General features: G+C 35.5%; 45 protein-coding genes (2 of these 45 cut by a window edge). 24 read left to right on the forward strand and 21 right to left on the reverse strand.

Annotation, left to right across the window (positions count from 1 at the left end; genetic code table 11):
* Both RT228_RS09200 and RT228_RS09205 read left to right on the forward strand, forming a co-directional pair.
* Window positions 1-308, forward strand: the final stretch of a protein-coding gene (locus RT228_RS09200; protein WP_253113086.1) for a M16 family metallopeptidase. 1,744 nt of this gene lie to the left of the window's left edge; only the last 308 of its 2,052 coding nucleotides appear in the window; its start codon lies beyond the left edge, outside the window; it ends in the stop codon at window positions 306-308.
* A gap of 98 nt (window positions 309-406) precedes the next feature.
* The gene (locus RT228_RS09205) at window positions 407-766 is read left to right on the forward strand and encodes a heavy-metal-associated domain-containing protein (protein ID WP_025125410.1); all 360 of its coding nucleotides are present in this window, start codon (window positions 407-409) and stop codon (window positions 764-766) included.
* Window positions 767-1,052: 286 nt separating this feature from the next.
* Here the strand turns inward: RT228_RS09205 and gldD are convergent, their stop codons facing one another.
* The 3 genes from gldD to mutY are packed head-to-tail and all read right to left on the reverse strand — an operon-like array spanning window position 1,053 to window position 3,202.
* Window positions 1,053-1,643 carry a gliding motility lipoprotein GldD gene (gldD, locus tag RT228_RS09210; protein WP_006266286.1) on the reverse strand — a complete coding sequence of 197 codons (591 nt, stop codon included), beginning with the start codon at window positions 1,641-1,643 and terminating at the stop codon, window positions 1,053-1,055.
* 40 nt (window positions 1,644-1,683) lie between these two features.
* Window positions 1,684-2,127, reverse strand: coding sequence for a single-stranded DNA-binding protein (locus RT228_RS09215; protein ID WP_006260551.1), 444 nt, complete (start codon window positions 2,125-2,127; stop codon window positions 1,684-1,686).
* Between the two features lie 4 nt (window positions 2,128-2,131).
* Window positions 2,132-3,202 (reverse strand): A/G-specific adenine glycosylase, encoded by a 1,071-nt coding sequence (gene mutY, locus RT228_RS09220; RefSeq protein WP_313138602.1) that lies wholly within the window; start codon window positions 3,200-3,202, stop codon window positions 2,132-2,134.
* A 117-nt stretch (window positions 3,203-3,319) separates the two neighbouring features.
* Between mutY and RT228_RS09225 the strand changes: the two genes are divergently transcribed.
* Both RT228_RS09225 and RT228_RS09230 read left to right on the forward strand, forming a co-directional pair.
* A complete protein-coding gene (locus tag RT228_RS09225; protein ID WP_006257401.1) occupies window positions 3,320-3,616 on the forward strand; it encodes an HU family DNA-binding protein in 297 nt (98 codons plus the stop codon).
* Window positions 3,617-3,904: 288 nt separating this feature from the next.
* Window positions 3,905-5,461, forward strand: coding sequence for a ribonuclease E/G (locus tag RT228_RS09230; RefSeq protein WP_006257397.1), 1,557 nt, complete (start codon window positions 3,905-3,907; stop codon window positions 5,459-5,461).
* Between the two features lie 471 nt (window positions 5,462-5,932).
* Here the strand turns inward: RT228_RS09230 and pbpC are convergent, their stop codons facing one another.
* Genes pbpC through RT228_RS09245 form a run of 3 tightly spaced genes read right to left on the reverse strand, consistent with a single transcriptional unit; the run spans window position 5,933 to window position 14,356 of the window.
* On the reverse strand, window positions 5,933-8,311 hold the full coding sequence (gene pbpC, locus RT228_RS09235; protein ID WP_006262781.1) for a penicillin-binding protein 1C: 2,379 nt from the start codon (window positions 8,309-8,311) through the stop codon (window positions 5,933-5,935).
* Window positions 8,312-8,370: 59 nt separating this feature from the next.
* A complete protein-coding gene (locus RT228_RS09240) occupies window positions 8,371-13,896 on the reverse strand; it encodes an MG2 domain-containing protein (protein ID WP_313138603.1) in 5,526 nt (1,841 codons plus the stop codon).
* Between the two features lie 16 nt (window positions 13,897-13,912).
* Window positions 13,913-14,356 carry a nucleoside deaminase gene (locus RT228_RS09245; protein WP_006257394.1) on the reverse strand — a complete coding sequence of 148 codons (444 nt, stop codon included), beginning with the start codon at window positions 14,354-14,356 and terminating at the stop codon, window positions 13,913-13,915.
* 72 nt (window positions 14,357-14,428) lie between these two features.
* Between RT228_RS09245 and RT228_RS09250 the strand changes: the two genes are divergently transcribed.
* The 3 genes from RT228_RS09250 to RT228_RS09260 are packed head-to-tail and all read left to right on the forward strand — an operon-like array spanning window position 14,429 to window position 18,118.
* Complete coding sequence (locus RT228_RS09250) at window positions 14,429-16,195, forward strand: 1-deoxy-D-xylulose-5-phosphate synthase (RefSeq protein ID WP_313138604.1); 1,767 nt, start codon at window positions 14,429-14,431, stop codon at window positions 16,193-16,195.
* A 3-nt stretch (window positions 16,196-16,198) separates the two neighbouring features.
* Window positions 16,199-17,398: a DUF3078 domain-containing protein gene (locus RT228_RS09255; RefSeq protein ID WP_025125404.1), complete on the forward strand. Its 1,200-nt coding sequence runs from the start codon at window positions 16,199-16,201 to the stop codon at window positions 17,396-17,398.
* Between the two features lie 12 nt (window positions 17,399-17,410).
* On the forward strand, window positions 17,411-18,118 hold the full coding sequence (locus RT228_RS09260; RefSeq protein WP_025125403.1) for a porin family protein: 708 nt from the start codon (window positions 17,411-17,413) through the stop codon (window positions 18,116-18,118).
* On the opposite strand, the gene RT228_RS09265 is transcribed toward RT228_RS09260, so the two are convergent.
* From RT228_RS09265 to RT228_RS09295, 7 genes are all read right to left on the reverse strand, one after another.
* Window positions 18,106-18,720, reverse strand: coding sequence for a phosphatase PAP2 family protein (locus RT228_RS09265; protein ID WP_058699262.1), 615 nt, complete (start codon window positions 18,718-18,720; stop codon window positions 18,106-18,108). The two genes, RT228_RS09260 and RT228_RS09265, sit on opposite strands and share 13 nt — an antisense overlap.
* Window positions 18,721-18,733: 13 nt before the next feature.
* The gene (gene rpoN, locus RT228_RS09270; protein ID WP_006262788.1) at window positions 18,734-20,188 is read right to left on the reverse strand and encodes an RNA polymerase factor sigma-54; all 1,455 of its coding nucleotides are present in this window, start codon (window positions 20,186-20,188) and stop codon (window positions 18,734-18,736) included.
* 112 nt (window positions 20,189-20,300) lie between these two features.
* A complete protein-coding gene (gene asnS, locus RT228_RS09275) occupies window positions 20,301-21,734 on the reverse strand; it encodes an asparagine--tRNA ligase (RefSeq protein WP_006257388.1) in 1,434 nt (477 codons plus the stop codon).
* 260 nt (window positions 21,735-21,994) lie between these two features.
* Window positions 21,995-23,092: a Glu/Leu/Phe/Val dehydrogenase dimerization domain-containing protein gene (locus RT228_RS09280; protein ID WP_131540542.1), complete on the reverse strand. Its 1,098-nt coding sequence runs from the start codon at window positions 23,090-23,092 to the stop codon at window positions 21,995-21,997.
* Between the two features lie 160 nt (window positions 23,093-23,252).
* Window positions 23,253-23,816, reverse strand: coding sequence for a ribosome recycling factor (gene frr, locus RT228_RS09285; RefSeq protein ID WP_006262790.1), 564 nt, complete (start codon window positions 23,814-23,816; stop codon window positions 23,253-23,255).
* A 9-nt stretch (window positions 23,817-23,825) separates the two neighbouring features.
* Entirely contained in the window at window positions 23,826-24,545 is a 720-nt protein-coding gene (pyrH, locus tag RT228_RS09290) for a UMP kinase (RefSeq protein ID WP_006262791.1), read from the reverse strand.
* A 45-nt stretch (window positions 24,546-24,590) separates the two neighbouring features.
* Window positions 24,591-25,388 carry a patatin-like phospholipase family protein gene (locus RT228_RS09295; RefSeq protein ID WP_006262792.1) on the reverse strand — a complete coding sequence of 266 codons (798 nt, stop codon included), beginning with the start codon at window positions 25,386-25,388 and terminating at the stop codon, window positions 24,591-24,593.
* A 192-nt stretch (window positions 25,389-25,580) separates the two neighbouring features.
* Here RT228_RS09295 and RT228_RS09300 point away from each other — a divergent pair, with 192 nt between their 5' ends.
* A complete protein-coding gene (locus RT228_RS09300) occupies window positions 25,581-26,180 on the forward strand; it encodes a thioredoxin family protein (RefSeq protein WP_006262793.1) in 600 nt (199 codons plus the stop codon).
* 120 nt (window positions 26,181-26,300) lie between these two features.
* Here RT228_RS09300 and RT228_RS09305 read toward each other — a convergent pair whose 3' ends face one another.
* Window positions 26,301-26,924 carry a YiiX/YebB-like N1pC/P60 family cysteine hydrolase gene (locus tag RT228_RS09305; protein WP_006257382.1) on the reverse strand — a complete coding sequence of 208 codons (624 nt, stop codon included), beginning with the start codon at window positions 26,922-26,924 and terminating at the stop codon, window positions 26,301-26,303.
* A 299-nt stretch (window positions 26,925-27,223) separates the two neighbouring features.
* On the opposite strand from RT228_RS09305, the gene RT228_RS09310 reads away from it, so the two are divergent.
* Window positions 27,224-27,592: a hypothetical protein gene (locus RT228_RS09310; RefSeq protein WP_006257381.1), complete on the forward strand. Its 369-nt coding sequence runs from the start codon at window positions 27,224-27,226 to the stop codon at window positions 27,590-27,592.
* 84 nt (window positions 27,593-27,676) lie between these two features.
* On the opposite strand, the gene RT228_RS09315 is transcribed toward RT228_RS09310, so the two are convergent.
* Window positions 27,677-28,765: a DUF6266 family protein gene (locus RT228_RS09315; protein ID WP_313138605.1), complete on the reverse strand. Its 1,089-nt coding sequence runs from the start codon at window positions 28,763-28,765 to the stop codon at window positions 27,677-27,679.
* A gap of 1,180 nt (window positions 28,766-29,945) precedes the next feature.
* Window positions 29,946-30,995 (reverse strand): MBL fold metallo-hydrolase, encoded by a 1,050-nt coding sequence (locus tag RT228_RS09320; protein WP_006260554.1) that lies wholly within the window; start codon window positions 30,993-30,995, stop codon window positions 29,946-29,948.
* Window positions 30,996-31,119: 124 nt separating this feature from the next.
* Here RT228_RS09320 and RT228_RS09325 point away from each other — a divergent pair, with 124 nt between their 5' ends.
* The gene (locus tag RT228_RS09325) at window positions 31,120-31,992 is read left to right on the forward strand and encodes an AraC family transcriptional regulator (RefSeq protein WP_313138606.1); all 873 of its coding nucleotides are present in this window, start codon (window positions 31,120-31,122) and stop codon (window positions 31,990-31,992) included.
* Window positions 31,993-32,172: 180 nt separating this feature from the next.
* Here the strand turns inward: RT228_RS09325 and truB are convergent, their stop codons facing one another.
* The 4 genes from truB to RT228_RS09345 are packed head-to-tail and all read right to left on the reverse strand — an operon-like array spanning window position 32,173 to window position 34,839.
* Window positions 32,173-32,889, reverse strand: a complete 717-nt coding sequence (gene truB, locus RT228_RS09330) for a tRNA pseudouridine(55) synthase TruB (protein WP_006257372.1) — start codon at window positions 32,887-32,889, stop codon at window positions 32,173-32,175.
* Between the two features lie 2 nt (window positions 32,890-32,891).
* Entirely contained in the window at window positions 32,892-33,698 is an 807-nt protein-coding gene (locus RT228_RS09335; RefSeq protein ID WP_006257371.1) for an undecaprenyl-diphosphate phosphatase, read from the reverse strand.
* A gap of 14 nt (window positions 33,699-33,712) precedes the next feature.
* Window positions 33,713-33,955, reverse strand: coding sequence for a DUF3098 domain-containing protein (locus RT228_RS09340; RefSeq protein WP_006257370.1), 243 nt, complete (start codon window positions 33,953-33,955; stop codon window positions 33,713-33,715).
* Between the two features lie 2 nt (window positions 33,956-33,957).
* Window positions 33,958-34,839 carry a permease-like cell division protein FtsX gene (locus RT228_RS09345; RefSeq protein ID WP_313138607.1) on the reverse strand — a complete coding sequence of 294 codons (882 nt, stop codon included), beginning with the start codon at window positions 34,837-34,839 and terminating at the stop codon, window positions 33,958-33,960.
* A 243-nt stretch (window positions 34,840-35,082) separates the two neighbouring features.
* On the opposite strand from RT228_RS09345, the gene leuS reads away from it, so the two are divergent.
* A complete protein-coding gene (gene leuS / locus RT228_RS09350) occupies window positions 35,083-37,896 on the forward strand; it encodes a leucine--tRNA ligase (RefSeq protein ID WP_006262798.1) in 2,814 nt (937 codons plus the stop codon).
* A 141-nt stretch (window positions 37,897-38,037) separates the two neighbouring features.
* Here the strand turns inward: leuS and RT228_RS09355 are convergent, their stop codons facing one another.
* Complete coding sequence (locus tag RT228_RS09355) at window positions 38,038-38,418, reverse strand: SPOR domain-containing protein (RefSeq protein WP_006257366.1); 381 nt, start codon at window positions 38,416-38,418, stop codon at window positions 38,038-38,040.
* A gap of 217 nt (window positions 38,419-38,635) precedes the next feature.
* Here RT228_RS09355 and RT228_RS09360 point away from each other — a divergent pair, with 217 nt between their 5' ends.
* The 13 genes from RT228_RS09360 to sprA form a co-directional block, all read left to right on the forward strand.
* Window positions 38,636-39,916, forward strand: a complete 1,281-nt coding sequence (locus RT228_RS09360; RefSeq protein WP_006262799.1) for a cytochrome c3 family protein — start codon at window positions 38,636-38,638, stop codon at window positions 39,914-39,916.
* Window positions 39,917-39,950: 34 nt separating this feature from the next.
* Window positions 39,951-43,004, forward strand: a complete 3,054-nt coding sequence (locus RT228_RS09365; RefSeq protein ID WP_006262800.1) for a TAT-variant-translocated molybdopterin oxidoreductase — start codon at window positions 39,951-39,953, stop codon at window positions 43,002-43,004.
* Between the two features lie 38 nt (window positions 43,005-43,042).
* The gene (gene nrfD / locus RT228_RS09370; RefSeq protein ID WP_006257363.1) at window positions 43,043-44,452 is read left to right on the forward strand and encodes an NrfD/PsrC family molybdoenzyme membrane anchor subunit; all 1,410 of its coding nucleotides are present in this window, start codon (window positions 43,043-43,045) and stop codon (window positions 44,450-44,452) included.
* Window positions 44,453-44,458: 6 nt separating this feature from the next.
* Window positions 44,459-44,986 (forward strand): DUF3341 domain-containing protein, encoded by a 528-nt coding sequence (locus RT228_RS09375; protein ID WP_006257362.1) that lies wholly within the window; start codon window positions 44,459-44,461, stop codon window positions 44,984-44,986.
* Window position 44,987: 1 nt separating this feature from the next.
* On the forward strand, window positions 44,988-45,536 hold the full coding sequence (locus tag RT228_RS09380; protein WP_006257361.1) for a c-type cytochrome: 549 nt from the start codon (window positions 44,988-44,990) through the stop codon (window positions 45,534-45,536).
* Between the two features lie 31 nt (window positions 45,537-45,567).
* Complete coding sequence (locus RT228_RS09385; protein WP_006257360.1) at window positions 45,568-46,881, forward strand: hypothetical protein; 1,314 nt, start codon at window positions 45,568-45,570, stop codon at window positions 46,879-46,881.
* 17 nt (window positions 46,882-46,898) lie between these two features.
* Window positions 46,899-48,065: a cytochrome c oxidase subunit II gene (locus RT228_RS09390; RefSeq protein WP_313138608.1), complete on the forward strand. Its 1,167-nt coding sequence runs from the start codon at window positions 46,899-46,901 to the stop codon at window positions 48,063-48,065.
* 29 nt (window positions 48,066-48,094) lie between these two features.
* Window positions 48,095-49,897 (forward strand): cbb3-type cytochrome c oxidase subunit I, encoded by a 1,803-nt coding sequence (locus RT228_RS09395; protein ID WP_006257358.1) that lies wholly within the window; start codon window positions 48,095-48,097, stop codon window positions 49,895-49,897.
* 90 nt (window positions 49,898-49,987) lie between these two features.
* Window positions 49,988-51,016 (forward strand): Holliday junction branch migration DNA helicase RuvB, encoded by a 1,029-nt coding sequence (gene ruvB / locus RT228_RS09400; RefSeq protein ID WP_006262802.1) that lies wholly within the window; start codon window positions 49,988-49,990, stop codon window positions 51,014-51,016.
* Window positions 51,017-51,035: 19 nt separating this feature from the next.
* Window positions 51,036-51,962 carry a tRNA epoxyqueuosine(34) reductase QueG gene (queG, locus tag RT228_RS09405; protein WP_313138609.1) on the forward strand — a complete coding sequence of 309 codons (927 nt, stop codon included), beginning with the start codon at window positions 51,036-51,038 and terminating at the stop codon, window positions 51,960-51,962.
* Between the two features lie 64 nt (window positions 51,963-52,026).
* Complete coding sequence (locus RT228_RS09410) at window positions 52,027-54,306, forward strand: NADP-dependent malic enzyme (protein WP_313138610.1); 2,280 nt, start codon at window positions 52,027-52,029, stop codon at window positions 54,304-54,306.
* Between the two features lie 95 nt (window positions 54,307-54,401).
* Entirely contained in the window at window positions 54,402-54,983 is a 582-nt protein-coding gene (gene ruvA, locus RT228_RS09415; RefSeq protein ID WP_313138611.1) for a Holliday junction branch migration protein RuvA, read from the forward strand.
* A gap of 3 nt (window positions 54,984-54,986) precedes the next feature.
* Window positions 54,987-57,671: the start of a cell surface protein SprA gene (gene sprA, locus RT228_RS09420; RefSeq protein WP_313138612.1), read on the forward strand. The gene runs 4,815 nt beyond the window's last position; 2,685 of the gene's 7,500 nt are visible here — the first part of the coding sequence; the start codon lies at window positions 54,987-54,989; the stop codon falls past the right edge of the window.

The raw sequence follows: 57,671 nt of genomic DNA on the forward strand, positions 1-57,671 counted from the left end.
AAATGAAAGCTAATAAAAGTGCTATTGTTACTGGTGTAGAGTCTTTTAATGGTAAAGATGCTGTAGGTGTTAAAGTTGGTAAGTCTGTTTACTATTATGACTTGACTACTGGACTTAAAGTAGGTGCTGTAATGACTCAAGAGCAAGGTGGCCAAGTAATGAATATGACTACTAAGTATGAGGATTATAAAGAAGTGAAAGGGGTAAAAATACCTTTTAAACAAGTATTAAATGTAGGAATAGAGATTGTTAATATCGTTACAGATGTTAAAATCAACGAAGGAGTTACTGACGAGGATTTTAAATAATTGATTATCTAAATAATAGAATTGAAAAAGCAACTGATTTATCAGTTGCTTTTTTTATTTTTGTACCATCAAGAATGTAATTTTAAAATACCACAAAGATGAAAATAGTAAAGTCAATAGGCTTCATGATGTTAGGAGCTATATTAGTAGTGTCGTGTAAGAATGAAGAGAAGACAGCTGATACGTCAGTATCTACTGCATCTACAGAAGTAGCTGGTAATGTGGAGCACACTACATTTAAGATAGATGGAATGACGTGTGAGATAGGATGCGCCAAGCTTATAGAAGGTAAGTTAGCAGGGCTAGACGGAGTGAAGTTAGCTAAAGTTGACTTTGATACTAAGACTGCAGAGATAGACTTTGATGAATCTAAGCAGAGTGTAGAGTCATTAGTAGGTACTGTAGAGAAGATCGCTAATGGTATTTATAAGGTAGAGAGCGTTAGTGCTACTAAATAATAAGAACAATATAAGAGTAGGGGCATTCCTCATCTGTTTAAATATTTGATCTAAAGCGAGTGTGTTGATACATACTCGCTTTTTTTATTGGTTTTAATGCGAGTGAGTCCGTTGTGAGTCCGTTATGAGTCTGTAGTGAGTCCGTTATTTTGGATGATTTAACGGAGTCATGATGTACTGATGATGTAGAAATATAGTTCGCATGACGCAGAAGACTCCTATAAAAACAAAATGGAACTAATCTATACAGACTAGCTCCATCGGAATATAAAAATCGAGATGTATTCTATTTTATAATAGGTGTGTTTGCATCCTGTTTACTAGTCCATTTAAGTGTCTCTAGTAGTGTTCTCATATCTTTCTTTACATATTCTGTAGCGGGTAAGATAGAGTCATAGTTTGGTTTAGCATAGAAGTATAGAGAGGCTACGATAAAGTTTTTTATACTATCTGTAGCGTAGAACTGTACATTCGTAGCAGCATTTCCCTGTACATCATATAGCATACCATATACTCTGTCATCAGAGTTGATATAAGGTTGTTCTATAATCTCATCAGCCTTCACGAAGTGCTCATAAGTAAGCTTCTGTGCGTCTTTTAGCAGTAGATTTAAGTTGTTTTCTACAGGCTTATAGTTGATGAAGATGGTAGCCTTCATCTGTGGATAATGTATTTCTAGTGAATTCTTTTTAGTCTCTTTAATAGTAGACCATTGATTCTGACTAAACTCAAAACCGTTTTCGTTTTGATAAGTCTTGTATTCCTGATTAGGATAGTCTAGAGCTAAGAAAGCATTTGGCTTAGGAGTAGTATCCTCTTTGCAGGCAGCGAAGAAGACTACAGATAATAGTAAAGTGCTTATATATTGGAATTTCATCTTTCTTATTTCGATTAAGGTTTACAAAGTAGTAACCTACTTAAAACGGCAAATTGTCATTATTAGTCTCTTTAGGGATATTAAAATTGTCTACAGCCTCTTTTTTTTCTTCTTCAAAAGATGTTTTTTGTCTGTAGTCATTTTCTTTTTTGGTATCTAAGAACATAAACTCTGTTACCATAATCTCTACTGTCTGTCTATTCATGCCATCTTCTCCTTGCCATTGACGGGTGCGTATTCTCCCTTCTACATAGATGCGATCTCCCTTAGATAGATATTTCTCACACACTTCAGCAGCTTTGTTTTTGACGACTAGATTATGCCATTCTGTAGAAGTATATTTTTCTCCGGATGTTTTATTGACATAAACTTCGTTAGTCGCAATCGGAAAACGACCTATACAATTACCATTTTCGAAGTAATGCATCTTGACGTTATCACCTAAGTGACCTATTAATGTAACTTTGTTAAGGGTGCCGTTCATAGTGTTAGGATATTAGTGTTTTTAAATCTAAGGATGTAATAAAGTTATGAATTACAATCGGAAAACCAAATTTATTTAAATCCTCCCAACTCGTTTGTACAGAAGGTGTTGCTTCTATTTGTACGCACCAGAACTTGATGTGTAACTTCTGATGTGATAGCTGGTGTGTGATAGCGTCAGTCGTCAGTTGTTTTATCTCCTTTATATATAAGGTGTCGTATCGCTCTCTCAGTGCAGAGTCTATGTCTTTTACATGATGAGTGAAACTGTCGAATACTGGAAATTGGTATAGCTGTTGCCAGATATCTTTAGCTGTGCGTTGTTCTATATGAGTATTACCATCTTTATCAATGAAGATGATAAAGTCTAAATAGCGTTTTTTTACCTTTACCTTGCTTAGTTTGATAGGGAGTACAGCCACCTGATTAGTCTGATAGGCTACACACTCTTTAATATAAGGGCATGATGGACAGTCAGGACTCTTCGGGGTACATTGTATCGCACCGAAGTCCATGATCGCTTGATTAAAGGTCGCAGGGTCATGCTGAGGAATTAGAGTAGCAGCTAGTGCTTGAAATTCTTTCTTAGTAGTATTGGTAGAGATATCAGAAGTGATACCGTATACACGTGATAATACTCTGAATACATTGCCGTCTACTACAGGTACTACTTCATCATAAGCGATAGAGGCTATGGCAGCAGCAGTATATTCTCCTATACCTTTTAATGTAAGTAGTTCTTTATAATTAGGAGGAAATACTCCATTTAGTTCATAGGCTACCTTTTTTGCTGTTGCATGAAGGTTTCTAGCTCTACTGTAGTAGCCAAGTCCTTGCCATAAGCGCATTACATCATCTTCGGGTGCATCTGCTAGATCTTTTACAGTAGGATAAGTGGTTAAAAAGGCTTCAAAATAGGGCAAACCTTGCGCTACTCGCGTTTGTTGCAGTATTATTTCTGATAACCAAATGGCGTAAGGGTTTTTAGTTTCTCTCCAAGGTAAAAAACGTTTGTTTTCTAAGTACCAAGTAATGAGTTTATTAGAAAAAATCATTGTAAAAAGTATTGAACGCAAACTTAAAACTTTATATATTTAAATTTTAATCAATTAAGGTTGAATTATTGGGATATAAATTAATATATTTGCACACTCTAAAAATATCAGACAACAACAAAATAATTTATATCTAAAATGACGAAAGCAGACATTGTAGCTAAAATTTCAGAAAAATTAGGGCTTGAAAAAGGTGAAGTACAGGCAACAGTAGAATCTTTTATGGAAGAAGTAAAAGGATCTTTAGAAGCTGGTGAAAATGTTTATTTAAGAGGTTTCGGTAGTTTTATTATTAAAACTAGAGCTGAGAAAACAGGAAGAAATATCTCTAAAAACACAACTATCAGAATCCCTGCACACAATATCCCAGCATTCAAACCAGCTAAGGTGTTTGTAGAAGGCGTAAAGTCAAACACAGAAGTAAAAGTAAAATAATTTATTAATCTCTAAATTACACACATTATGCCAAGTGGTAAAAAAAGAAAAAGACATAAGGTAGCGACGCACAAACGTAAAAAAAGAGCGAGAGCTAACCGTCACAAAAAGAAAAAGTAGTTTAAAACTACTTTTTTCTTTTAGTAGAAAAAAGATACTGAAAAAACTTGCCTTGCAAAAGGTAAGTTTTCCAGATAGAAATATCTGTATTAATGTTTAATCCATCTATACAAACTCATTTGGTCTTTTAGACATCGTAATGGATGAGTATGGATAAAAATGTACAGTGTGAATAAAGAGCTAATTGTTAGGTCGAATTCTGATACAGTAGATTTTGCCTTATTAAAAGATGGAAAACTAATTGAACTACACAGGGAGAGAGAAGAGAGTGAAGATGATGGTTTTCAAGTTGGCGATATCTTTATCGCTAAGATTAGAAAACCTGTAGCAGGACTTAATGCTGCATTCGTTCACGTAGGCTTTGAGAAGGATGCTTTCTTGCATTACCATGATCTAGGTCCTAATCTTCGAACTTTACTGAAGTTCACTAAACTTGTAAGCGGAGGTAAATTAAAAGATTACTCCTTAAAGAACTTTCCTTTTGAGGAAGAAATTGATAAAGATGGAGTGGTTAGTGATGTATTAAGTGCTAATCAGTCTTTATTAGTTCAGATTGTTAAAGAACCTATTTCTACTAAAGGACCTCGTATTAGTTCTGAACTTTCTATAGCAGGACGTTATGTAGTCTTAGTTCCTTTCTCTAATAGAATCTCTATTTCTCAAAAGATAGAATCTAAAGAAGAAAAAGAACGTCTAAAGAAACTTCTTCAAACAATCAAACCAAAGGGATTTGGAGTAATAGTACGTACTGTGGCAGAGGGAATGAAGGTAGCTGAGATCGAAAAAGATCTGCAGAACCTAATGACTCGCTGGAACAATATGTGCAAAAAATTAAGCGTAGCTCATCATCCTTCTAAAGTATTAGGAGAGGTTAATAAAGCATCATCTATTCTTAGGGATGTGTTTAATGATACTTTCACGGGTATCATGACTGATGATGAAGATATGTATTACCAAACGAAAGACTATTTGCAAGAGATAGCTCCTTCGAAAGTTTCTATTGTGAAGCACTATCAATCATTAGAAGTTCCGATTTTCGAAAAGTATAATATCGAACGTCAGATCAAGACTTCTTTTGGTAGAACTGTTTCTATGAGTAAGGGAGCTTATTTAATCATAGAACATACAGAGGCGTTACACGTCATAGATGTAAACAGTGGAAATCGCTCAAACAAAGCTCAGTCTCAAGAAGACACTGCCCTTGAAGTTAACCTTATCGCTGCAGCTGAGATAGCTAGACAGCTTAGATTAAGAGATATGGGTGGAATTATCGTAGTAGATTTTATTGATATGGGAAATCCAGAGAATAGAAAGACACTATACGACTTCTTAAAAGAAGAAATGAGTGATGATAAAGCAAAACACAAGATCTTGCCTCCTAGTAAATTTGGATTAATTCAAATCACTAGACAACGTGTTAGACCTGAAGTTAATATTGAAACAAGAGAGGAAGATCCGAATGAACACGGTGAAATCGAAGCTCCTATTCTTGTTATTGACAAAATAAAGGCTGACCTAGAAAATATTATTTCGAAAGATAAGTCGAAAAAAATTATCTTAAATACGCATCCATTCGTTGCTGCTTATTTAACTAAAGGAATTCCATCTATTAGAGCTAAGTGGTACTTAGAGTTTAAAAAATGGGTTAAAGTAATTCCACGTGACGCTTACACGTATCTAGAATACCATTTCTTAGATGATAAAGGAAATGAACTTTCAGAATAACAAAAAAACCACTAGTCGGAGATTAGTGGTTTTTTTGTTTCTAACCTTTTTATGGGACACTAGCCTTTTAATAATCAAATATTCTTTTCTTAAAAAAGTGATGTAAAACTGGGTGAAGTCACTTTTTGTCTTTTTTAATACCAGTGTTATACTTATAAGGTATAGTTTTTTAAATAATAATTTATGTCAGTGAGTGTAGAAGAATGTTTGCTTTCTAGCTATTGTGTTTATTATTAGTAGTTTATTTGTGGTGTTTTCTATCTTATGATTTGCTTTGTATAATTTTTTAAACTCTTAAAAAAGTAATTTAGTCATATAAAAGGTTTTACTATAAGTGTTTGTCGTTTACTCGTATGATTTAGAAATTTTTATCATCCTGAATAAGCATACAGATATAAAATAGAAAAAGAAGAAGAGAAGCTGTTTTGAGTGCGAGTGATGAGTAGAGGAGCTATGTTTAGCTCCTCTATTTTATTTAGGGCTACTGAGTTCTAATGTGATTTGAATCGTTTTAGTATTTCCATCAGCATCTACTATGGTTAAATAGTGTATGCCTGGATCTGCCTGTATAGCTTGCTCATGAAATAATGAGGTCTCGCCTAAGTATTCTTCATCTAGGTACCAGTATAGTGTTTTAGCAGGGTTGCTGGTTGCTGCTTTAGCTATAAAGGGCTGCACATTAGAATAGAAGTCTTTAGTTAGATAGATTAGATCATTGTGCTTAGGATAGATAAACTCTGTCGTATTCTGTGTGCTATAATCTATACAGTCTGGTCTATAAGGAGGAAGGTCTTTATAATCACTGTGATGTCGCTTATAGAAGTGAGCCATAGTCGGAGGTAAGATGAACCAAGGTTGATTCATGATATTGTCAATGGGTTCACACATACTGTTGACCTGATAGCTCATTGACTGATCTAGGTGAACAAGTTTGTGATAAGGGCATAGCTCCGTCTTTTTAGCACGATAAGGTACTAGTTCTGTTCTCTTGTCACAGTATGGGCCAGCTAGGTATCCTGATTGGGTACATACTTCTATCTCTTCCATGTCGTTTAACGGTTGTTCAAACCAGCTCGTACGTGGTAATAAATTAAATACGTCAAATAGTATAGGACCAGCCATACGCACTCCACTGATAGATGGACGACCTTCTCCTGAGGCATTCCCTACCCAGATGCCTACTACATACTTTTTATTAACACCGACTGCCCATGCATCTCTACCTCCAAAGCTTGTACCTGTCTTCCAAGCTATTTTAAGCGATGAGTCATAGTATCTCCATGCTTCATCTCCTTCTGGTCGATTAACTTGTGTAAGTGCTTTAAAAGTGTTGTAAATAGCTCCTGCGCCAAGATGTGCTTTCTCTTTGCTATCCTGTCCAAAGTCAAGCTGAATGTTTTTATTCCAGTTTAAGTCTTGTATTTCGTTGCTTCTATATTGACCTTTTGTTCTATTGTAATAGTTAAGGGTAGAAGCTAGTCCTGTATATGCTTTCGTTATCTCCCATAGATTGCTCTCCGCTCCTCCTAATATCAGGGATAGACCATAGTGATTAGGGTGTTTAGAAATAGATTTAAAGCCCAAGTTTTGCAATTGATTATAGAATCTATAGATACCATATTTCTGAAGCATTAATACAAAAGGAATATTTAGTGATCTAAATAAGGCTTCGTCTGCTGGTACTGCTCCTTCATAAGAGCTATTAAAGTTCTCAGGTTTATAGCCCGATATCACTACAGGTATATCAGCAGCTAATGTTTTGGGTAGGAGTTCTGCATCATCTAGCATACTCGCGTACAAGAAGGGTTTAATGATACTCGCTGTACTGCGCTGTGCATGGATGATGTCTACATCTTTTTTATGTTGTACTGTAGTAGGGGTATTTCCTACATAGCTGATGATATCACGTGTTTCTACATCTATGACGATAACAGCCATATTATAGATTTCTGTTTGACTATAATTAAAATAATACCCCTTCACGATATCATTGACACGTTGTTGAATATTATAGTCTATCGTAGTATGATTTCTCTCTTGACTATTTGTCTTAGCTACATACTGTAATAGGTGAGGTGCTATCTGAGGTAGCTCATGAGGCTTCTGAGGTAGAGGCTCTTCTAATGCTAGTAGATAGGTGCTCTCATCAAAAGTGCCTTTGTCTAGTAACTTTTTCAGTAAGGCATTTCTTTTTTTAAGTAATGTTTCTTGGTTTTTTCCTGGGTATATTAAGCTTGGAGCGTTTGGTAACACTGCTAATGTAGCGCTTTCTGCCCAAGATAACTGTTCTGGTGTTGTCCCAAAATAACGCCAAGCAGCTACTTCTATACCTACCACATTACCTCCAAAAGGGGCATGCGATGCGTATAGGCTTAATATTCTATCCTTACTATACTTAAACTCTAGGCGAGTAGCTTGTATCGCTTCAATAAGTTTCTCTGAATAGCTTCGTTTCTTACCATCTCTAGATAGACGAATAGTCTGCTGTGTAAGTGTACTTCCTCCTCTGACTACCTTGTCAGACTGAAGATTAGCTCTAAAGGCTTTTATCATTGACACGGGGTTAACTCCCCAGTGATAGTAAAAGTATTCGTCTTCGAAGGCAATAATACACTCCTTAAACTTATAAGGTACAGAGTCTACTTCTGGAAAACGCCATTGTCCATCAGTGGCTATCTGTGCACCGAGAAGTTTATTATCATTACTTTCTATTACGGTGGAATAGGGCTTAGTAAACAATTCGCTAGGTAGCGAAAAGTAATAGAGTACTAAGAGAATAAAAGCGATGATCGTCATCACTTTTCTCTTTAAAGACCATGTTTTCCAATTCAAGTTAGGTTTCAATTTCATATAAAATAAAAATACAGGGAATTTTGTTTCCCTGTATTTATTTAATGATTGTCAATTTATTATTTTACTACTTCTATCCATTGTCCTGCTGTACGGCATCTGTATGAATTGTCATACATCGCTTCTGCATAGACTCCTGGCATATAATACTTACCTAGGTAAGATGCATTTAATACTACTCTTAATGTCTTTGTCTCTCTTGGATTAAGACTTAAGTAGAAGTTAGAACGGTCATCTCTGATATCTGTGTGTTGTACAGGATTACTCACTTCACCAGCATCTGTGTATCTCAGGTTTACAATCTCCCATCCAGATGGGATAATCTGTGTCAATGCTACATTATCAATGCTGTTAACAGTAGTATTCGTAATCGTAATATAAGCAGAGAACTCTGTTCCTTGGCTCAACTGAGTAGGGTTAATTACTTGCTGACTTGCATCTCTAAACGAGGTGCGAATACTGATATTACTTTCGTCTGTCAATTCTTTTCCTACAGGAAGGATACCACTATAAGCCACACGAGCATAAACAGTAGAGGTGTTCTTATTGACTAAACTAACTTCATTAGTAGAAGATATCGTTTTAAAGTCATACTCATACATATTGTTTTTTGTCGTAGCATTTGTAGTCGTTCCGTTATTTGTGAAGTCTACATTGATACCTTCTTTTGATTTATTATTCTTTACATAAGCTGAGATTACGTTTAGTCCGAATGCTGTACTCTGTGTACTCATCCATGTATTAGAACCTAATCTTTTTGCCAATGTGTTAGCGTATTCATGCATTAACTTATTATTCGATTTAGTCAGAATAAGTGTTTCTAATGCCATAGCTAATCTTCTCTCATAAGAACCATAATAGTAATACTGAGATTGATTATTCTCTATAATAGGTGAGCTTGCTATTAGTTTATTAGCAGCTTCTTTTTGCCCCGCTAAAGCATAGGCTGCTGCTAGACGTAACTTCGTATCAGCAGAAATACCTGTAGTTTCTCTTAGTCTGTTCATAGAGGCTAAGTCAGCATTACCTGCTAGTGCTAATGTGTATAATCTATAAGCCTGCGCAATATCATTGTTATAACGACTGCTGTATGACCATGATCTTACTGCTTTTTGTTGATAAGCAATTGCATTAGCTTTACTTCCAATAGGTAAGGCATAGCCTCTTTTCTCAGCTTCGATTAAGAAGTGTAAGATGTATGAAGTAGTCCAGTCATCAGAATAAGAATCACTGCTCCAGTATCTAAAGCTACCATCTGCCATCTGACGTTGAGCTAATGTCTTTAACCCTTCGTTGATATTGCGCTGTAGACTTTCTTTTTTGCTCTTACTTACATAAACTAAGTCTTCTAAGAAGATCTGAGGGAATACTCCAGAAGTCACCTGCTCACTACATCCGTGAGGATATTTAATCAAGAAGTTTAATCTAGATGTTAGATTAATACCAGGGAAAGTAGATAGCTCTAGAGTAGCTTTATTACTACCTGTCACTCCAAACTTCTCCCATTCGATTTTATTTGTACTGTTTGGTTCTAATACGATATCTTCTGTCTTCACAGTGACAGGATTAGGATTTAGTACATCTAACTCTACTACATAAGTAGCTCTCTCTTTACCAGATATAGCTTCTATTTCTATCTTAGAAATACCTGTTTTTTGTTGTACTTCTAGGTCACAGTACACTACTTTTTCGTCAGGTTCACTGAATGTTATTTCCTGTGTAGCATTATTCTGAATCTTAAACTTGTCATCTGTTTTTACTTTTACAGTTACATTTTTCACATGACTTTCCATAGCGAATACTGTGATCGGTAGCGTTACTTTCTCTCCTGGTACAGCTCTTCTAGGAAGAGAACCTAATATCATCAGAGGGTTGTTTACTTTGACCGTTTTCTCTACACTTCCGTATGCTTTAGTAGCTACATTAGAAGCAACTACCATCGTACGAACTGATCCTATGTACTTAGGTAGTTTTACTTTATGAGTTCCAGTTTTGCCTCCATCAAGAACGAATGGTCCTAAGTGGATAACAACCGGTTTAAACCTATTTGCTTTCTTCACTTGACCAGCTCCAAGGTCTTCATCTCCCCCTATGCTGAATACTTGATTAATAGCACCACCATAAGCTCCAATAACGTTGTCGTAGATATCCCAGGTACGCACACCTAGAGCAGTTTTGCTATAGAAGTTATCCCAAGGGTTAGGAGTCTTAAAACGTGTTAGATCTAGTAGACCGTCCTCTACTATCGCTATAGTATAAGTCATTTTTTGACCTGCCTTTTCTTTTACTTGAACAGTGAATTCTTGTTCAGGCTTTAGTTTGTCAGGTATAGTCAGAACAGGCTCTAGCTTAGTTTTCTTATTGTATACATTGATAGGAGCTACTCCATACATACGTATAGGAGAGTTATTTAACGTAGAAGCATGTGGCTGTATAGCAGATACATTGATATATACATTAGGCGACATCGCTTCTGTAGTAGCGATTTCGAATGTCGTTTCTCCTTTTTGAGTTTTCACCCAATGTGTCTCTAATACAGTAGATCCATTCTCTATAGAGATTAATGCTCTACCACCTTCACTAGATGGGAAAGATAGTTTTATCTTCTCTCCTGTATTATAATCTTTTTTATCTGTAGCTAGGGCTAATACTGTAGCTTCTTTTCCTTGTGAATGTTTGGTTTTACCAGACCAATAAGGGTAGTCTACATATACCACAGAAGAGGCAATATGTTTACCGTATTTATCACGCGCTACAATCTCATAAGTACCCCAATCCTGTTCTGGAATAGTCAGAGACATAGTAGCTGTACCGTTAGAAGATGTCGTGTAATCTACCGCATCTTTATACACAGAGTAGTAGTCTGAACTACTGTAGCTAGAAGCTCCGTTGTTATTAGAGCTCCACCACCAATACCCTTTTTTTCTATAAACAGTTACGTTGATATCATGAGACTTCGGAGCCCCTTGTGCATTCAAAGTTACAAAAGAGAATTTAAGTGGTTCGTCTGTTTGATAATATCCGTATTTATTAGCATCAGGTGCCTTTATCCCTACATAGGTATTGTATGGAGAGATCGTAGCTGTAGATACATCAGTAGATACATCACCTCCGTTCTCGTATACCTTAGAAGTAAAGATTGCTTTTAGCATTCCTGTGTTTTCTGGTATATTATTTAGATTAACAGAAAATGAAAAGTCACCTTCAAAGTCTGTTGATCCTGAGAAAGCATTTATCTCTTGAGAACCATAAGAACTCAAGCTGTTACTAAACGAATATGTTTTATAGTTAGAGAAAGTTGTTGTTTGAGGAAGTAACTTTAAGGTTACTTCAGCTTTTAAGTTTTTAGCAACACTTCCTTGTAACCACTGTACGTTATAGTCGACTCTAGCACTGTTACTATTGCTGTAAACAGTTTTGCCTTCGATTGTGTTTTTAATCTTTAAACGATTCGGTTTTATCGTTTCTATTTTAATTTGCTTGTAAAATTTAGCACCTCCTACACTTACAACTGCCTGCCAATTCCCTGTAAGAGATTCAGGGTTTGTTTTTAAGACATAAGCATAGTGATTATTAGCATTCTTTTTCTGTACTATCTGATCTACTACTTTCCCGTAAGGATCAGAGAAAGTTAGTTTGATCGGGTGGTTAGCAGGTAGAGGATTAGCTAGATCATCAAGAATGAAATCTAGGTAAATGTTGTCTCCTGGTCTCCATACTCCTCTTTCAGTATAGATATATCCATTGATACCTTTTTGTAACGTAGTACCATCTACATCATAGTTACTCATAGATAGAGAGTTTGCCTCATCTATTTTTACATAAGTTGTATTTCTATCATCTTTTATAATAGCAAAGGCAGGTTTCTTTTTCTCTAGGTTAACAATAAGAATACCGTTAGTATCAGTCTTAGCAGAAGTAATTAATTGTTGTCTATACGTATAGAATTCTACTGTCGCTGCCGCAACAGGATCTGTTGTAATCAGATTCGTAACAATTGTTGTATAGATATTATTATTACCACCTTTAATGATTACACCTAAGTCAGTAGCTAATACATTAGTAGCTGCTTTCTCGTGATAGTAGTAGTAAGATTGAGAACATGGGTCATCTTTCTCACTCCAGTTATAGTAATAGTAGTAATCATCATCATAATACTCATCATCTTGATTTAGTTCCTCATCTGTATTTTCTTCTATATCCTCATCTGTAGTCTCGCTGTCTTGACTCTCAGCACACCCATATAATGAATACGAACGATCAAAAGAGAACTCCACTCTGTATATCGCTCCTGGATCAGGACTAATAAGAGTAGATAAGTCTAAGGCATAAGTATTGTACTGCATTAATGCTTTAGGATTCGCATTTGTCAGTTTAATCGTAGTTTTTGCGATAGGATCAGCCACTCTGTTAAGGCTGTATTTCCCATCTATATTATTCTCTTGTAAGAATTGAAGAATATTGTTTTCGTATATTTTGTAAACTTTTACATCTACAGCTTTTAGTGTAGTAGCTCTAAAGTTTATTTTTAAATTTTCTGAGCTAGGTAATATTGTACCACTGTTGATCAGTTGTACATCAGGTTTAGGAATACCGAAGTTTAGCTCTACTACTTCTGTAGTCAGCGTTTTATTTCCTTTGTTATCTTCAATACCTGAACTGATTCTAATATTAATTTTGTCTTGTAACGGTTTGTCTGCAAATACCTTTAATACGTTTCCATCTGTTGAGAAAGTTAGTTTTGCATCGTTATTCTCTAAGTCTATTAAACCATTAAAGTCTTGATTCTTCTTAAGAGGGTTCGAAAAGTTAATCCAAAAAGCTTGTGCGTCATCAGCTACAGGTTCAACTTTAAAGTGATCAAAGTAATTCTGTTGAGGTACCGTGTGTACTTCAGTGCTTTTAGCCGCGTTATTTACAGGTTTACCATTGATAATAATATCAATAGATGATTCTGAAGGATTTCTCTTAATCTTATTGATTGTGAACTTAAATTCTTTAGCTTCAGTTTTATCATCACTATCAAATTTTAGATCTAAGTTCTTTTTTTCTTGTACTGCAGTTAATACTTTTTTAGCATCAGCAGTAGTTAACCAATCACTTGTAGTCAGTACGCCATTAAGTACATATTCTGTATCTGATACGCTCTGAAGGTCTAATAACTGTGTATGGAATGTCTGAGGTACAGTCATCACCATAAAAGAGAAGTTCTTTAGGGCATCTTCTGTCTCTGTAACTTTGTCTAAATGAAAAGTAATATTATACCTCTGATCTTGTTTTAATCGCTCAGATGGGATAAAACGGATCACGTCTGTAGGTAAGTAGACTACTTTTCCTTTTACAGCTGGAGTGATTGTAAATAGGTCACTATCTAACTCTTCATTAGGAGCCCAGTTTTTCCAGTTTTTAGGAATACTGATATCGATAGGATCTTTAGTAGAGATAACACCTGCTGTAAAAGCCAGTATATATTCACTAAAAAGCTTAGGGTTGGATAAGTTGACATTTAGATTTCCGTTCTTTTTACAAGACTGGAGCGCTATAAATGCACAACAGATGAGGATAAGTAGATTTCTGAATTTCATAGTTATAAGCAATTTTTTATTTTCTTTTATTTTCAAAAAACGATTTCATTAAAGCAGTGCATTCTTGTTCAAGAACACCTGAGACTACTTCCGTTCTAGGGTGAAGTTGTCCTCCTATGGCTTTATATCCTCTTTTATCATCAGATGCACCATAAACAATTTTGGTTATTTGACTCCAATAAAGGGCTCCTGCACACATCTGGCAAGGTTCTAAAGTTACGAATAAAGTGCAGTTTTTCAAATATTTAGCGTTTAAGTAATTAGCAGCAGAAGAGATTGCTTGTATTTCTGCATGAGCAGTTACATCGTGTAATAGCTCTGTCAAATTATGACTTTTAGCTATAATTTGGTTATTGGCAACTACGATTGCTCCTACGGGAATTTCTCCCTTATCATACGCTTCTTTTGCTTCGCTTAAAGCAATGCGCATAAAATATTCATCATTGAAAAAAGTATCCATTCTTTTGTGTTAACATAAATGCAAACTCAAAAGTAAAAACAAAATTGTAATTTTGTTTTTATTTTATTTAGAATGTCTAAAAACTTACTTAAACATATTAATACTCCAGCTGACTTAAAGAAACTTACAATTGAAGAATTGAAAGGATTAGCTGTGGAGTTGAGAGAATTTATTATTGATATAGTTGCTAGTAAAGAAGGGCATCTAGGAGCAAGCTTGGGTGTAGTGGAATTGACCATTGCGCTACATTATGTATTTGATACTCCTAGTGATAATTTGGTATGGGATGTTGGGCATCAGGCCTATGGACATAAACTACTTACTGGTAGACAACAAGTATTTCACACCAATAGACAAAAAGGAGGTATCAGTGGATTTCCTTTGAGAGAGGAGAGTGTTTATGATGCTTTTGGAGTAGGGCATTCGTCTACTGCTATTTCTGCTATTTTAGGTATGGCTATCGCAGCTAAGTTAAAAGGGGAAGAAGATAGATGTCATATTGCTGTTGTAGGTGATGCGTCTATTGCATCTGGAATGGCCTTTGAAGGATTAAATCATGCAGGGGTGACAGATACTAATATGCTAGTGGTGCTTAATGATAATGCTATAGGTATAGATCCTAGTGTAGGTGCATTAAAAGACTATTTGACATCGGTGAAGGATGGAAGTAATCCACGTGCAAATAATATGATTAAGTCTTTGAACTTTGATTATCACGGACCAGTAGATGGTCATGATTTGCCTAGATTGATAAAAGAACTCGAAAGATTAAAGAATATAAAAGGCCCTAAGTTTCTACATGTTATTACAACAAAAGGGAAAGGGTTGAAACAAGCGGAAGAAGATCAGGTAAAATACCATGCTCCTGGTAAGTTTAATAAAGACACAGGAGAGTTAATACCTAAGAAAGAGAATGAGTTCCCTTCTAAGTTCCAAGATGTTTTTGGATTAACTTTAGTTGAGCTTGCTGATGCTAATAAGAAGATTGTAGGTATTACTCCTGCGATGCCTACAGGTAGTTCATTGAAGTTTATGATGGACGCTTATCCAGATAGAGCAATAGATGTAGGGATAGCAGAACAGCATGCAGTGACATTAGCTGCAGGTATGGCTACAGAAGGTCTAATACCGTTCTGTGCGATATATTCTACTTTTTTACAGCGTGCCTATGATCAAGTTATTCACGATGTGGCTTTACAGAATCTTCCTGTGATATTTTGTTTAGATAGAGCTGGATTAGTGGGTGAGGATGGAGCGACACATCAAGGGGTGTATGATATTGCTTATTTAAATTGTATTCCTAATATGATTATTGCAGCACCTTTAAATGAGTTAGAGTTGCGCAATTTATTATACACAGCTCAGTTAGGTCTAAACCATCCGATAGCAATACGTTATCCTAGAGGGAAAGGCGTTATTGAATATTCTTGGAAATTGCCATTTGAGAAAATTAATGTAGGAAGTGTTTCTCAAATCAAAAAAGGAAATAAATTTGCATTTATATCTACAGGAACTATTGGTAATAATGTAGTTAGAGCAATGGAGTCTTGTGATGGTACTGAGTGGTCACATTATCACTTTATGTTTGTAAAACCATTGAATGAGGAGGTATTACATCGTATCTGTCAGGAGCATGAAAGGATAGTGACATTAGAAGATGGAACTGTAATAGGAGGTTTTGGTAGTATAGTAAGCCAGTTTGTTACCAAGTATTATCCTCATATTGCGGTAGAAATATTAGGAATAAAAGATACATTTATAGAACATGCAACTGTGTTAGAACAACAACAGTTATGTGGAATAGATATAGAAAGTATAGTTGCAATAATAAAGAATTAAGTTTTGGGAAAGATTAAGAAAGGTTTACTTGGTTTAGTTGTATTAGGGAGTTGTTTACAGACGTATGGACAAGAAACGACAGAAAGTAAACAACCAGAAAATAAGAATGTTCAAAATGTAAAGAAAGATACTTTGCGTATAGAAGAGAACCCATATAATCCATTGATGGGAGTGATTCCATATAAAGATTATAGTGGAGGGACGATTATATACGATAAGAATGATAGAGGAGAGCCTTTCTTAAAACCTGCAGTGTATGTAGAGAGAAAGAAACCTAAAATGAATAAGATAAAGACCAATTATAATCCTAATATAAATTTAAGCCTTTTACCTATTAACAATGAAATAATTGGCTATTGGGAAAAAGAAAACCGCTTAGGGTTAGACTTTAATCAGATTGCTTTTGTCAATTGGAGTGCTGGGGGAGATAACTCTATTTCAGGGCTTTTAAAAGGAGAATTTGGACGTAAGTATATTAAGGGGCGTTTATTGTGGGAGAATACTTTAAATGTGAGATATGGGCTTAATAAGCAGTCTGGAAGAGAATCTCGTAAGACAGATGATGTATTAGAATTAAACTCTGCTTTTGGGTATAAGTCTTCTGCAATTTCTGATTGGTATTATGTAGCGAAGCTAAACTTTAAAACGCAGTTTACCAACGGATATAATTATCCTGACACTGATAATCCTGTATCAGCTTGGTTTGCGCCTGCATACTTATTCGTCGGGGTCGGAGCGGAGTATATAGATCCTAAGACAGAGATGAAGTTTTATATTTCACCATTAACGCATAAAGCAACATTCGTTTTAGATCAGACATTAGCAGATCAAGGAGCATTCGGTGTGACTAAAGCAGAGAAAGATGACTTAGGTAATATTATTAGACGTGGATCTAATCATAAAGCAGAAATAGGTTTTTTATTGAGTAGTGAATGGAAGAGAGAGATATTTAAAAATATGTTTTATCAACATAAACTAACTTTGTATAGTGATTATCTAAACAACTTTGGTAATGTAAATGTCATGTTTGAAATGAAGTTAGACCTTAAGGTTAATGATTATGTACGTGCTAATGTAGGAACGTATATGATTTATGATGATAATGTAAAGAATAAAGTGATGAGGGATGGTGTGCAGGTTATGGAAGGTCCTAAGCTGCAGTTTAAACAAACTTTAGGAGTAGGATTAACTTACGCGTTTTAATTCTAAGAAGCTATGAGAAAATTACTAGTTATAGGTATTATATTGTTGAGCGGTTTTATGGCTCATGGACAAGAATACATTGAGTCAAACGAAAATATAAATGAAGCTGTTCAGGATTCTTTAAAAACAGTTGATTTTAAATATAGAGAAGATCAGTTTTACTTCGGTATCACACATACTTTAATGCAAGATAAACCTGCTGGCTTTTCTCCAAGTTCTGTATCTATAGGAATGAATGGAGGTTTTTTAAGAGATTTTCCTATTAATAAATCTAGAACAGTGGCTATAGCACCTGGAGTAGGATACTCGTATCTAAACTTAAGAGGTAATCTGGGAATTACAGCAGAGAATGAACATATTATTTTAGGTTCTTATAAGAAAAGTAGTTTATCATTACATGCTATTGATTTTCCTATTGAACTTCGTTGGAGAAACTCAACACCATATAGTCATAAGTTTTGGCGTGTTTATTTAGGATTTAAGGCTAGTTATGTTTTCGGAGATCGTACGAAAACGACTACAGGTGATTACTCTGCTACATTTAAGGGGGATCCTAATGTGAATAAATGGTTGTATGGAGTTTATCTATCAGCAGGATTTAATACATGGAATGTTTATATGTATTATGGATTGAATAATGTATATAAAGATGAGGTATTGAAGTGGGATTCTAATAAACTAAGACTTCTAAATGTAGGAGTAATGTTCTATATTTTATAGTTGATAAAAATATAGACTAGTGAAGGTATAATCCCAATACAAAAACCTTGAATAATTTCTTTAGATGTATGTGCTCTAAGTAGTAATCTAGAACAAGCAACTATCCCGATTAAAAAGACGAAAAGAATTACCCCAATAATATTAGGTTGTTGTAGTTCCACTAGTACATAAATGTAAAACATAAAACTAGTAACTAATGTAGTGATATGGACACTTGACTTCTGTTTTAGTAACCCAAATAATAGAAGTAGGAGATAACTATTCATTAACCCCCAAATATATAAGCGTATTGTATAAGCACTATTGTTATATAGAATATAATCCTTTAGCATAAACAGTAAAACAATGTTGATGATAAAAGGGATGATACGCTCTTTTCTTGAGCTGACCATAACAGAAGTATTGACAAGCTTAAGAGATCTCAACAAAAAGTAAATACATATAGGCAATAGGCAGGTTGTAATTAGAACTTGCCCTAATATAATAGACATTTCTACTGAAGAAAAGTAGAAATGAGCTAATGAAAAATACAATAAAGTCGTTAAGAAAGGGACTGTTATTGGATGAAAAATATAAGAGAATAATTTCGCTGTTTTTTTCATTTAATAATCAGTATTAAATACGTTTACGCATTCTCGCTACAGGAATGTCTAATTGTTCTCTATATTTAGCTACTGTACGTCTAGCGATAGGGTATCCTTTGTCTTTAAGTAACTCTGCTAGCTTGTCATCAGGATAAGGTTTTTTCTTGTCCTCTTCACCGATGATATTTTGTAGTATCTTTTTAATTTCTAATGTAGAGACTTCCTCACCTTGATCATTAACCATTGCTTCAGAGAAGAAGTTCTTGATTAATTTAGTACCATAAGGTGTATCTACATATTTACTGTTAGCTACCCTTGACACGGTAGAGATATCTAGTCCTACTAAATCAGCAATGTCTTTTAAGATCATTGGCTTTAGTTTGGTCTCATCTCCTGTCAGAAAGTATTCTTCTTGGTATTCAACGATAGCGTGCATGGTTACAAATAATGTTTCTTGACGCTGTTTTATTGCGTCGATAAACCATTTAGCACCATCTAGCTTTTGTTTGATGAATTGTACAGCATCTTTCTGTGCACTAGAAGATTTTGCAGATTCCTTATACGACTGTAGCATCTCTTGATAATCTTTAGAGACGTGAAGTTCAGGTGCATTTCTTCCATTTAATAAAAGTTCAAGTTCACCTTCATTAATCTTAATTGTAAAGTCAGGCACTACATGTTCTATAGTGCGTTCATTACCTATATAAGCTCCTCCTGGTTTTGGATTTAGTTTTTCTATTTCATCAATAGCGTTTCTAAGTTTTTCTTTTGAGACACCATATCTCTGTAATAGTTTATCGTAATGTTTTTTTGTAAAAGCATCGAATTGATCTGCTATAATTTCCGTAGCTAGATCTACAGCATCTGACTGTGTTTTGTGTTTTAACTGTAACAGAAGACACTCTTGTAAGTCTCTAGCGCCTACACCAGCAGGGTCTAGTTCTTGTACGATTAGTAATATTCTTTCTACAGTCTCTTCGTCAGTATAGATACCTTGAGTGAATGCTAAGTCATCTACTAGATCTTGAGTTTCACGTCTTAAGTATCCCATATCATCGATACTTCCCACTAAGAACTCTGCAATCTTTCTGTCGCCATCATTTAACATGAAGGTGTTTAATTGATTTAACAGATCTTGATGAAATGATTCATGTGCGATGATAGGCATTTCGTACTCATCATCATCTTTACTGTAGTTATTCGCTTGTAATTTATAGTCAGGAGTTTCATCATCACTTAGATATTCATCTATATTGATGTCTTCTGCTTCTATGCGCTCATTGTCATAGTCTTCAAAGTCATTGTCAAATTCATCCACGTCTGTAGACTCATTTTCTTTACCAGTCTCTAGCGCAGGATTCTCAATTAGCTCTTCCTTCAGCCTTTGTTCAAAAGCTAAAGTGGGTAATTGTATTAACTTCATCAACTGGATTTGTTGAGGAGATAATTTTTGAGATAATTTGAGTTGTAAACTTTGTTTAAGCATTCTTTTGAATATTAATTACAAATAAAAAAAATGTTTACTTTAAAACATAATCTTTTTCAAATTTAATGAAAATATGTGATAAAGTAAACACTTTTATAAAGGTATTATGATGTTAGAACTCTGCGTTCTGCGGTGTTCTAGGGAAAGGAATTACGTCTCTAATATTCGTCATTCCTGTCGCAAATAATACAAGACGTTCAAAACCAAGTCCAAACCCACTGTGAGGAGCTGTTCCGAATTTTCTTGTATCTAGGTACCACCAAAGTTCTTCTTTGTCAATGCCCATTTTTTCAATTTTCTCTAAAAGAACATCGTAGCGCTCTTCTCTTTGAGAACCTCCTACAATCTCTCCGATACCAGGGAATAAGATATCCATTGCTCTTACTGTTTTACCATCTTCATTCATTCTCATGTAGAATGCTTTGATTTCAGCTGGGTAGTCAAATAAGATTACTGGACACTTAAAGTGTTTTTCTACTAAGTAACGCTCATGCTCACTTTGTAAGTCTGCACCCCATCCATCGATAATATATTTAAACTTCTTGTTCTTATTAGGCTTACAGTTTCTTAAGATATCTACAGCCTCAGTATAACTAACACGTTTAAAGTTGTTATCTACTACGAAGCGAAGTTTTTCTAATAGACTCATTTCACTGCGTTCAGCTTGAGGTTTTGTTTTTTCTTCATCTTGTAAACGCTTATCTAAGAAAGCTAAGTCATCAGCACATTTATCTAATACGTAGTTGATTACATATTTGATAAAGTCTTCTGCTAAGTCCATATTGTCGTCTAAGTTATTAAACGCAACTTCTGGTTCGATCATCCAGAACTCTGCTAAGTGACGAGATGTATTTGAGTTCTCAGCACGGAAAGTAGGTCCGAATGTATATACTGAACCTAATGCCATAGCATAAGTTTCAGCTTCTAATTGTCCAGATACAGTTAAGTTAGTAGTCTTTCCAAAGAAATCTTGTGAGAAGTCTATCTTTCCTTCTTCTGTACGAGGTAGATTATTTAAGTCTAAGTTCGTTACTCTGAACATTTCTCCTGCTCCTTCTGCATCAGATCCTGTAATGATAGGTGCATTGAAATAGAAGAATCCATTTTCTTGGAAATATTTATGTACAGCATAAGATAAAACACTACGCACTCTCATAATCGCTCCAAATACATTTGTACGGATTCTCAAGTGAGCATTCTCACGTAAGAACTCTAGAGAGTGTTTCTTAGGTTGTATCGGATACTCTTCTGGATTTGCTTCTCCGTATACTTTAAGATTTTCAACTTGTATTTCTACAGTTTGACCAGCCCCTTGGCTCTCTACTAATGTTCCTCTAACTGAGATTGCAGCTCCTGTGTGAATCTTTTTTAACAACTCTGCTGGGAACTTATCTAAATCAACAACACATTGAATATTGTTAATCGTAGATCCATCATTCAAGGCGATAAATTGGTTATTTCTAAACGTTTTTACCCATCCTTTTGCTTTAACTTCATGGAGTAGACCTTTGCCTGCCAGTAGATCGTTAATTTTCGTATGTTTCATCGTGATTTATAATTTTAATAATCAGTGTCTTATTTAGACAATTTCAAATACTTGCAAAAATAGTAAAATATTGTGTATTATGGAATAAAGAAATTGTCATAATGAGGTAATAATTATGAGAGAATAAAGAATTCGTCGATTATAGATAAGGAATAGAAGTGCTCTAATCGTAATGAAGAGCAGAGAACTATGTAATGAACGAGTGTTAGAAGGGAGATACAAAAGAAAAGCAGTCTAACCATAGACTGCTTTTTAAACGACTATTTCGTGTTTTTCTTTTTGTTGATTCTGTCTTCTGCTTTTTTCATGGCAGCTTGTTGAGAAGTAATATTGTGCTCTTTAGCATAATTAAGAACTTCTAATGTGGTGTTATAGATGTTTTCAGTGCGTTTTAAAGCTTCATCTAACCCATAGTGAACGATCTCACCAAAAACATTAATAATTCCTCCTGCATTGATTAAAAAGTCGGGAGCATAGACGATACCTCGTTCTTGTAGTCTTTTGCCGTGTATAGCTTCTACTGCCAATTGATTGTTAGCTGCTCCTGCTATTACTTTTGCTTTGATTTTTTCGATAGTATCATCATTGATAGTAGCTCCTAAGGCACAAGGAGAATAAATATCTACTTCTTCTGAGTATAGGTCTGTACCTGTAAATATCTTAGTATTGTATTTTTTAGCAACTTCAGCTACTCTCTCTTCATTGATATCAGTGATTGTAACTATAGCTCCACTAGCAGTTAAGTGTTTTACTAATGTCTCGCCGACATTCCCTATTCCTTGTACGAGCACTTTTTTGCCTTCTAGGTTATCTGACCCGAACTGATAATGTACTGCGGCCTTTAATCCCATAAATACGCCATAAGCAGTCACTGGTGATGGGTTGCCTGAACCTCCTAGACTTTCTGATATACCAGTCACATGAGGTGTGATGGTATGGATTAGATCCATATCAGCAGTAGTAGTCCCCACGTCTTCAGCTGTGATATATCTACCACTAAGAGAGTTGACATATTGAGCAAAAGCTTTGATGAGTTCTGGGCTTTTATCCTTTTTAGAATCTCCCATGATTACAGCTTTTCCTCCTCCTAAGTCTAGTCCAGAGATAGCAGATTTATAAGTCATTCCTCTAGAGAGGCGCAGCACATCATTTAGTGCTTCCCACTCTGATGCATAGTTCCACATTCTAGTTCCACCTAGTGCAGGACCTAATGTAGTGTTGTGTATACCGATGATTGCTTTTAAACCAGAATCTTTATCATGGCAGAACATGATTTGCTCGTGATTATCAAAGGATAGTTGACCAAATACAGGTGCTATCTTTTTGAGCTCTTCTGGTGAATAGATTGTTGTATTCATAATCAATGTATTTTGGTGTTAGTTATCTATAAAGATAAGTAAAATGTGTTGATTATGAGTGTGGTAACTTTTGTTTCCAATAAAAATAAGGATATCGCAATAACAACTCTCTAATTAGAAAGTATATGACAAAAAAAAATCCGCATACTTGCGGATTTTTTTAAACTTTCATGATTTCTGCTTCTTTTACTGCAAGAATATCATCTATTTTTTTTACGTAACCATCAGTTAATTTCTGAACTCTTTCTTCAGCATCTTTACAGATATCTTCAGATGTTCCGTTTTTCTCTTCTTTTTTGATATCGTTATTTGCGTCTTTACGCGCATTTCTGATACCTACTTTAGCATCATCTGCTTCAGATTTAGCTTGTTTAGCTAAGTCTTTACGTCTCTCCTCTGTTAATGCAGGGATATTGATGATAATGTTGTCTCCGTTATTCATCGGATTTAACCCTAGATTAGCGATCATAATCGCTTTTTCGATAGGTTGTAACATGTTTTTCTCCCATGGAGTAACTGTTAATGTACGTGCATCAGCTGCATTTACATTCGCTACTTGAGATAGTGGAGTCTGTGATCCGTAGTAGTCTACGAATACTGCTCCTAACATCTGTGGAGATGCTTTCCCAGCACGGATGTTTAATAATGTTTTTTCTAAGTGAGCTACAGTATTGTCCATAGACTCTTTGGCAGCGTCGATTATTAAATTGATTTCTTCTGTCATAACTATAGATTAATTAACGTTTACGGATACAGTAGTTCCTACTGAATCTTCTCCTTGGCAAACTTTTAATAAATTATCTTGTTTATTCATATCGAATACTACGATAGGCAATTCATTCTCTCTACTTAGAGTAAATGCTGTAGTATCCATTACATTTAGTCCTTTTGTCAAACAATCGCTGAAAGAGATTTTTTCAAATTTAACTGCTGTAGGATCTTTTTCTGGATCTGCAGTATATACACCATCCACTCTTGTTCCTTTTAAGATTACATCAGCGTTAATCTCTACTCCTCTTAATACAGCAGCTGTATCAGTAGTGAAGTAAGGGTTACCTGTACCAGCACCGAAGATTACGATTCTTCCTTTTTCTAAGTGACGAACAGCTCTTCTCTTGATATAAGGTTCTGCTACAGCCTCTATTTTTAAGGCAGTTTGTAATCTAGTTAACATTCCAGCAGCTTCTAATGCTCCTTGTAATGCCATACCATTGATAATGGTAGCAAGCATTCCCATGTAGTCACCTTGTACTCGGTCCATTCCTACATTTGCTCCAGCAACGCCTCTAAAAATATTTCCTCCACCTATTACAATCGCAATTTCAACACCTAAATCGTGAACTTTTTTTACTTCAGCAGCATACTCTGCTAATTTCTTAGGATCAATACCATATTGTTGATCTCCCATTAAGGCTTCTCCACTTAATTTTAGTAGAATTCTTTTGTACTTCATTGAAAGATATTTTTAAAGTTTTGCAAATATAAAGATTATATGCTTCTATGGAATAGCTTTTTTAAAAATATGTTGATTCTCTTCGAATGTCTCTTTCGCTGTTTGATATCCTAAGTCATAAATCTCATCCATTTTCTTTTTACTGCGTTCGAAGGTAGAGTAGAGTGTAAGCTCTTTGGGCTCTATAAGCCAGTCACATAGTTTGCCTAACTTAGCATTATTGATCGTTGTCATCAGTTCATATGCTCTGAAGGTTACAGATCGTATAGACGTTAGACTATCAGCACTTACTTGTTGAATAGGTGTCACATTACTTCCGATGATATAGTCACATTTGCTTTTTAGGAGCTCGATAGGGAAGTTATTGATAATTCCTCCATCGCTATATATTTTATTACCTATCTGATAAGGTGAGAATATACCTGGAAAGGCACTAGAGGCAAGGATTGCATCCACTACCTTTGTCTTCTTGTTAAATACGTGCAATTTTCCATTGACGATATCAGTAGCGTTAATGTATACAGGAATGTCTAATTCGCCAATTGTTAAGTCTCCAAATACTTTGTTTAGGTATTTATCAAAAGCGTTTACATCCATTAACCCTGCTTTCTTTAGAGTGAAGTGTTGCCAGTTGAAGATATTCACAGACTTAAAGAACATCAATATCTCTTTAGGTTCTATGCCTCTTGCATATAATGAAGATACTATAGAGCCTGCACTAGTACCTGCTAGATAGTCTGGTTTGATATGTTGTTCGTCTAAAAACTGTAATACTCCTGCATGGGCTATTCCTTTATAACCACCACCTGATAACACTAATCCGATTTTGGTTTTATGTATCATAATTTAAATTATTAAGCACGTCTAAAATGATCTATTCTATTAAGAAATACGTTACCCTAAGCTATTAACGGTCTAAACATGTCGCTTAGGTGTTAAATTTGCTTGGACAAATTACCTCTCTGACTTTTGTCATCATTTTATTTGCTGTAAAAGGTTTATCTTTGGTAATAACAAACAATAAAAGTACACAAAATGATAAACATTGATTCAAAATACATTGACAAAAGTTTTAGTTATACTGAATTTAGACAATTTGTTACTGATGCACTGACTAATGATAAAGCTTCTCTAGAGCTAAGCGACGATTATTTGGCTTATGCAGAGCTGAATGAGGCTAGACTTCACCGTTTAGACAAGACCATGAAGGTAGAAGAAGAAGTAGCTAATAAGTTAATTAGCTTAAAGAAAAAGTACACTTGGATAGTGATAACGGAATGTTGGTGTGGAGATGCCGCTCAGATCGTACCTATTCTTAATAAGATGGCTGAAGTAACTCCTAATATTGAGATGAGATTAGTATTGAGAGATAAGAATCTAGAACTGATGGATGCATTCTTAACGAATGGAGGTAGAGCTATCCCAAAGATGATCATTGTAGAACAAGATACTTTAAAAGTATTAGGACACTGGGGTCCAAGACCTGCTTTAGGACAAAAAGTAGTGACAGATTATAAAGCTGCTCATGGTGTAGTAGACGAAGCTGGTAAAGTAGAACTACAGAAGTGGTACACGAAAGATAAAGGACATGAAGTACAAAAAGAAGTAATCGAGTTAATGACTTCTTTTGAATAATAACTAAAAAACGCTCTTTCAAATTTTTGAAAGAGCGTTTTTTAGTTATAAATAAATGATTTTAGCCTCACTGAAGGATCTGTAATCAATAAAGTAATGTTTTAAACATAGAGAGTAAAACTATCTAACGATAGGACCTATGATGTTTAGCCTAGGGTCTAATGACATTCCAGCAGGATTACATCCAGGTGCTCCTTCAGGTATAGTCTGTCCTAATTTTTCAAAGTATGTTGCCCATACAGGGAATGTTTCTTTAGTGTACTTTGACTTATACGTCATTGGGTATAGATAGAAAAAACTTTTATTCTTATTAGATGCTTTAAAGGCTTCATAGATAAGTTCTGAACAGTAGTATTTACCATTAGCATATAGATAATTGACATCATAAGGAACACCTACTTGTTTTATAGCAAATTCCTTTGCAGCAGGAATTAGTTTAGTCAGTTTACCTTTTAGACGACCTATGTACATAGGTTCTTTTGTTTTGTTTAGGAAGTCTTCCATCGGCGTAATACATACTTCAGGCCAAGTAGCTTCTATGACTTGTAGACTACCCTCGTGTTCTATAACCATCCCCATATGATTAAAATTTAAATCATTATAACCAAAAGTTACTTCATTAATAGCATCACATAAGGGACCACAATCTATGTTTTGAAAAATAAGGTCACCTTCTTGATATTCTGTTTTTTGTCCCCAAGATAGTTGTGTGATAAAAATAAATAGGAAAAGTATATTACGCATAAGTTATGTTTTTAACCCAAAACAGATAGTAAATAAAGGCAGAGGTGTAACTATGACTATTTATTATCATTGTTCTAATGTGATATTAGAGGTGATAAAAGCAGGATAGGATACACTTAGTTAGTGCTATTTATCTATTATTTATTTTGGTTTTAGGCAAAGATAGGTGGAACATTACTGATTTTCAAATCGTTTTAACCATTAGTATGAATGGTTTACTAAGAAAAAGCCATGCTTTACTTATTTGTGGTGGGTGAAGAGTATTAGTATGCCTATTTTCGTGCTAAGAAAAAAATGTTATGTCGTTGATTATAAATAATAAAAAGTGTGTTTTATCTATACTAGGGCTTTTTCTTTTATTAGGCTGCAAAAAAGTAAAAGAGGATCCTAAAGGAATTGATGATTACCAGAAGTTAGAGAAAATGGAATATACCCCAAATGAAAAAGAAAGTGAATTATCATTCTTTCTTGTGGAAGGGATGGATCGCGAAGGCTTGCATTATACTGGTGAAGTAAAACTAAAAGGAGATGTCGGTGCTGGGTATATAGCGAGTGACAGTCTAGGTATTCGATTTTATATCGAGATAGAACGCTCTCAGGAAGGAGGACTCTTAGGTATGGATACCAATGGTAATGTCTATCAACTTGCTTTTAAAAGAGAAGAGTAAAAGGCATGATGATTTAACTGTAAGATGATTACAACTTATAGGATCGTAGTAAAGTAGGTAGGAATATTCATTTTATCACTCCCTCTATCTCTCCTCAGCCTTCAGTGCTTCTAAGACAGACCGCGCTCCATAAATAACCCCTTCATGCGTATTATTACTCGAAGAATATTCTCTTGACTTTATTTCTTTTATGATTTTCTTTCTGACTTGACGGATGAGCCCAGGTGGTAGTTCTTTTTTAGTTGTGGACTCTTCTTCCATAAGAGAGTTAGGAGGTGAAGATTCAATTATATTATCAGCTGTAGGTACAAGTGTTCTCTCGCTTTCAGTTCTCCTATTCCCAGTTTCTCTGTTCTCATTTTTCTCATTCTCTGTTCCCTTGTTACTTGTTCCACGGTTCCCAGTTTCTCTGTTCTCATTTTTCTCATTCTCTGTTCCCTTGTTACTTGTTCCACGGTTCCCCGTTTCTCTGTTCCCTGTTTCCATACTCTCCGCTCCCTCGTTCCCTGTTTTCTGTTCCCCGTTTTCTGCTTCTAAGATCCCATGAAAGCAACTTGTACTATGTACACTACCATCTTCTGCTTTCCACATACTCCACAGGTAGACTTTCCCCTCTTGCCATTCTTTCGGTAGAGCGAAGTGAGCATATCTATCTTTGCGTTGTCCGATAGTAGGGATAGTCATGAATTTATCTAATTCTTCGTGATACGCCATGATCGTTAGTGCGTCTGTATCGAGCGTCAGCGGATTAATCAGATGATTATCCCACTGTACTTTTAGCTTACCTGTCTTTAATCTATTGATTTTCTTGATCACAGCAGGAGCTAGGGTTCCGATAGAGAGCAGCACCTTGTCTATTTGTACATATTGCTCTCCTTCATGCATTGTGATGCCTTGTTTCATCAGCCTAGAGATCATTTGTTCTTTTCCTGTCATCCATTTCTCTCCGTTGTACACCGCAGGGCAATGCGCATTGACAAAATCCTTGAATTTACTCGCAAAGGTAGAGACGAGACTCATCTTATCCCATTGTTTCAACTGTGCTTCCGTCGCTTTTTTACTTGATTTTAGCGGCTTAGCGCGGAGTATATTTCTCCCTCTCCAGAGTACGCCCACTACGGTTCCTACCTTTCCTACTACAGCGCCTAATATTCCTTCTTTGATTTCTGCCATGATTATCTCGTTTTTTGGTTATTACAAGATATAAAATACTGATATATGATTATTTAACTGTTCAAACAATCGATAAAAGAAGTTGTCCTAATGTACATCACACTTTATAAAAATGAGGACATGAAATGAAGAATATCAAAGCGAATGATTTCGCCTTCTATAGAGCTTATTTTGAATATCTTATAATCACCTATCGTTTTCATAAAAGAAGAATAGAAGAAGTATAAAAGGACTATTATTGAGCAAAAGTTGCTTTAACCCCGTTATCATCCTAGTATTGTCCTATAATTGCCCAAGAAAAGGCTCTTATGGTTCAGTTTTACTGACTTTGTCAAATGGTTGGTGTGATTTCTGTTTTTAATAAATGACTGATATACAATCTATAATGTTTTTATGCAATTAAAAAAAATTAGAAAAAAGGAACCTTTTAGCAGGATTGGTTTTCTTCAAGTGGAGACAAGTGAAGGAAATAAGAGAAATTAGAGAGGGTATTCTTGTTTTTTGGCTGTAATAAGAGCGAAAAGAAGAAAAAGTGTTTTTAAATTTTTGGGTAATGTGATGTCGCGGATTATAAATCCGCGCCAACGAGTCTATTGAGTTAATTCTGTAAGTCACTGATTTAAGGTTGCTTATTCGTTATCTATGTCACACTGACGATAGGAAGGGTCTCACACGTAACTCTACAATCATGTAGAATGAGATTCTTCGCAAGCTCAGAAGGACAACGAGAACGGATGTGTAGGATGGGGGTGTTCGCAGGCTCAGAATGGATATTGGGAGTGGAGTAGTGTAAGTCACGGATTATAAATCCTCGACAATAAGCATGAGATTCTTCGCAGGCTTAGAAATACAATAGGCGTAAACGATACGATACAAAAAAAGCCACAAGATATCTTGTAGCTTTTTGATTATATATTGTTAGCGATTGCTTTTAATACCTGTTCTTCGAACTCTTCTGGAATGACTGCGTAGATAACATCGAAGCCTCTGATTTTGCTTTTGGGTAAGGCGCTCAGAGGTACTTCAGGGGTTACTTTGCTTCCAAAGATATAAACTAGAGATTAGATATAAGTCACTTAGCCTATCATATCAATAGTTAGTCTGTCTCGTCATTTAAGTACATTATGGCGAAGATAAATATCCTTAATTTCTAATTAAGTGAAGTGTTCTTCATTCTTTATTATATCTCATAATACTCGCGTTCCCATGTAGACTTAGGATTCCAGTTTATTAGGCTGTCTCCATATTTTTCTTTTTGATACGCCTGCATTAGTTTCAGTTTTTCTGGCATTTCATTCCAGTTAGGTATTGCAGATTGATTGCGTTTGCCTTTTAAGATAGCATCTACACTAGCATAGATACGCTCTGGCTGTATCCAATGAGTAAAAGGAGTGATGTCGATTAGTTTAGACATAGTCAGAGCATCAATATCTTCCGTGTAGTGTTTATCTATGGTCTCTAGAATATTCATGAGATAACTGTATTGTTCTTGTACAAAGTCTACGCCACATATAGCGCCATGACCAGGAACTACTATTTCGGGTTTGATCTCATTGATGATGCGATCTAATACTTTTACCCAATTTATGATACCTTTTTCACTGTAAGCAGAGCAGCCATTGAATACCACATCTCCTGCGAAGAGTACTTTCTCCTTTGGCATCCATAATAGTACATCACTATTAGAGTGGGATGGAGCTACATTTAGTAATTGTAACTCAGTGTTGCCAAGGTTGATTACCGTGTCATCAGTTATTTGTATATCTGGATTTATCCATTCAACTCCTGTCAAATCAAAACCTTCGAATTCGGCAGCGAAGAAGCGCTCCCCAATAGTAGACTCTAATGAGTCTTTACCGCGTTTAATAACAGCATCCATCCATTGAATATTCTCTGTGAGACGTTCTTGTACTGCGTTGTGGTGCATAATGATACACGAGTCTTCAAATACCTTGTTTCCCCATGTATGATCACTATTGTAGTGAGAGTTTACTACATAAGCAGGAGTTTTATTATTACTTATTTCGGTATATGCCTCTTTCATTTCTTGTGCATGAAATAGGTCAAAGAACGTATCGTATACCAGACCTTTTCCACGGTTAATGAAACCAGCATTAGCCCAACTTATTCCTCTGTATGGTGATATAGCAGCGAATACATTATCTGCTATTTCGTAGACTTTTATCCTTTGTTTTTGGATAATTCTTCCTCTTTTCTTTAAGTTGTTCATAGCTATGTGTTTAAATGATTTGTAATACAAAATTAAGATGATGATTAGAAAAGAAATGCACAATATAATGGTTAATAATGTGCAATTTGTTATCTTGTAGTTATGGGATTTATACTTGAGTAGGATGAAAAAAATAGAGAGATATAGTTTTAATTCGATAATAAAGAATCATACAGATCTAACTGCGTCTGGCGTCTTTATAACAAATGGAGAGGAAGATATAAAAGACTATTTTGCGTTTATTCCTCATAGTATAGATGCTTGTGTTATTGGATTAGTGACAGCTGGTGAGGCACAAGTAAGTATTAATTTGAGAGAATATCATCTAAAGAAAGGAATGCTAATCGTACTGCCTCCTAATGCTATAGTGGTGCCGATTAGTTTTACAGAAGATCTAAAGATGAAGTCTATCATGTTTACTTTTGACTTTGTGGCTCCACTCGCTTTGATACACGATTTTAGTATTGATCTACAGCTGTATAAATCTCCAGTGATTACTTTAAATGAAGCAAATTATAGTGTTGTAAAGAGGCTTTATAAGCTAATCAGTCAATGCTATTATGATACAGTTAATTTTACTCCGCATGATGTGTTAGAACATTTGCTTTATGCATTGATTATTCAGATTAGTCAATTAATGAAAACCTTGAAATCTAAGGCAAAAAGTAGTAGTCGTGCAGAGTGTATTACAGAGGATTTCTTTGTGTTGCTGTATAAACACTATAAGAGGGAGAAGGCGGTAAGTTTTTATGCGGATAGATTAAGTATTTCGACTGCTTATTTGACAACCACTATTCGCAAACAGACAGGGCATTCTATTCTGTATTGGATAAGTGAAGCTGTTGTATTGTATGCGAAGTCACTGTTGAAGTCTTCTAGGATGAGTATTAATGAGATATCTGAAGAATTGGGCTTTAAGGAGACGACGTTGTTCTGTCGTTATTTTAAACGTTATGCTGATATGACACCTAACCAATATCGAGGACTTAAAGTGTGAGTTTTTTGGTTGACAGTTTACAGTAGAGGGTTTACGGTTTACAGTTTTGCCCTTTGGGCATCATGTACTTAAATGATTAATATAGTAGATTAAACGATAAAAAAAACGATTTCACAGTTTTACAGAAATACGATTTCACAGAAAAACAAAAAAGCCACAAGATATCTTGTAGCTTTTTGATTATATATTGTTAGCTATTGCTTTTAATACCTGTTCTTCGAACTCTTCTGGAGTGACCGCGTTGATGACATCGAAGTCTCCGATTTTGGTTCTGCGTAGGGCGCTTAGGTGTGCTCCAGAGTTTACTTTGTTTCCAAAGTCATAAGCTAGAGAGCGGATATAAGTTCCTTTAGAACACACGACTCTAAAATCAACATTCGGAAGGGCTGTCTTCATTAATTCAAACTCTTCTATGGTGATAGGTCTAGTCGCTATCTCCACTTCTTCTCCTTTACGAGCGTGCTCATACAGACGTTTTCCATCTTTCTTAAGCGCAGAGAAGATAGGAGGGCGCTGTTCTGTAGTTCCCATAAAGGATAGTCTAGCTTCTTCTAGCAGATCCTCTGTAATATGCTCTGTAGGGAAGGTCTGGTCTATCTCTGTCTCTAAGTCATAAGATGGAGTAGTACCCCCTAGTGTGATCGTCCCTGTATATTCTTTTATTTGTCCCTGTAATTCACTGATTTGTTTTGTGGCTTTACCTGTACAGATGATAAGAAGTCCTGAGGCTAAAGGGTCTAAAGTCCCAGCATGTCCTACTTTAATCTTTTTTAAGTCAAAGTGCTTTTTTAATAGCCATTTAATTTTGTTTACTGCCTGAAATGATGACCAGTGCAGCGGTTTGTCTATTAATAGTATTTGCCCACTCTGAAAGGCTTCTGTATTGTATTGTATCATTCTTATTTAAGGTATCCGAAGTATAATAATAGTATAGCTCCAGCTATAATTCTGTAGTATCCCCAAGGTTTAAAACCGTACTTTTTAATGATTCCGATGAAGAATTTAATAGCAACAATTGATACAATAAATGCAATAACATTCCCTAATAAGAATAACTTCATATTATCAGGATTGTCAAGTAGTATCTCATATCCGATTCTTCCTGATTCATATTTTTTTAGTACAATAGAGTACACGGTCACAGCTGCCATCGTAGGCACAGCTAAGAAGAATGAGAACTCTGCAGCTACTTGTCTAGAAAGTCCTTGTTGCATACCTCCAATGATAGATGCAGCAGAACGGCTCGTACCTGGCATCATCGCAAGACACTGCCAAAACCCAATAGTAATAGCTTGTTTAACAGTAATGTCTTCTTCGCGAACTGTCTTAGGGTTCTTAAAGTATTTGTCTATAAAGATTAATACAAAACCACCAATAATCAACATAATCGCGATATAGATAGTCTCTCCTAATACCTTGTCAATGGCTTCGTCAAATAGCTTACCTAATACTAGAGCAGGGATAACTGCTAAGACTAGTTTTTTATAGAAGTTCAGTTTGCTGAAGTCAAAGAACTTTCTCCAGTATAGTGCCACTACGGCTAGAATAGCTCCAAACTGTATAGCTGTTTGAAATAATTTTACGAATTCGTCTTCTTGAATACCATAAGCAGAACTTACGAATATCATATGTGCAGTAGAAGATACTGGTAGATACTCTGTTAATCCCTCTACTATGGCTAGGAGGATAGCTTGTATTAAATCCATTTAATGTAGTTATATTATTTATTGTCTTTTTTAAATATTGCATAAACTGCTACCCCTATCCCGATAAAGAATACTGTAGGAGCTAGGTGAATACGTCTAAAGCTATAGATGTCTTCATTAAACTCTGTAGGAACATCGTTAGTAGCACCAGCCATTAAGAAAAAACTAAGTGCGATTAAAGCTATACTTACCAGTAGTATAATATAGTTCTTCTTTGTAAAAAGAAGTACATTCTGGTTTTGATCTTGATCTTTCATATTTAATAAAGTTCGTCTGATTTTAGGTTTAAGAATCTTTGTGTTGCAAAGAATGTACTGATACTAGTGATGATCACTCCTAAGATTAATATTCCACAGGATACGATCACTAGAGGCATATAATCTTCTTTAGGGTTGATATTTAGATCAGGTAGTTTACTGTCTGCATAGAATGTTAGGGCAGTAATAGCAATGATAGCTAGCAGAGAGCCTATTAGCCCTAGCTTCATACTATGTCTGATAAATGGGCGTCTGATGAAGCGCTTTGTTGCTCCTACCATTTGCATCGTCTTAATCGTAAAACGGCTAGAGAAAATTAATAGACGTAGAGAACTATTGATTAATAGCATAGATATAACCGTAAGAAAAGCTGCTATAGTAAGCACCCACTTCGTGATCTTATCTACATTCTCATTGACTAAATCTACTAGTTGTTTGTCATATTTTATATCGCTTATCGCTGTATTAGCATTGAATTCTTTAAGGATAACCTCTATACTGTCATTAACGACATATTCTCCTTTTAAGTGAATATCGTAAGAGTCTTGTAATGGGTTGAATCCTAAGTAATCGACGAAGTCTTCACCTAATGTCTCTTGGTGTTCTTTGGCAGCATCTTCTTTAGATACGAAACGATGCTCTTTTATATAAGCGTGCTTTTCTAGTTTCTTTCCAAATTTCTCTAATTCAGCTTTAGAAGTATTCTTCTCAAAGAATATAGTCATAGGTATATTCTCTCTAAAGTTGTCAGAGATTTTTTTAGAATTAATAACGAATAGACTTAGCGATCCTAATAGGAATAGGACCAAGAAAATACTAAGTATAACTGAAAAATAAGACGAAATTAGTTTTCGCTTTTGATATTTTTCATAAGAGCTAGCCATATATCAAATTTTAAGTGCGTAAAAATAACAAACAAAAATGTTTTTATTGAGACAATAACGATTAAAGTTTTCTAATTGTTATAAATATAGTTTATTTTTGCCTGAATTGACGGTTTTTTTTGTCAAACTTAGAATAGTGCTAGAAATTAGTTTTGTTTATTTAGGATTCAAGATGAGTTTTCTAGATTATTACAGTGTGATCGAAGAACTAACCAAAGTATAAAAATTGATATATATAATAGTATGAAGTATTATCCAAACGAAATTGAAGCTAAATGGCAGAAATTTTGGAAAGAAAACCAAACTTTCAAAACAGAGAATAATGTTGACAAGCCTAAGTATTACGTATTAGATATGTTCCCTTACCCATCTGGAGCAGGATTACATGTGGGGCACCCGCTCGGATACATAGCTTCGGATATTTTTACTCGTTATAAACGTCAAAAAGGTTTTAATGTTCTTCATCCACAAGGATATGATAGCTTCGGGTTGCCAGCTGAGCAATATGCTATCCAGACAGGACAACATCCTGCTGTGACTACAGAAGTAAATATTGATCGTTATAGAGAACAATTAGATAAGATCGGTTTTTCATTTGACTGGAGTAGAGAGGTGCGTACTTCGAATGCGGATTATTATAAACACACACAATGGATCTTTATCCAACTGTTCAATTCGTGGTATAATAAAGTAAGTGATAAAGCAGAATCTATAGATACATTAGTAGCTATCTTCGAAAAAGAGGGGAATGCAAATGTACAAGCTGTTTCTGATGATGCGATCGAGATCTTTAGCGCTGATCAGTGGAATGCATTAACTGCTGATGAGAAAGAGGTGATTCTATTAAAATACAGAATGACTTACTTAGCAGAAACTGAAGTAAACTGGTGTCCTGCTTTAGGAACGGTATTAGCGAATGATGAGATTAAAGATGGTCTGTCTGAAAGAGGTGGGCATCCTGTAGTTAGAAAAAAAATGAAGCAGTGGAGTATGCGTATTTCTGCTTATGCAGAACGTCTACTTCAAGGGCTAGAAGATATCGACTGGACAGAGAGTATTAAAGAGAGCCAAAGAAACTGGATAGGGAAATCTGTGGGAGCATCTGTAGTATTTAACTTAAAAGAAAGTGATGATACAATAGAAGTGTTCACTACTAGACCTGATACTATCTTTGGGGTGAGTTTTATGACTCTTGCTCCAGAGCATGATTTAGTAAGAAAGATTACTACTGCAGAACAAAAAGAAGCTGTAGAAGCGTATATAGATGCTACTTCTAAGAGAAGTGAGCGTGACCGTATGGCTGATGTGAAGACTATCTCTGGTGTGTTTACTGGAGCGTATGCTGAGCATCCGTTCACGAAAGAACCTATCGAAATCTGGATAGGTGATTATGTGTTAGCTGGATACGGTACAGGAGCGGTAATGGCTGTTCCATCTGGTGATACAAGAGATTATGCTTTTGCAAAACACTTTGGTATTACAATCAAAAATATCTTTGACCAAGATATCTCAGAAGAGGCGTATGCAGAGAAAGAAGGTTTCTTATTAGTAGAGTCTGATTTCTTAAATGGATTAGGGTTTAAAGAAGCTACTCTTAAGGCTATCGAAGCATTAGAGAAAATAGGACATGGAAAAGGAAAGACAAACTACCGTTTGCGCGATGCAGTATTTTCACGTCAGCGTTATTGGGGTGAACCATTCCCTGTGTACTATGTGAATAACCTTCCTAAGATGATTGACAAAAAATACTTGCCAATCGTTCTTCCTGAAGTAGAAAAGTATTTGCCTACAGAGGATGGACAGCCACCTTTAGGTAATGCTGCTGTATGGGCGTGGGATACTGCTAATAATAAAGTAGTGGAAAATGAAAAGATAGACGGGGTAACGGTATTCCCTCTAGAGTTAAATACAATGCCTGGTTGGGCTGGTTCTTCTTGGTACTGGATGCGTTATATGGATCCTCAGAATACAGAAGATATCGCTTCTCCAGAAGCATTAGCGTATTGGCAAAATGTAGATTTATATATAGGAGGTAGTGAACATGCTACTGGACACTTATTATATAGCCGTTTCTGGAACAAATTCTTAAAAGATATGGGAGTAGCTCCCACAGAAGAGCCTTTCAAGAAATTGATTAATCAAGGAATGATTTTAGGTACTTCTGCCTTTGTTTATAGAATAGAGGGCACAAATAAATTCATTTCTAAAGATATGATCAAGGATGAGAAGGTTCAACAGCTATATGCTTATGTTGGATTAGTTAATTCTTCATCAGAATTAGATACAGAAGGATTTAAAGCATGGAGACCTGATTATGCAAATGCAGAGTTTGTATTAAATGCGAGTGGTAAGTATATCGTAGGACACGAAGTAGAGAAGATGTCTAAGTCGTACTTCAATGTAGTGAATCCGGATGATATCTGTGATGAATATGGAGCGGATACACTTCGTCTGTACGAAATGTTCTTAGGGCCATTAGAACAAGCTAAACCATGGAATACAGCTGGTATCTCAGGTGTAGCTGGTTTCTTAAAGAAATTATGGAGATTATATGCTGATGATAATGGTGTAATCGTGACGAATGATGAACCAACAGCAGAGATGTATAAATCACTTCATAAAACGATTAAGAAAGTGACTGAGGATATAGAGAATTTCTCTTTCAATACTTCAGTTTCACAGTTTATGATTTGTGTAAATGAATTGTCACAGCTAAAATGTAATCACAGAGCTATTTTAGAACCATTAGCAATTGTGGTATCTCCTTATGCTCCACATATTGCAGAGGAATTATGGTCTATGCTAGGACATACTACATCTGTGACGTATGCAGAGTTCCCAGAATTCAATGCATCTTACTTAGTAGAGAGTGCAAAAGAGTATCCTGTGTCGTTTAATGGAAAGATGAGATTTAAGATTGAGTTACCATTAGATTTATCAGAAGAAGAGATTAAAGCAATCATCTTAGCAGACGAAAGAACAGTAGCTCAACTTCAGGGTAGAGAGCCTAAGAAAGTAATTATTGTTCCTGGTAAGATTATTAACTTAGTTGGATAAATTACGGAATGATTTAAGTCTTAAAGTGTACTTAGAATCACAGATAAATAAAAAGCCTCAACAGTGATGTTGGGGCTTTCTTTTTAATTAAAAAAAGGTTATTAGATTTAACTAATAACCCTTTGTATTATATGGTGTGATTTATTTGCCTGGGCGCAATAAAAGTGAGAGTTCAAAGTCTTTTTGAATAGCTCTCAGGTTGCGTTCTGCTTCTAGTCTAGTTTTATAATTTCCTACTAAAACTTTGTAAGAAGGATTGGTATAAATTATCGTAGCATTAACATCTGGGTAAAGTCTTCTAAAGTTGTTTAAGGCAACTCTCGCTTCTGCGTTTTTGCCGTAAAAAATCTGAATTTTGTATTTATCGTTAACAGTTGTTGACGTATTTGTGTTTTTCTTCTTATTTAGTAGTTCTTTTATGGCTGAGGGTTCGTTTAAAGTGGTTTTAGACGATTGAGCTATAATTACGTGATTAGTAAATAGAACTAGAATTAAGACAAGAAAATTTCTTAAAAATCTCATAATGAATAATGTTTATGGCAAATTTACAAATTATCTTGATAATGAGGTAATCGTATGTTATTTAGAACGTATATAAATTGTATTTTAAGCATAGTAAAGGTTTTAAGAGTAACTCATAAATTGTATTTTTGTCGGAGTTTGTAAATAAGGTGTATAAGATAGCGGTCTAATTGGCTGTTAAATAAGACCAAGTTTAGTTGAAAATCATTTTATAACTATGAAAAAAGTGGGTAACCATAATTCGTTTTCAAAGATTTTATTCTTTTGTTTAGCGTTAATGCTATCGTTTACTACAATTTCGTTTGCTCAAGATGTAGCAAAAGGTAAGGAATTGTTCAACTCTAACTGTGCGGCTTGTCACAAGTTAGATGGAGTGTCTACTGGACCAGCTCTTCGTGGAGTAGTTGATCGTCACGATGGAAATGTAGAGTGGCTACACAAGTGGATCAAGAGTAGTTCTTCATTGATTAAATCTGGAGATGCTGCTGCTGTTAAATTGTTTAACGAGTGGAATAAGGTTGTTATGAATGACTTCCCTGGATTATCAGACGAAGACATTGATAATATCTTAGCTTATACTTCAGAAGAGAAAGCTGCTCCAGCGCCTACAGGTGATGTAGCAGGAGGAGCTGCTGGGCAATCTAACAATGATGGTGTTTCTAATATTATTGTATTAGGGGCTTTAGTTGTTGTATTGATGCTTCTAGTAACTATGCTATTCTTCGTTAAGAGAGTATTAAACAAAGTAGTAGAGGTTAATGGATTAACTCCTGAAGTACGTAAATCAATTCCATTGTGTACAGCATTCGTTAAAAATAAATTTTTAGTGATTGTTTCTGTTATCGTATTAGTGTTATTCGGATCGTACTTCGCGTATGGATGGATGATGCAAATAGGTGTTGACCAAGGGTATGAGCCAGTACAACCAATTCACTTCTCTCACAAGATTCACGCTGGAGATAACGGTATTGACTGTAAATACTGTCACTCTGCTGCAAGATCTAGTAAAACTTCAGGTATTCCTTCATTGAATGTTTGTATGAACTGTCATGAGAATATCAATGAGTTTACAGGTGAAGCTGGGAAAGACTACGGTAAGTACACTCCAGAATTCTATACTGCAGAGATTCAAAAATTATACGATGCAGTAGGATGGGATCCTTCTACAAATAAATATACTGGAAAAGAAAAACCAGTTAAGTGGGTTAGAATTCACAATCTTCCTGACTTCGCATACTACAACCACTCTCAACACGTAAATGTTGCAGGTTTAGAATGTCAAACTTGTCACGGACCAGTTGAAGAAATGGAAATTATGAGACAACACTCTCCATTAACAATGGGATGGTGTATTGACTGTCACAGAAAAACTGACGTTAAGTTAGAGAGCAATGAGTACTATGCTAAAATTCATAAAGAATTATCAGAGAAGTACGGAGTTGAGAAATTGACTGTAGCTCAAATGGGAGGTTTAGAGTGTGGTAAATGTCACTATTAATAAATTAAGAATAAGAAGCTAATATATATATACAATGGCATCAAACAAAAAATACTGGAAAAGTGTTGAGGAGCTGAATGAAAATAGTTCTATTGTTGAGTCGCTAAGAAACAATGAGTTTGTTGAAGAAATTCCTACTGATGAGTTTCTTGGAGATCAAAGTAAATTGTCTTCTTCATCAACTACTCGTCGAGACTTTTTGAAATATGTAGGTTTTTCTACTGCAGCAGCAACTTTAGCTGCATGTGAGGGACCTGTTGTGAAATCTATTCCGTATGTAGTACAGCCAGAAGAGATTATTCCTGGTGTTGCAGATTATTATGCAACGACTATTGCTGATGGATTTGACTTTGTAAACGTTCTGATCAAAACTCGTGAGGGGCGTCCAATCAAAGTTGATAATAACAGACTAGCTAATGCTTACTCAGGAGCTAACGCTCGTGTGAACGCATCAGTTTTATCAATGTATGATAGCCTTCGTTTGAAAGGATCTAAAATCAGTGGTAAAAGTGCTTCATGGGATGAAGTAGATGCAAAAGTTAGAGCAAGTCTACAAGATGCAAAAGCAAATGGAGGAAACGTTGTATTATTAACGAATACAATGGCTAGCCCATCTACTGATAAAATTATAGCAGAGTTTATCGCTGCTAACCCAACAGCTAAACACGTTGTATATGATGCTGTATCTTCATCTGCTGCTGCAGATGCTTATGAGAAGGCTTATGGTGTACGTGGATTAGCAGATTACGATTTCGGTGCTGCTGATGTAATCGTTTCTGTAGGTGCTGATATCTTAGGAGATTGGCAAGGTGGAGGATACGATTCAGCTTATGCTCAAAAACGTATTCCTAAAAATGGAAAAATGTCTAAGCATATCCAAATGGAGGCAAATATGTCTTTATCAGGAGCTAATGCTGACGTGAGAATTCCATTAACTGTAGCTAATCAAAAAGCTGCTTTAGTTAAGTTATACAGTGCTATCGTAGGAGGAAGTGCTTCTGCTCCAGCTGTAGATAAGTACGAAGATGCTATTAAAAAAGCAGCTAGTCAACTTAAATCTGCTGGAAATAAAGGAGTTGTTGTAACAGGTCTTGATGATGTAAATGCTCAATTATTAGTATTTGCAATCAACGAAGCGTTACAGTCAGAAGCTTTCTTACCAGAGCAAACAAAATATGTTAGACAAGGTAATGCTACTCAAGTAGGACAATTAGTAAAAGATATGAACGCTGGTAAAGTTCACACGTTGATTATGTCAGGTGTTAACCCAGTGTATACTTTAGCTGATTCTGCTGCTTTCGTAGAAGGATTGAAAAAAGTAAAAACTTCAGTTTCTTTCTCATTGAAAGAAGATGAAACAGCTTTACTTTCTACTGTTGCTGCTGCAGCTCCACACTACTTAGAGTCTTGGGGAGATGTAATGATCAGAAAAGGTCACTACTCTGTAACTCAACCTACAATCCGCCCATTATTTGATACTAGACAATTACAAGATTCATTATTATTATGGTCAGGAAGCAATACTGCATACTATGACTATGTTAAGAATGTAGGTAAGTCTTATGTAGCTGATAAAACTTGGAATCAATTAGTACACGATGGTTTTGCTGTTGTTGGAACAAACTCTAAAGTAAGTGCTTCTGCTGATTTTTCAGCTGCTGCATCTGCTTTAGCTTCTGCTAAGAAAGTAGATGGTTTAGAGTTAGTATTCTATACTAAAACTGGTATGGGAGATGGACAACAAGCTAATAACCCATGGTTACAAGAGTTCCCAGACCCTATTACTCGTGTATCTTGGGATAACTACGTAACTGTAGCTCAAGCTGATGCTGAGTCATTAGGAATCAAGAACTACCACGTTGCTAATGGTGGTCTTAATGGTAGCTATGTAACTATCGAAGCTAACGGTGTTAAATTAGAGAAAGTACCTGCTATTATCCAACCTGGACAAGCTCAAGGAACTATCGGTTTAGCATTTGGTTACGGTAGAAAAGCTGCATTAAAAGAAGAAATGCAAGTAGGTGTTAATGCTTACACATTATACAAAGACTGTAATGGAGTACAAGGTGCTGCAATTACTCAAGTAGGTGGTGATCACGAGTTCGCTTGTGTTCAGTTACAAAACACTTTAATGAGTAGAGGTGATATCTTAAAAGATACTACATTAGAGATCTTCAATACAAAAGATGCTGAAGACTGGAATATTAAACCTGTGGTTTCTTACGATCACCAGACTGTACAAGCTTCTACTATTGATATCTGGGAATCATTTGATAGATCAGTTGGACATCACTTCAACTTATCAATTGATTTAAATGCATGTACTGGATGTGGTGCTTGTGTTATCTCTTGTCACGCTGAAAATAACGTACCTGTAGTAGGTAAGTCAGAAGTGAGAAGAAGTAGAGATATGCACTGGTTACGTATCGATAGATACTATTCTTCAGAAGATACATTCGCAGGAGATATCGAGAAAAAAGTTAATGCAAGTGGATTCGGAGAATACCGTGAAGTGTTCCAAGAATTAGAACATCCAGCTGAAAACCCACAAGTGGCTTTCCAACCTGTAATGTGTCAACACTGTAATCACGCTCCATGTGAGACTGTGTGTCCAGTAGCTGCTACATCTCATGGTCGTCAAGGACAAAACCATATGGCTTATAACCGTTGTGTTGGTACAAGATACTGTGCAAACAACTGTCCTTACAAAGTTAGACGTTTCAACTGGTTCTTATATTCTCAGAACGATGCTTTCGATTACAACATGAATGATGATTTAGGACGTATGGTATTAAACCCAGACGTTGTAGTTCGTTCAAGAGGGGTAATGGAGAAATGTTCATTATGTATCCAAATGACTCAATCTACAATCTTAAAAGCTAAGAATGAAGGTAGAGCAATTCGTCCAAATGAATTTGAAACTGCATGTTCTGCAGCTTGTTCAAGTGGAGCGATGGTATTTGGTGATGTAAATGATAAAGAGTCAGAAATTACTAAATTAGCTGAGTCAGATAGAGCTTACCATTTATTAGAGCACATTGGAACAAAACCAAATGTATTCTATCACGTTAAGGTTAGAAATATCTAGTTAAAAGAATTATTAATTAAAGAAACATATAAAGGATTATGTCGTCACATTACGAAGCACCCATTAGAAAACCTTTAGTTATTGGTGAGAAATCATATCACGATATAACTGTGGATGTGGCTAGACCTGTAGAAGGGAGAGCGAATAAACTATGGTGGAGAGTTTTTACTTTAGCTTTATTAGCGTTTCTATGGGGAGTAGGTTGTATGGCTTACACTGTAGGTACAGGTATTGGAACTTGGGGATTAAATAAAACCATTGGATGGGCTTGGGATATTACCAATTTCGTTTGGTGGGTAGGTATCGGTCACGCTGGTACGTTAATTTCTGCAGTATTATTATTATTTAGACAAAAATGGAGAATGGCGATCAACCGTTCTGCTGAGGCAATGACAATTTTCTCAGTAGTTCAGGCTGGTTTATTCCCTATCATTCACATGGGACGTCCATGGTTAGCATACTGGGTATTACCTATTCCTAACCAGTTCGGATCGTTATGGGTTAACTTTAACTCACCATTATTATGGGACGTATTCGCGATTTCTACGTATTTATCAGTATCATTAGTTTTCTGGTGGACTGGTTTACTACCTGACTTCGCTATGTTACGTGATAGAGCTATAACGCCATTTACAAAAAGAATATACTCAATCTTATCATTTGGTTGGTCAGGTCGTGCAAAAGACTGGCAACGTTTTGAGGAAGTTTCATTAGTATTAGCTGGTTTAGCTACTCCTCTTGTACTTTCTGTACACACGATTGTATCTTTTGACTTTGCTACTTCAGTTATCCCTGGATGGCACACTACAATCTTACCTCCATACTTCGTAGCAGGGGCTATCTTCTCTGGATTCGCAATGGTAAATACCCTGCTTATCATCATGAGAAAAGTTTCTAACTTAGAAGATTATATTACTGTACAGCACATAGAGTTAATGAACATTATTGTAATGATCACTGGTTCTATCGTTGGGGTAGCATATATTACTGAGTTATGGGTTGCTTGGTATTCAGGAGTAGAGTATGAACAGTACGCTTTCTTAAACCGTGCAACAGGACCTTACTGGTGGTCTTACTGGTTAATGATGACTTGTAACGTAATTTCTCCACAGGTAATGTGGTTCAAGAAAATTAGAACTAATATCTTAGCATCGTTTGTTATTTCTTTAGTAGTAAACGTGGGGATGTGGTTTGAGCGTTTCGTAATTATCGTTACATCATTACACAGAGATTACTTACCATCTTCATGGACAATGTTCCAACCTACATTCGTAGATGCTGGTATTTACATCGGTACAATCGGTTTCTTCTTCGTATTATTCTTATTATATTCAAGAAGTTTCCCTGTAATTGCGCAAGCAGAGGTAAAAACAATCTTGAAATCTTCAGGAGAGTTTTACAAAAAAGAAAGAGACAGCAAAGAGAATCATCAATCTTTAAATCATTAATATATTATGAGTAATAAAGTAATTCACGCACTATACAACGATGATGATGTGTTGTTACATGCTGTAAAAGAAACACGAGATGCTCATCATCATATTGAAGAAATCTATACACCATTCCCAGTACACGGTCTAGATAAGGCTATGGGATTAAAACCTACAAGATTAGCTATCTGTGCTTTCTTGTATGGTTTAGTTGGACTTTCTTTCGGTACATTCATGATGTATTATATTATGATTGTAGATTGGCCACAAGATATTGGAGGTAAACCAAGTTTTAGCTTCATTCAGAATATGCCATCGTTCGTTCCAATTATGTTTGAGATGACTGTATTATTTGCAGCTCACTTAATGGTTCTTACTTTCTTTATGAGAAGTAAATTATGGCCTTTCAAGAAAGCTGAAAATCCTGATGTAAGAACTACAGATGATCACTTCTTAATGGAAGTAGCTTTGAAAACTGATGAAGCAGCAGCGATTGAGTTCTTCAAACAAACGGGAGCAGTTGAAGTTAAAGTAATTGAAAAGCAATTGTAGAATGAAAACGATATATAAAATAGTAGCTTTAGTAGGGGTATCAGTTTTGACTACTTCTTGTTTTAATAAAGAACGTTCAAACTATCAATTCATGCCAAATATGTACGAATCATCGGCATATGAGACATATTCTGAAGTTCCTACTACAGTTTTTAAAAATGGTAAAGAAGGTCAATTACCTGCTGAAGGATCTATACCACGCGGATTTTCACCTGAGGAGTATGATAATACTCCAGAAGGTTTAGCAATGGCTAGATTAAATCTAAAATCACCATTATCTGCTGAGGAGAAAGATTTAGAAAAAGGTAAAGAGTTATATACAATTTACTGCTCAGTTTGTCACGGAGGAGCTGGGGATGGAAAAGGTAATTTAGTGAAAAAAGAAAAATTCTTAGGGGTTCCTAACTATAAAGATAGAGAACTTACAGAAGGAGGAATCTACCACGTAATTACTTATGGTTTGAATTCAATGGGATCTCATGCTAATCAATTGACTCAACACGAACGTTGGTTAGTTACAGATTACGTATTAAAATTGAAATCAGAATAATAAATTGTAAAACTTATTTGAAAGTTTAGATATGTACACATTTTCAAAAAATTTGAAGACTTTTGCAATCGTCCTTATGGTTCTTGGACTTGTAGGGATTGCGTATGGTTTCTTCAGTGCCCCTAAGACAACTGCTGAAGTAGAGCAGATCTTAACTGAGCAAGCTCATCACGATGGTGGTGAGCATCATGTATCCGCTGCAGACCACTCTGTGTCTGACGCTGATCATGCTGAACATCAAAAACATTTAGAACATGTTCTTGGTCAAATGCAAAATAAACCTTGGACAGCGTTATATGTAGCTTGTATTTTCGTTATGCTAGTAGCTGTAGGTATTTTAACTTTTTATGCTATTAACAATGCTGCAAGTGCTGGATGGTCTCCAGTATTATTTAGAGTAATGGAAGGATTATCTGCTTATGTATTACCAGGATCAGTTATATTCTTCGTGATTTTATTAATTTCTGTATTGGGAGGAAACCACTTGTTTATTTGGGCTGACCAAGCAGTAGTTGATGCAGATCCAATTATTCAAGGAAAAGCTGGATACTTAAACGTGCCTTTCTTCTTAATTAGAACAGTTATCTATTTAGCAGGATGGAACTTTTATAGAATTTATGCTCGTAAACAATCTTTAGCTTTAGATGAGAGTGGTGATCAAACTTACTACAAAAAGATATTTAAAGCTTCAGCTGCTTTCTTAGTATTCTTTATTGTTACTGAGTCTATGGCATCTTGGGATTGGATTATGTCGATTGATACTCACTGGTATAGTACATTATTCGGATGGTATGTATTCGCTAGTTTCTTCGTAACAGCTATTACAACTATCGCTTTTGTTACTCTTTATTTAAAGAACAAAGGATACTTAGAATATGTTAATACTAGTCATATTCACGATTTAGCTAAATTTATGTTTGGATTAAGTATATTCTGGACTTATCTTTGGTTCTCTCAATTCATGTTACAGTGGTATTCTAATATTCCAGAGGAGGTAACTTACTTCATCTTCAGAATTCAAGAGTATAACTTACCATTCTTCGGAATGTTAGTATTGAATTTCTTATTGCCATTATTATTATTGATCAATACAGATTTCAAACGTTTAACTTGGATTGTTGTAATGGCAGGATCTTGTATCATCGTAGGTCACTATATTGACTTCTTTATGATGATCTCTCCTGGTACAGTTGGAGGTTCTTGGTTTATTGGTGTTTCTGAGATAGCTTCACTTATTTTCTTCATCGGATTATTTATCTATGTAGGATTTAGTGCAATTGCTAAAGCGCCATTATTAGCTAAGAATAACCCATTGATTGAAGAGAGTAAACATTTTCACTATTAATATTTAAAAATAAACAAATGACAAGTTTATTAATATTAGCTGCGGTTGTATTATTAGGAGTTGCTGTATGGCAATTGACGAAAATATTTGATTTAACTCAAGTAGGTTCTCACCCTGATGATATTTCTACAGAGATCGCTAATGAGAAGGATAATAACATCAATGGTTATTTGACTTTCGCTTTCTTAGGATTCATCTATATCTTTACTATCTTCTGTTTAGTTGAGTATGGAAGCTTTCCTTTGATGGATAACCCTGCGTCAGAGCACGGAAAAGAGGTTGACAATTTAATGTGGATCTCAATGGGGTTAATTTTTGTTGTTCAAATTTTTACTCAGTTCTTATTACACTACTTTGCATTCAAAGGACGTGGAATAAACGGTAGAAAAGCTCGTTTCTATTCAGATAATGATAAGTTAGAAGCTCTTTGGACAATTATTCCTGTAATTACATTATCAGGTTTAATTCTTTATGGATTATTTGCTTGGAATGATATTATGTTTGTAGATGAAGAAGAAGACGTTCTTATTGTTGAAGTATATGCTAAACAATTCGGATGGGATGTTCGTTACTCTGGAACAGATAACACTTTAGGTAAAGCTAACGTTCGTTTTATAGAAGGTATCAATTTAGTAGGGGTAGATATGTCTGACCCGAATGCTGCTGATGATAAAATGGCAAAAGAATTACACTTACCAAAAGGTAAAAAAGTAGTATTGAAATTCCGTTCTCAAGACGTACTTCACTCAGCTTACTTACCTCACTTTAGAGCACAAATGAACTGTGTTCCTGGTATGGTTACTCAGTTTGCTTTCGTTCCTACTGTTACTACAGCAGAAATGAGAGAGCGTGAGGCGATTGTAAAAAAAGTTAGTAATATTAACGATATTAGAGCTGAAAGAAGCCAAGAGTTAATCGCTAAAGGAGAAGAGGCATTAGAACCTTATTCATTTGATTATTTAATTTTATGTAATAAGATTTGTGGAGCTTCTCACTATAACATGCAAATGAAAGTTGTTGTAGAGACTCCTGAAGAATTCGAATCTTGGTTAAAAGAGCTTCCTACATTAAAAGAGCAAGTTGCTGCTGAAAAAGCTAGCAACACACCTGCTCCAGCAGTAGAGGAAGTTCCTGCAGCAGTTGAAGAAGTTGAAACTGAAGCTATCGCTCAAGTAGGAAAATAAAACTCACATATTAAAATCAATCTATAACTATGTCAGTAGAAGGACACGAAAACAATCACGATCACTCACATGATCATGATCATCACGATAAAGGGAACTTCTTTACTAAATATGTGTTTAGTTTAGACCACAAGATGATTGCTAAACAATACTTGATTACAGGTATTATTATGGGAATCATCGGGATTGGAATGTCTCTGTTATTTAGAATGCAAATTGCTTGGCCAGAAGAATCTTTCACAGTATTCAAATGGTTTTTAGGTGATAAAATGGCTCCTGATGGAGTTATGAAAAATGATGCTTATCTTGCCCTAGTAACGATGCATGGTACCATAATGGTATTCTTCGTTTTAACTGCTGGATTAAGTGGTACGTTCTCGAACTTACTTATTCCATTGCAGATTGGAGCACGTGATATGGCTTCAGGATTCTTAAATATGTTATCTTATTGGTTATTCTTCATCTCTGCAGTATTAATGATTATTTCATTATTTGTAGAAGGAGGACCAGCATCTTCTGGATGGACAGTATATCCTCCGTTGAGTGCATTACCACAGGCTATTCCTGGTTCAGGAATGGGGATGACATTATGGTTAGTATCTATGGCAATCTTTATCGCATCTTCTTTAATGGGATCGTTAAACTATGTTGCTACAGTAATTAACTTAAGAACTAAAGGAATGTCTATGACAAGATTACCATTAACAGTGTGGGCTTTATTTACTACAGCTATTATTGGTATCGTATCATTCCCAGTTTTATTATCAGCAGCTTTATTATTGTTATTCGATAGAAGTTTTGGAACATCATTCTTCTTATCAGATATTTATTTAGCTGGTGAGGTATTACATTACCAAGGAGGATCTCCTGTATTATATGAGCACTTATTCTGGTTCTTAGGTCACCCTGAGGTATATATCGTAATTTTACCAGCGATGGGTATTACGTCAGAAATTATTGCTTGTAACGCTCGTAAACCAATTTTCGGTTACCGTGCGATGATTGCTTCTATCTTAGGTATTGCTTTCTTATCAACAATTGTATGGGGACACCACATGTTCGTATCTGGTATGAACCCATTCTTAGGATCTGTATTTACATTTACTACATTGTTGATTGCAATTCCTTCAGCAGTAAAAGCATTCAACTATATCACTACAATTTGGAGTGGTAATATCCAAATGAACCCTGCAATGTTATTCTGTATTGGATTCGTATCTACGTTTATTACAGGAGGTTTAACAGGGATTATTTTAGGAGATTCAACATTAGATATCAACGTTCACGATACATATTTCGTTATTGCTCACTTCCACTTAGTAATGGGTATTTCTGCTCTTTACGGAATGTTTGCTGGTATCTACCACTGGTTCCCTAAAATGTTTGGACGTATGATGAACAAAAACTTAGGTTATATCCACTTCTGGGTAACTGCAGTTTGTGCTTACGGAGTATTCTTCCCAATGCACTTCATCGGATTAGCTGGTTTACCACGTCGTTATTATTCAAATACTGCATTCCCATTATTTGATGAGTTCTACGATGTAAACGTGTTAATTACAGTATTCGCTTTAGTAGGATCTGCTTTCCAATTAGTGTTCTTATGGAACTTCTTCTATAGTATTTTCTATGGTAAGAAAGCTACTCAGAACCCTTGGAGAAGTAACTCTCTTGAGTGGACTACACCAGTTGAACATATTCATGGTAACTGGCCTGGTGAATTACCAGTTGTTTACAGATGGCCTTATGACTATAGTAAACCTGGATTACCAGAAGATTACGCTCCTCAAAACATGCCATTCGTTGCAGGTGAAGAGGAATTACATCACTAAGATTATATTTCTTATAGATATTAAAAAGTCATCCGAAAGGATGACTTTTTTTGTTAGTGTAGACTCTGATATTTGAATTATATTTGTACTATGAATGAGAATTTAAACCCAACTAATAAGCACTTTTCTTCTGATGAATTAGATGTTGAGAAGAAGTTACGCCCGCTGTCTTTTGATGATTTTGCTGGGCAAGATCAGGTATTAGAGAATTTAAAGATTTTCGTTGAAGCTGCTAATCAAAGGGGAGAAGCTTTAGATCATACTTTGTTTCATGGACCTCCAGGACTTGGTAAGACTACGTTAGCTAATATTTTAGCTAATGAACTTGATGTGGGAATTAAGATTACTTCTGGGCCAGTTTTAGATAAACCAGGTGATTTAGCTGGATTATTAACTAATCTTGAGGAACGTGATGTTTTATTTATTGATGAGATTCATCGTTTAAGCCCTATAGTAGAAGAGTATTTGTATTCTGCTATGGAGGACTTTAAGATTGATATTATGATAGAGTCTGGTCCGAATGCACGTACGGTTCAGATTCATTTAAATCCTTTTACATTAGTAGGTGCGACTACTCGTTCTGGTTTATTGACTTCACCAATGCGTGCTCGCTTTGGTATTCAAAGTCGCCTTCAGTATTACAATAAGGAACTATTAGCGACTATTATTGAACGTAGTGCTTCTATATTAGGAGTTCATATAGACCTAGAAGCTGCTATAGAGATAGCGGGAAGAAGTAGAGGAACACCTCGTATTGCTAATGCGTTGCTAAGACGTGTACGTGATTTTGCTCAGATAAAAGGAAATGGTGATATAGATATTGAGATTTCAAAATACGCTTTGAATTCATTGAATGTAGATTCTTTTGGATTAGATGAGATGGATAATAAGATATTGAGTACGATTATTGATAAGTTTAAAGGTGGGCCTGTAGGACTATCTACCTTAGCGACTGCTGTTTCTGAGAATGGTGAAACAATAGAGGAAGTTTACGAGCCTTATTTAATTCAAGAAGGTTTTATTGTGCGTACTCCTCGAGGGCGTGAGGTAACTGACAAAGCCTATAAACACCTAGGTAGAGAAAGAATTCATCCACAAGGTGGGCTTTTTGATATGTAGTGGTCATAGAAGTGATTAAATGATTGAAAATAAAAGTAAATATTCTAATATTATAAAAGCCGAGGCCAAACGCCTTGGCTTTTCGTCTTGTGGTATTTCTAAAGCGGATTTCTTAGAAGTAGAGGCTCCTCGTTTAGAGCAGTGGTTGAATAAACAAATGCATGGGCAGATGTCTTATATGGAGAATCATTTTGATAAACGTCTTGATCCTAGATTACTTGTAGAAGGAGCAAAAAGCGTGGTTTCATTAACTTTAAATTACTACCCAGAAGAAAGACAGATTAGCGATAGTTATAAAATATCTAAGTATGCTTATGGAGATGATTATCACCATGTGATAAAAGATAAGCTGAAAGAGCTTCTGTACTTTATAGAAAGTGAAATAGGTGCTGTAGATGGACGGGTATTTGTTGATTCTGCACCAGTCTTAGATAAAGCATGGGCAGCTAAGGCTGGCTTGGGATGGGTAGGTAAGAATAACAATTTGATTAATCGGAAAAGTGGTTCTTTCTTTTTTATTGCTGAATTAATAATTGATTTAGAGTTAGAAGAAGATGGCCCTACTACTGATCATTGTGGAACGTGTACCAAGTGTATAGATGCTTGCCCTACAGAAGCTATTGAAAGTCCTTATATTGTTAATGGGAGTAAATGTATTTCTTATCTCACCATAGAATTGAAAGATGATATTCCAAGTGAATTTAGTGGGAAATTAGATAATTGGATGTTTGGTTGCGATGTGTGTCAAGATGTTTGTCCGTGGAATCGCTTTGCAGCTCCCCATAAAGAGCAGAGATTTATTCCTAATAATGCGTTAATAGAGTATTCAAAGCACGAATGGAAAGAACTTACGAAGGAGACTTTTAATGAAATTTTTAAAAAATCCGCAATTAAAAGGACGAAATATGAGGGCTTGTTGAGAAATATGCAATTTTTAGGGGAGTGAATTTCGTAAATCCGAATTATATTACAAAAAGGTTATCTTTGTTCATCACGTTAAATGTAAATATATGAATAAAGATAGTTTACGTAGAGAAGCACTTAAATACCATGCTGAACCAACGCCTGGTAAGATACAAGTTGTTCCTACGAAGAAGTATTCATCACAAAGAGACTTAGCCTTAGCATATTCACCAGGTGTAGCAGAGCCTTGTCTGGAAATTGCAAGCGATGTAAATAATGTATATAAATATACAGCAAAAGGAAATTTAGTTGCTGTTATCTCTAACGGTACTGCAGTACTAGGACTTGGAGATATCGGAGCTGAAGCATCTAAGCCAGTAATGGAAGGAAAAGGATTGCTGTTTAAGATTTTTGCTGATATTGATGTTTTTGACATTGAGGTAGATACTACTGATGTAGATAAGTTTATCGAAACTGTAAAAAACATTTCTCCAACTTTTGGAGGAATTAACTTAGAAGATATCAAAGCTCCTGAATCTTTTGAAATCGAAAGAAGATTGAAAGAAGAGTTAGATATTCCTGTAATGCACGATGACCAACATGGTACTGCTATTATCTCAGCAGCAGCTCTGCTAAATGCAGTAGAGTTAGCTGGTAAGAAGATGGAAGAAATTACGATGGTAGTTTCAGGTGCAGGTTCAGCTGCTATCGCATGTGCTAAGTTATATGTAGCTTTTGGTGTTAAACAAGAAAACATAAAAATGTTTAACAGTAAAGGTGTTTTAAAGAAAGACGATACACGTATTTCAGATTTACAAAGAGAGTTCGCTGTTGATAATGATATCTCTTTGACAGATGCTTTAAAAGGAACTGATGTATTCATCGGATTGTCTACTGCGGATGTATTAAAACCAGAAATGCTTTTAGGGATGGCAGATAACCCAATCGTGTTCGCGATGGCTAATCCAAGACCTGAAATTGACTATAATCTTGCAACTTCTACACGTAAGGATGTTATTATGGCCACTGGTCGTTCTGACTTCCCTAACCAAGTTAATAACGTATTAGGTTTTCCTTATATCTTTAGAGGAGCATTAGATGTACGTGCTACTAAGATTAACGAAGAAATGAAGATGGCTGCTGTAGTAGCTTTAGCGAAGTTAGCTAAAGAGCCAGTGCCTGAACAAGTAAATATTGCTTACGGAGAGACTAAGTTTACTTTCGGTAGAGAGTATATTATTCCTAAGCCATTTGATCCAAGACTTATATCTGTTGTTCCTCCTGCAGTTGCTAAAGCAGCAATGGAAAGTGGAATAGTACTTGCTCCAATTACAGATTGGGAAGAATATAAATCTTCTTTAGAAGAAAGAATGGGGTCAGATAATAAATTAGTACGTATGTTAATCAACCGTGCTAAGACTGAACCAAAACGTGTGGTATATGCTGAAGCTGATCATTTAGATGTATTAAAAGCTGCTCAGATTGCTTATGAAGAAGGAATGGTGACTCCAATCTTATTAGGAGATAAAGAAACTATTCAAGAGCTTAAGAAAGAAATAGAGTTTAATGATGATGTAGAAATTATTGATCCTAAGTCTGATGAGCAAAAAGAAAGAAGAGCTGCTTTTGCTAATGCTTATTGGGCAACTAGAAAGCGCAAAGGAGTTACTTTATACGATGCAGGTAAACTAATGTTAGAAAGAAACTACTTTGCATCTATGTTAGTGAATGAAGGACAGGCAGATGCTATGTTGACAGGATATTCTCGTAGTTATCCTAATGTAGTTAAACCTATCTTAGAATTAATACCTCGTGCACAAGGAGTAAGTAGAGTAGCTACAACGAACTTAATGATGACGAAGAGAGGGCCAATGTTCTTAGCAGATACTGCTATTAACCCTGATCCAACAGCTGAAGATTTAGCTAAAATAGCTGTGATGACAGAGAAGACTGTACGTATGTTCGGTATGGAACCTGTTGTGGCAATGTTATCATATGCTAACTTTGGGTCTGCACCTAATGCTTCTCCAACAAAAATGAAAGAGGCAGTTAGCATCTTACATGAGCAACATCCAGAGATGATTGTAGATGGGGAAATTCAAATCGACTTCGCTTTAAATAGTGAAATGCTGAAGAATAAATTCCCATTCTCTAAGTTAGTAGATAAGAAAGTAAATACACTTATTTTCCCTAACCTAGATTCTGCTAATATCACTTATAAAATGTTGAAAGAATTGAATAAAGCGACATCTATTGGTCCTATTATTTTAGGCTTAGATAAAGCTGTTCACGTATTCCAACTAGGTGCTAGTGTTGATGAGATGGTTAATATGACAGCTGTAGCTGTAGTAGATGCTCAAGTACGCGAGAATCGCAAAAAGAAATAATATACTGGTACTCTGAATAGTAGTTGTGCGATTAGTTATTTGTTAGTAAATAGTTAATATTTATTGTTATTTTTGAAGTAAAATTCGATATAATAATGATAGCACATATTCAAGGATGCCTAGTAGAAAAAACAGCCACAGAAGTGGTAATAGATTGCGGGGGAGTAGGATATCTTATCCATATTTCCCTGCATACTTTTTCTCAAATTGGTTCCTCAGAAAATTTGAGATTATATACTTACCTACAAATAAAAGAAGACGGACATACTCTGTTCGGTTTTATAGATAAAATAGAACGTGAATTATTTAAACTATTGATATCAGTATCTGGTATTGGTGGTAATACTGCGCGTAATATGCTTTCATCTATTGCTCCTAAAGAGCTTTTACAAGCCATTGCTTCTGCTGATGTAAAAACGATCCAATCTGTAAAAGGGATTGGGGCTAAAACTGCTCAGCGTGTTATACTTGACTTACAAGAAAAGGTAATAAAATTGTATAATATTGATGAAGTTTCTCCTGTTATTAACAATACAAATGCAGATGAAGCGTTATCAGCTTTAGAGGTATTAGGTTTTGTACGTAAATCAGCTGAGAAAGTTGTTGATAAGATTATGAAGCAAACACCTGATGCATCTGTTGAATTCATCATTAAGCAAGCTTTAAAAAACTTATAAATTTTGAGGGGGCAATTTCCTATATCAAAGTCAATTTTTTTTTGGCTAGTTGTTCTTTTTTTGAGCGTACATGGTATGTATGCTCAAGATCCAGATGAACAAGTAGCTGATAGTTTACAAACTCAATATGATATTGGGAAAATTGTCATACCTGATCCTAATCTTATTAAGGAAGCATATTCCTATGATCCTTTAACGGATAGTTACTACTTTACTAAAACCTTTGACGGATTTAATGTTAATTATCCTCTTGTATTAACTCGTAAAGAGTTTGAAGAGCTTATTATGCGTGCAGAGTTGCGTAAGTATTTTCAGCAGCGATTTAATGTAATGCATGGACGTGAGGAGAACGAAGAGATCAAGCGTGATATGTTACCGCGTTATTATGTGAATTCGAAGTTGTTCAGTACTATTTTTGGATCGAATACTATTGATGTTAAACCTACAGGATCTGTAGAGTTTGATATGGGAGTTCGTTATAGTAAACAAGATAACCCTGTAGTATCTACGCGTAATCGTAAGAATATGGCGTTTGATTTTAATCAACGCATTAGTATGGGATTACAAGGAATGGTAGGTACTAGACTAGCTGTGAATATTAATTATGATACCCAGGCTACTTTTGACTTCCAGAATATGATGAAATTATCTTTCGCACCAGACGAAGATGATATCGTACGTAAAGTAGAAGTAGGTAATGTAAGTATGCCTATTAGTGGTTCGCTAGTTAGAGGAGCACAGAGTTTATTTGGGGTAAAGACAGAATTACAATTCGGTAGAACCACTATTACAGGAGTATTCTCAGAGCAGAAGTCTCAGACGACTTCTATTCGTGCTGACGGTGCAGGAACATTAGAAGAGTTCGAATTAGATGCGTTAGATTATGATGAGGATAGACACTTCTTTTTATCTCATTATTTTAGAAATAACTATGATGAGGCTTTAGAGAAATATCCTTTTATAAAAAGTAGAGTAAGAATTACCCGTGTAGAAGTATGGATAACGAATCGATATGGACGCGTTAATCAAACAGGTAATAATGCACGTAATATTATAGCTATACAGGATTTAGGAGAAGGACAGAATAAATTAGGAAGACCTAATGCAGATGTTGTTTCTAAGCCTGAGCCTGATTTCTTTACTATCAATGGAGTGCCTAATGCATATCCTGATAATGCGAATAACCAATATGACCCAGGAAACATTGGGGGTAATTATTTAAATTCCTCTATTCGATTAAACACATCAGGTGCAAGTGGATTTAATGTATCTGTACAAGAAGGACGAGATTTTGTACGTTTAGAGGGAGCACGTAAGTTAAGTGCCAATGAGTTTACATTCCATCCTCAGTTAGGATACATATCATTACAACAAAAACTTTCTAATGATGAAGTTCTTGCTGTAGCGTTCCAGTACTCTATTGGAGATAAGATATATCAAGTGGGAGAGTTTGGTACAGACGGAGGTATGACGGTATTGCCTCCTGGTGTAGATGAGGCAAACCCAGATGTGCCACAGAGTCAATCGCTTATTCTGAAGCTATTAAAAAGTAATTTTACTTTAGTAGGGCAGCCAGTATGGAAACTGATGATGAAGAATATCTATCAGATTCCGAATGCGATGTATATCTCACAAGATAAGTTTAGATTCAATATTCTTTATACAGATCCGAGTCCACTGAATTATATTAGTTCTGTGGATGGGAAGCCATTGCCTCCAGATGTAGAGCGCACACCATTATTAAAAGTATTCCATTTAGACCGATTGAATTATACGAATGACCCTCAGCAAGGAGGAGATGGTTTCTTTGACTTTTTGCCTAATGGAGGAATGCAAAACACGTTTGATCCTACTAATGCAGGTAATATGAATAATGGTTATGGTAATAATAACAATGGTGGCTATGGTGGTAATGGAGGATATGGCGGTAATAATGGAGGCTTTGGAAACAATGGTGGTTTTGGAAATAACGGCGGATACGGGAATAATGGAGGGTATGGCAACAGTGGAGGATACGGAAATAATAATAACCAATACAACAGCAATACATTTGATGGGATTACGATAGACCCAATGTATGGTCGTATTATTTTTACGACTGTTGAGCCTTTTGGAGAGCACTTATTTAAAAAGCTTTCGGCTAATCAGTTAAGTGAAGATTATAACGAATCTAGTTCATATAATAAAAACCAATCAAAGTATGTCTTTAGAAGTATGTATCGTACTACTAAAGCAGAAGCTCTACGAAGCCAAAATGAGAAGAATAAATTCCAGTTAAAAGGGAAATTCTCTAGTTCAATGGGAGAAGGTATTCCTATTGGATCATTTAATGTCGCTCCAGGATCAGTTATTGTAAGAGCAGCAGGTAGGGTATTAGTAGAAGGAGTAGATTATACAGTAGATTACAGTAGAGGTCGAGTGATGATATTAGATCCAGGACTACAAGCATCTAATACACCGATCGAAGTTTCTGTAGAGAATAATACGATGTTTGGTCAGCAGACTAAGCGTTTCTTCGGAATGCACGTAGAACATAAGTTTAGCAAAGACTTTATATTAGGAGGTACATTCTTACAGATGTCAGAACGTCCATTTACTCATAAATCGAGTTATGGTCAAGAAGCTGTGAATAATACAATCTGGGGATTGAATGCACAGTATTCTACTGAAGTACCTTTCTTAACTAGA

The organism is Myroides sp. (genome assembly GCF_032073645.1).
GTDB lineage: Bacteria > Bacteroidota > Bacteroidia > Flavobacteriales > Flavobacteriaceae > Flavobacterium > Flavobacterium odoratimimum.

Bases quoted from the DNA above. Each gene is read 5' to 3' on its own strand.
- RT228_RS09205 (WP_025125410.1), top strand. From the start codon at position 407: ATGAAAATAGTAAAGTCAATAGGCTTCATGATGTTAGGAGCTATATTA.
- gldD (WP_006266286.1), bottom strand. From the start codon at position 1,643: ATGAAATTCCAATATATAAGCACTTTACTATTATCTGTAGTCTTCTTC.
- RT228_RS09215 (WP_006260551.1), bottom strand. From the start codon at position 2,127: ATGAACGGCACCCTTAACAAAGTTACATTAATAGGTCACTTAGGTGAT.
- RT228_RS09225 (WP_006257401.1), top strand. From the start codon at position 3,320: ATGACGAAAGCAGACATTGTAGCTAAAATTTCAGAAAAATTAGGGCTT.
- pbpC (WP_006262781.1), bottom strand. From the start codon at position 8,311: ATGAAATTGAAACCTAACTTGAATTGGAAAACATGGTCTTTAAAGAGA.
- RT228_RS09240 (WP_313138603.1), bottom strand. From the start codon at position 13,896: ATGAAATTCAGAAATCTACTTATCCTCATCTGTTGTGCATTTATAGCG.
- RT228_RS09245 (WP_006257394.1), bottom strand. From the start codon at position 14,356: ATGGATACTTTTTTCAATGATGAATATTTTATGCGCATTGCTTTAAGC.
- RT228_RS09250 (WP_313138604.1), top strand. From the start codon at position 14,429: ATGTCTAAAAACTTACTTAAACATATTAATACTCCAGCTGACTTAAAG.
- RT228_RS09260 (WP_025125403.1), top strand. From the start codon at position 17,411: ATGAGAAAATTACTAGTTATAGGTATTATATTGTTGAGCGGTTTTATG.
- RT228_RS09265 (WP_058699262.1), bottom strand. From the start codon at position 18,720: ATGAAAAAAACAGCGAAATTATTCTCTTATATTTTTCATCCAATAACA.
- rpoN (WP_006262788.1), bottom strand. From the start codon at position 20,188: ATGCTTAAACAAAGTTTACAACTCAAATTATCTCAAAAATTATCTCCT.
- asnS (WP_006257388.1), bottom strand. From the start codon at position 21,734: ATGAAACATACGAAAATTAACGATCTACTGGCAGGCAAAGGTCTACTC.
- RT228_RS09280 (WP_131540542.1), bottom strand. From the start codon at position 23,092: ATGAATACAACAATCTATTCACCAGAAGAGCTCAAAAAGATAGCACCT.
- frr (WP_006262790.1), bottom strand. From the start codon at position 23,816: ATGACAGAAGAAATCAATTTAATAATCGACGCTGCCAAAGAGTCTATG.
- pyrH (WP_006262791.1), bottom strand. From the start codon at position 24,545: ATGAAGTACAAAAGAATTCTACTAAAATTAAGTGGAGAAGCCTTAATG.
- RT228_RS09295 (WP_006262792.1), bottom strand. From the start codon at position 25,388: ATGATACATAAAACCAAAATCGGATTAGTGTTATCAGGTGGTGGTTAT.
- RT228_RS09300 (WP_006262793.1), top strand. From the start codon at position 25,581: ATGATAAACATTGATTCAAAATACATTGACAAAAGTTTTAGTTATACT.
- RT228_RS09305 (WP_006257382.1), bottom strand. From the start codon at position 26,924: ATGCGTAATATACTTTTCCTATTTATTTTTATCACACAACTATCTTGG.
- RT228_RS09310 (WP_006257381.1), top strand. From the start codon at position 27,224: ATGTCGTTGATTATAAATAATAAAAAGTGTGTTTTATCTATACTAGGG.
- RT228_RS09315 (WP_313138605.1), bottom strand. From the start codon at position 28,765: ATGGCAGAAATCAAAGAAGGAATATTAGGCGCTGTAGTAGGAAAGGTA.
- RT228_RS09320 (WP_006260554.1), bottom strand. From the start codon at position 30,995: ATGAACAACTTAAAGAAAAGAGGAAGAATTATCCAAAAACAAAGGATA.
- RT228_RS09325 (WP_313138606.1), top strand. From the start codon at position 31,120: ATGAAAAAAATAGAGAGATATAGTTTTAATTCGATAATAAAGAATCAT.
- truB (WP_006257372.1), bottom strand. From the start codon at position 32,889: ATGATACAATACAATACAGAAGCCTTTCAGAGTGGGCAAATACTATTA.
- RT228_RS09335 (WP_006257371.1), bottom strand. From the start codon at position 33,698: ATGGATTTAATACAAGCTATCCTCCTAGCCATAGTAGAGGGATTAACA.
- RT228_RS09340 (WP_006257370.1), bottom strand. From the start codon at position 33,955: ATGAAAGATCAAGATCAAAACCAGAATGTACTTCTTTTTACAAAGAAG.
- RT228_RS09345 (WP_313138607.1), bottom strand. From the start codon at position 34,839: ATGGCTAGCTCTTATGAAAAATATCAAAAGCGAAAACTAATTTCGTCT.
- leuS (WP_006262798.1), top strand. From the start codon at position 35,083: ATGAAGTATTATCCAAACGAAATTGAAGCTAAATGGCAGAAATTTTGG.
- RT228_RS09355 (WP_006257366.1), bottom strand. From the start codon at position 38,418: ATGAGATTTTTAAGAAATTTTCTTGTCTTAATTCTAGTTCTATTTACT.
- RT228_RS09360 (WP_006262799.1), top strand. From the start codon at position 38,636: ATGAAAAAAGTGGGTAACCATAATTCGTTTTCAAAGATTTTATTCTTT.
- RT228_RS09365 (WP_006262800.1), top strand. From the start codon at position 39,951: ATGGCATCAAACAAAAAATACTGGAAAAGTGTTGAGGAGCTGAATGAA.
- nrfD (WP_006257363.1), top strand. From the start codon at position 43,043: ATGTCGTCACATTACGAAGCACCCATTAGAAAACCTTTAGTTATTGGT.
- RT228_RS09375 (WP_006257362.1), top strand. From the start codon at position 44,459: ATGAGTAATAAAGTAATTCACGCACTATACAACGATGATGATGTGTTG.
- RT228_RS09380 (WP_006257361.1), top strand. From the start codon at position 44,988: ATGAAAACGATATATAAAATAGTAGCTTTAGTAGGGGTATCAGTTTTG.
- RT228_RS09385 (WP_006257360.1), top strand. From the start codon at position 45,568: ATGTACACATTTTCAAAAAATTTGAAGACTTTTGCAATCGTCCTTATG.
- RT228_RS09390 (WP_313138608.1), top strand. From the start codon at position 46,899: ATGACAAGTTTATTAATATTAGCTGCGGTTGTATTATTAGGAGTTGCT.
- RT228_RS09395 (WP_006257358.1), top strand. From the start codon at position 48,095: ATGTCAGTAGAAGGACACGAAAACAATCACGATCACTCACATGATCAT.
- ruvB (WP_006262802.1), top strand. From the start codon at position 49,988: ATGAATGAGAATTTAAACCCAACTAATAAGCACTTTTCTTCTGATGAA.
- queG (WP_313138609.1), top strand. From the start codon at position 51,036: ATGATTGAAAATAAAAGTAAATATTCTAATATTATAAAAGCCGAGGCC.
- RT228_RS09410 (WP_313138610.1), top strand. From the start codon at position 52,027: ATGAATAAAGATAGTTTACGTAGAGAAGCACTTAAATACCATGCTGAA.
- ruvA (WP_313138611.1), top strand. From the start codon at position 54,402: ATGATAGCACATATTCAAGGATGCCTAGTAGAAAAAACAGCCACAGAA.